This window comes from Phycisphaeraceae bacterium, from assembly GCA_019636675.1.
Classification (GTDB): domain Bacteria; phylum Planctomycetota; class Phycisphaerae; order Phycisphaerales; family UBA1924; genus JAHBXC01.
In genome coordinates this window covers 921,868-978,797 of record JAHBXC010000001.1, presented here as the reverse complement: position 1 = coordinate 978,797, position 56,930 = coordinate 921,868, and the positions used below count along the sequence as shown (strand labels likewise).

Here is a 56,930-nt window from a genome sequence, read left to right as displayed (position 1 = left end):
CGTACCCGCGCAGCGCCTGACCATCGTCGAGCCGCCCGTTCAGCGAGAGGGCTACTACGAGCAGGTGCATCGTGAGGTTGATGTCTATCCCGACCAGCCAGCGACAGAGGCCAGCCAGCCGAATCGTCGGGCTAAAGGAGGCGGCAAATGATCCGTGAACTAGCCCGGTATGCAGTCGGCGGAATGGCGGCCATCGGCCTGATCCTGGCTACGGTCGTGGGCATGCTCGCCGGATGGGGAGTGTTTACGAGCGGGCTCAGCGATCGCCTGCGCCAGGAACACGGCGAGTGGTACCTTCTCGCCGATGGAACCCTTGCGATCATCGTGGGAATCGCCGCCTACCTCGCGACGGGCCTCGTTCCGGGTCTCGTCGCGATGATCTTTTATGTCGAAGATCACCTCCACGCGATGCGGGTTGACACCCAGCGTCGCCAGAGAGAGGCCTCGCTCGCGCGGAGCGAAATGATCGGTTTGCTCAAGGATATTGCACGCAAGTCCTAGTGACCGGCCTAGAAACTTGACATCATCTTCTGTGGATGGTAGTCTCGGCCCGATAATGGGCCGGTGCTCTCGCGCGCCATCGGAGCGGTGCGCGGGAGCCCGGACCACCCAGAGGGCCGGCGATGTCGCAGGGGACGCACAACACGGGCCACGGAGACGGGCCCCGCCGGACCTCTGGCGCCCCCGGGGGTTCGACCGCTGTCCACGAGGCCGAGCAGCGCCTCGCCCGCGACATGGGCGAGCTCTCCACCTCGATCCGACACCTCAACCGCTCGGTCGAGGGCCTGAGCGCGAAGCTCGACCGGATCGACGGCACCCTCGCCAGCCACGCCGAACGCATCGTCCGCCTCGAGGAGCGCCCCACGCGCAAGGACCTCGAGGCCCAGGGCGAACGGCTTGATGCCCAGGGTGAGCGACTGACCAAGAGCGAGAAGCGCATCGCGCTCATCGCCGCCGCGCTCATCGCGCTGGTCAGCGGCGCCGGCTCGGTCGCCAACATCCTCAGCCTGATCGGGGGCGTGTGATGCCCGCGAAAAAGAAGGCACACGCGAAGAAGGCGCCCTCACGCAAATCGGCGAAGAAGGCTGCGCCCAAGAGCGCCGCGGCCAAGGCCGCCGAGGTCGGGCGTCTCGCGCGCCGCCGCTCTTTCAGCAAGATCGATCAGCTGCCCGACGCGCTCCGCGCGTGGGTGCGCAGCGCCTACTTCGACGGGTCGGTCGAGTACGCCGACATCTCGCGCCGGGTGCTCGTCGAGACCACGCACCCCGACCTGCGCGAGAAGCTCGAGGCCGACCTGGACTGGGCCCAGCGCAAGGCCCAGGAGGACAACCCCGGCGACGGCGTGGCCCGCGCACAGGACTTCATCCGCCGGCGCCAGGCGATCTACGAGAAGGTCCGCGACCACGCGAAGACCAAAGCCGCCGCCAAGCGGAACGAGGTGGGGGGCAACCCCGTCCTCCTGAACCACGATGTGATCTCCAAGGACTACCGCCGCGCGGCCCAGTCGCTGCGCGAGATGGAAGAGCACATCGCCATCGCCGGCGACATGCTCCAGCGGTGCGGCTCGCGCAGCGTCGCGGGCCTGGCCATCGTGATGGCCAACAACCTCATGCTCCGCGCGAACCGCATCGTGAGCGACGCCACCGACGACGCCCTCGAGAACAAGCACAAGTTCCTCTCCGCCGTCAGCCGCTTCGCCAAGGTCGCCATCGAGTTCGACCGCCAGCGGCCCAAGGACGAACGCGCCTACGAGCAGGCCCTCGCCGAGCTCGAGGAAGGCTTCGCCGAGGTCTTCGAGCACCGGCCCGACCTGCGCGACGAGCTGCTGGGCATCCTCCGCGACCGCAAGACCCCCGGAACCCCCGGAATCGCCGGCAAGGACGGTGACGCGTGACCCGCCCCGTGCAGACGATGGAGCGGGCGCTCGAGGTCGCTGTCCAGAACGACCCGGCGGCGCAGGCGCTCGCCGCCGAGGCGTCGGTGCTCGCGCGCCACTTCACCGCCGACGAGTTCTTCGAGTTCGCCGAGGGGCACTTCACCGCCCCGAGCGCCGATTCGGCCTCCAACACGCCGCTCGTCGCCCTCGACTGGCAGCGCGCGGAACTGACCCCATTGATGCTGCTGGACGCGCGCGGTCGCCTGACCTCCGCGACCTGGATTCTCTCGTGGCCCCGCCGCCACGGGAAGACGCAGTGGGCGGGGTACTACACCGTCGCGCGGTGCCTGGTGTACCCCAACCAGGTCTGCGTGGTCGAGGCGAACGCCGAGCACCAGGCCGAGGACACCGCGTTTTTCTGGGTGCTGCAGACGATCCGCAACTCGCCGTCGTTCGCGCTGCGCGGCGACCCGCGCCAGCGCAAGGAGGCGCGCCGGTTCCGCTGGAAGCCCGCCGCAAAGGCGGGCGAGCCGGCGCGGTGGTGGGCCGCCGCCAACGCGCTGGATGTCACGATCACCGATGGCGAGGTGCGCTTCGGCAACGGCTCGGTCATCCGCCTGGTCACGAGCGAAGAGGCGTCGTCCTACGGCGGCAAGCTCAGCGTCTACCTGCGCACCGAGCTCCACGCCGCGCCGAGCACCGGATCGTTCGACGGGCGCAGCGGCTCGACGCTGGACTCCTGGTGCGGCGTGACCATAGTCGACTCCACCCAGGGCGAAGAGGGGGGCGTGCTGGACCGGATGACGCGCGACGGCAAGCTCGCCGCCGCCACCGGCGGCGCGCAGGGCGACGCGATGATCGCCGTGAGCCATGTGCACTACCAGGACATCGACCACGCGTGCGAGGGCAACCTGGCCCCGTGGATCGACGCCCTCAAGCTCCGCTCGCTCGCCGCCCGCATGCCCGGGCCGAGCTTCCGACGCAACCACCTGAACCTCGCCACGACCGGGGGCGAGAGCGTGTTCGACGCCGCGCTCCTGCGCCGGGCGTGCAACACGCCGTGGTCGCCGCTGCTGTGCCGCCACCAGCGTCCCGGCTGGAGCGGGGACTTCACCTCCCGGGCGGACTTCAAGGCTTTGCGCCGGATGTTCCGCGGGCACGGGCTGGCCATCGGGCTCGGGCTCGACCGCTCGATGGGCGTGCTGCGCGGCGACCGCACCGTGGTGTCGGTCGTGGGCGTGGGCGTCGACGAGTCGCGCATCGGCCAGTCGCTGACCGACGAACACGACGAGACGCTGGCGGAGTACGAGCGCGACCCGCGCATCGTGCTCACGCTCGCCCTGGTCGCCATCCCGCGCGGGTTCGGGAGCGCCATCCGCAAGCTGATCCGCGTCGTCGAGCGCCTCTATGGGCAGCCCGCGATGGCGTTCGAGGCCTACCAGGCCAAGGACCTGGCGGACTGGGCCGAGGGCGAGGGGTACACCTCGTCGGCGCGCGCCATGACGGCCCAGGCGAAGGCGACGCATGTGCAGCGCTACTGCGAGCTGCTCGCCGACGACCGCCTGGCGCTGCCCTCGCACGCCGCGCAGGGGCGCGGCTGGGCGGGCGTGCACTTCTCCGAGCTGACGCGCTACGCCGAGACCGAGAGCAAGGGCGCACTGCCCAGCTACGGCGGCGCCAGCGCACTCGTGGACATCGACCTCAAGGGCGCGGGCGCTCGGCCCGTGCGCATCAAAGACGACTGCGTCGAGTCCCAGTTCTGGGCGCTCGAGGCGGTCTGGGAAACCGACCCAACCGACGACGGAGGACTTTCAGTATGAGCACGGCAATCAAGAGCATTTCCGCGACCACCTCGGTCGCCACCATCGATGTCGAATCCCTGCCCAACGAGCACCGGGCTCTGCTCGCCAAGCTCGTCGAGAGCGCTGGCAAGCAGCTGACGAAGGGCCTCGAGGGCAAGGACGCCCGCTGCCCCCAGGGTTCGCACTCGGGCGCGGTCACGCTGCGCATCGAGGGCGAGGTCATCGTCTCCGCCGACGCGGTCGTCAAGGCCAAGGTTGCTGAGCAGGTCGAGGTCACCCTCGCCGAGATCGTCGCCGCGCAGATCGGCCCGAAGAAGATCGCCAACTGGATGCTGCAGGGCGCGAACGCCGTGAAGGAACAGCGCAAGCGCAAGGCCGGACGCGAGGAGCTCGCCGAGAGCGCCGGCGCCGTCGCCGAGATCCTCGCCGCCACCGCCAAGAAGTGCGGGCTCGTCACCGAAGTTCGCACGCCCGCCGGCACGAAGCACGGCGCGCAGCGCTGCGAGCCCCGCATCGCCGTCACCGAGTTCACCGCCGCCTGACCGCCCGCCTCATGCCCACCCCCACGACCCATCGCGACCTCGACCAGACCGCGCAGCGCGTGCTGCAGCGGTCGCTGTCGTCCAACCAGCAGTCGTGGCTGCGTGGGGAGTTCGACGGGTTCGACAGGGGCGGCGCGCGGGCGTCCGGCGCGAGGCGCGACGGCATGGACTCGACCTGGACGGGCGTCGCGGTGCGCCGCGTCGCCGAGCAGGTGGGCAAGACGCCCTGGCGCCTGGTCGACGACGACGACAACATCGTCGAGAGCGGGCCGCTGTTCGACCTGCTCATGGTCGCGCCCAACGCGCACCAGGACCCGCGCGTCTTCGTCGAGTCGATCGTCATCGAGCTGCTCACGAGCGCCCGGGGCAGCGCGGTGGTCATCAAGGACTTCGGGCTCGAGCGGTCGCTGGTGAGGCCCGAGGCGGGAGTGTTCCAGCGGCTGCTGCCGCGCGAGATGCTCATCGCCGACTCGACGCGCTTCCGCGCGGTGTGGACGCGCGGCAGCGTCCACCCGCGCGTGAGCCACTACGAGTACCTCGTGCCGAGCGAGGGCGGGTACGGAGGCTCGACGATCCCCTTCGCTCCGCAGGAGCTCATCGCCGTCGCGCTGCCCGGCGGCGCCGGTCACCTGGACCCGCTCGACGGGCTCTCGATGCGCGTGGGCGCGGGCGAGGCGCAGGCGCTCGACCGCGAGATGATGCGCTACACGACCGAGTACTTCGCGCAGGACGCGAGCCCGGGCACCGTGCTCATGACCGACTCGGCGCTCAGCCCCTCGCAGATCCGCCAGATGCGGCGCGACTGGGACGAACGCCACCGCGGGCGCTCCTGGCGCAGCGCGGTCCTGCACAAGGGCCTCAAGCTCGCGCCGGCGCCGGTCATCAAGGACCTGGCGATGCCCGAGCTGGCCAAGCAGGTGCGCGAGCGCCAGCTGGCGATCTTCGACACCCCGCCCATCGTCGCCGGCATCGTCGACGACGCGAACCGCTCCAACTCCGACGCGCAGATCGCCATGTTCATCTACGGCGCGGTGGCGTCGGTCGCGGACCGCATCGACACCGCCCTCACGCGCCACCTCATCGCCGCGCACCCCTGGCCGACCACCGGAAGGGCGCGCGATTCAGCGCGGCTGATCGTCAGTCAGGCCCGGCGCGACGCGCTGCGCGGGATGCGCGCCGCCGCCCGCGCGATGTGCGAGCGCAACCACCGCTCGATGCGCGCCGTCGACCGCATGGCCGACGGCGCCGCCAAGCGGATGGTGTACAACCCTCTCGAGGGCGGGCCCGAGACGGCGCTGACCCTCGTGCACGATGTGGACAGCCACCCCGCGGTGGCGCGCGTGAAGCTCGAGGCCCTGGCGAGCGCCATCCAGCTCGTCGCCAACGGCCAGCCCCTCAACGATGTGCTCGACCTGCTCGACATCCCCGTGCCGCGCCGCCCCGAGGGCGATGTGGCGCGCATCCCCTTCAGCGTCGCGCCCGCCGCCACCCTGGACGACTTCGACCCGGCGGAGGCCCCGGACGCCCCGGAGTCCCCGGAAGACCCGGACGACGACGAGGCGGAGCGGGGAGCGGGGAGCAGGCAGCAGCGGGCGATCGCCATGCGTCAGCGCATGCTCGACGCGCGCCGACCCGCAAAGACGAACGCCGCCGTACCTCCCGGCACGCCCGGCGCAGCCCCTCCAATCCCCGCCGCAACCGAGGTGCGTGCTCCCTCGGGGCCGGTGGGCACGGAGACTGCGCCGGGCGCCGGGGCGGCTGGCGCCCTTGCGCGTGCCTACGCGTGCGACGACGAGTGCGCGTGCCCGCGCCACGCCGACACTGACGCGGAAGCACGCGGCATCGTCGAGCGTCACCGCGCGACCTGGGCCCCGCTGGCCCGTCAGTACGAGAGCGCCGTCCGCAGCCACCTGCGCCGCCAGCGCGACGCGTTGCTCCAGCGCGTGCGCGACGAGATCGACCCCGCGCAGGTGAGCGATCGCGGGGCAGGCACTGGGCAGGGGGCACAAGCCACACGGGCAGAGACGCGGGCAGCGATCAGCGAGGACGCGCTGGAGCGCATCGTTTTCGACCTGCGCGTCGAGCAGGAGCGCATCGTCGCGGCGCTGCGTCCGACGCTCGAGCGCGCCGCGCGGCTGGGAGCGGCGCAGGGCGCCTTCGAGGCCGGGCTGAGCGTGGACGCGGCGGCCAAGGCCGCCGGGCTCATGCTGCGCGACCCGAACATCCGCGTCGCCCTGAGCAAGGTCGGCGCGCGCATGCGTTTGATCGAGGCCCGGCGCCTGACCGAGGTGCAGGACACGATCCGCGGCGCGTTCCGCGACCCGTCCAAGACCTTCAACGACCTGCTGCAGGACCTCAAGCGCTACTACGACGGCGAGTTCACCTCGGCCCGTCGCGCCGCGCTCACCGAGAGCGCTGGCGTGGTGAACACCGCGCGGCACGAGTCGATGCGCGAGCAGGGCGTCACCGGCAAGCTGTGGCTGACCGCGAGCGGGCGCCCGCGCGCGAGCCACGCCGCCGCCGAGCAGACCTACGGCACGACGCCCATCCCCATCGACGAGGCGTTCATCGTGAACGGCGCGGCGCTGCGCTACCCCGGCGACCCCGACGCGCCCGCCAGCGAACGCATCAACTGCTACTGCGTGCAGGTCGCCGCGTTCCTCGACGATGACGAGCGCTCCGCGCGCACGCTGACCCTCCGATTCCTCACGCTCGAAGACCTGCCCCCGGAGAACACCCGCAATGCCGCCTGAAGCGATGGACATCATGACGCGGGCGCTGCCCTTCGAGACGCGCGGCGTCAACACCGAGCAGCGCACGATCACCGCGTACGCCAGCACAGGCGACATGGACCGTCACGGCACGGTGATCCCGCCCAAGGCGTTCAGGAAGACGCTGAAGCAGTACATGACCAACCCCGTGGTCGTCGCTGGGCACAATACATGGGGCGACGCCTCGGTCCCGCCCGTGGTCGCTCGCGTCACCGAGGCGAGCGTCGACGACAAGGGTCTGCTCGTCACGATCCAGTTCGCCCAGGGCGACATCGCCGAGCGCTGGTGGGCTTTGTACCGCGACGGGTTCATGCGCGGGCTCTCGATCGGCTTCCGCGTGATGGCGCGCTCGCGCAAGCCGCGCGAGGACGGTACTGGGGAGTACGAGGTCTACGACGAGGTCGAGCTGCTCGAGATCTCCCTGGTCGCCGTGCCCAGCAACCGAAACTCGCTGACGACCAAGGCCCTCGAGGAAGCGATCACGCGCGGCGTCGAGTCCATGCCGCGAGAGCACCGCGAGTTCGGCGAGCGCGTGGTCGAGTGGATGCGCGCCGAGGGCGCGCAGCGCGAGACGCTGACCGAACGCGTCGCCCTGCTCGAGCGCGAGCTCGCCAACGCGATGGAACGCGCGGGCGACCTTGAAACCCGCCTCGACGAGGCACGCGACACCCTCGACGCGATGCTCACGCACGGCTCGCCCGCGCAGCCCGCTCCGACCGCCAAGCACGACCCCGCGCCGCAGACGCGATCGATCACCCTCATCTGACCCGAACCATCCGGCGCACGGGATGCGCCGCAAGCACCACCCGTCACGGAGACCGACGATGCCCACGCAGACCAAGCCCCCCGCACAGACCGATCCGCAGAAGAACGAGATCGCCAACAGGCAGATCGAGATCCTCGAGCGCCACGCGCGCGGCGAGATGACCACCGACGAGCAGCTGCGCGAGGCGCGCACCGCGCTGGTCGAGGAGCTGCGCAGCGTGCGCACGCTGCTCGACGCGCAGCGCGCCCAGATCGACCAGGGCGCAGCGGACCTCCACATGATCCGCGACCTGCAGGCCGAGCAGCAGCGCATCGCCGACGCGCTGGCCCAGAACTCCCTGGCCATGCTCGACCAGCGCCAGCGCGGCGGCCTCAACGCGAACCTGCGCGTCTTCGACGACGAGCGGTCGGCGCGTGACTTCGCGCTCCTCGCCCTCTCGCGCTGCGCGCACGGGCGCGACCAGGTGCTCTCGCGCAACGAGACGCTGGCCCGTCAGGCCGACGCGATCAACAAGCGCGACCTGACCGGCGCTCCCGGCAGCGGCGATTCGTTCGTGCAGCAGGTCTTCGACACGCAGATCCTCGGCACCATCTTCAAGTTCACGGTGCTGCAGCAGTATGTCCGCGTGCTGCCCATGCCCGAGAAGAAGGTCACGATGCGCCGACGCGGCGGACGCGTCCGCGGGTACCGCGTCTCGCGCGGCAGCCCCATCACCACGAGCGACCTGGGCGACCCCCAGACCTTCGACCTCGACGCCGGCGACTACGGCGCGCTGTCGATCGTCAACAACTTCCTGCTCGACGACAACAACATGCTGCCCTCCATCGGCGACATGATCGCCGAGGACATGGCCGACGCGATCGCCGAGATGTGGGAGGACGAGGCCCTCAACGGCGTCGCCTCCGGCGCGGTCAGCGGCTTCCCCTACAACCCCGGCAACTACTACTTCACGGGCATGCTACAGAGCAACCTGATCGCGCAGCACACCATCCAGAGCGCCACGATCGCCGGGGCGCAGTTCGAGGACTACCTCGCCGCGTTCGCCGCGCTCGAGCGCATCCACGCGCCGGGGGCCAAGCTCCATGTCGACCGCAGCGCGATCTTCGCGCTGCGAGGCAAGAAGGACAACCACGGCAACTTCGTCTGGGCGCCCGCCGCCAACGGCGCGCCGGGCACGATCATGGGCGTCGAGTACGAGTGGGGCTGGCGCCGCATGCCGCGCACGAGCGACGCGGACCAGGCGGGCAAGCCCTTCGGCATCTACGGCGACCTTCGCAAGCTCTACTACCTGGGCCTGCGCAAGCAGTTCACCGTGGATGAGTCGAAGGAGTTCAAGTTTGACACCAACGAGACCGCGTTCCGCGGCCTCGCGCGATGCGCCATGACCGTGGGTCACTACCCCGACGCCGCGGTCGCGCTGCGCACCGCAGCGGGCTGATAGCCGCCGCCCGACAGGGCGCACCGGACACCAACCGGGCGGCGCGGGTCGCCGCGCCGCCCGGATTCGCAGAACGCCAGTCACCCTCAGGAGCCACCGCCATGAGCAGCCGATCCTTCTCCATCCCCGCCGCCGAGGGCACGACCTCCGTCGCCGTCGCCGTGCCCGCCGTGCGCAACGAGGCCCCGCACCTGCACCTGCTGGACTGCACGAGCGACGACGCCGCCGGCGCCGTCTCGGTCTCGCGCGGCGCGAGCGAGCACGAGGTCATCGCCACCACGAACAGCCCCGGCGCCAGCGCCACGCTGCGCGATGTCACCGGGCTGAGCGAGGACGACCAGGTCGTCGTCGAGCTCCTGGGCGGGCCCTCCATCGTGCGCACGCTCACCGGCGTCGACGACGAGACCGGCGTGGTCACCTTTACCGCCGCCGGCGCGGCGATCCCCGCGGGCTCACGCGTGTTCCGCATGAGCGCGCTCACCACCCTGCCCGTGGGCGACGCCAACAAGCAATACGAGTCCGCCGGCGATCACTCGCCCCTCGTCGTCGGTCGCCACGGCATGCCCCTGGCCGTGAGTCTTACGGGCACAGCAGAGTGCGCCATCAACCTGGTGAGCGGGAGCTACCGCTCGTAAGAGGGCAAGAGGCACGGGGCACAAGGCACAAGGCACGAGGCACACAAGCAAGAAAGGACAGAGCAGATGGCAAAGAGAACACTTACCAGTAGGCAGCCAATCCCCGGCGCAGAGAACCGCATGGCCGAGGTCGACGAGACCAGGGATGCAGGGAGCGGGGGGCAGGCAGCAGGGAGCGGGGAAGAGAAGACAGAGCCCGCACCGGCCAACCCCACTCCGCCCTCCGCGCCCTCAGCGGTGAAGTCTCCTCCGGCGCGAGTGACCGATGTGGGGTCGGTCTCATACCGCGGCGTGCGCCGCTTCCGCTGTCGAGTCCCCATCGTGGAAGAGGGCCTCGCCTACTCGACGAACCAGACCATCCGCCTCACCGCGCAGCGCGCGCGCCAGATGGGCGCCTCGCTGCTCGCCATCGTCGACGGCGAGGTCTACACAGACCCGCCCGCCAAGCCCGCCTGACGCGACCCGTTCTCGGACCGGCCCCGTGCCGGACCGGGACGCGGGAACGGTGTGCGACCGGCGCCACGCCGGAAGTACAGCGTTCCCTTTGACGCGAGCCGCCGCGCGACAGCGCGACGCCGCGTTTCAGACCCCCGCCCGCACACTGAAGAAGGAACGCGCGATGCGCCACGGACAGCTCAACATCCCCGTCGGACCGGATTGGACGGATGTGTTCATCGCCGACGAGATCGCCGGCGACGGCGAGGGCGACGGCGTCGCCGCGCGCGGGATGCTGCTGTGCGTGCCCGCCGACGCGGGCGGTCCGGTCGAATACCGCTGGCGCACGCAGGCCGGCGACTACGGCGACGGCGCGACCCCGCCCCAGCTCAACCCCGGCGACTGCGCGCCGCTCGTCGGCGGCGCGAGCCCAATCGTCCGCATCCAGGCGCGCGGGGTCGGTGACCCCTCCGCCGTTCAGCTCGAGGAGACGCACCGATGAATCAAGAAGGCACAAGCCACGAGGCACACGGCACGAGGGAAGAGGCGCTCGTCGCCAAGCCGCACAACGCGCAGGTCGAGGCGCTGACCGACGCGCTCGCCGCCTCGCTGCGCGGGGTGGTCGAAGGGCTCGACTCCGACCTGCGCACCTTCGCCCACCACATCGCCGCCGACCTGGCCGGGCTTCCCCTCGTGCCCGACCCGGAAGAACGCCAGCGCCGCCTGGGCGAGATCGCCTCCAACGCCCGCGCGCTCGCCGGCGTTACCCGAATCCGCGCCGCGCACGCCGCGTGGGACACCGTCTCGCTCGTCATCCACACCGCCGCACGCACGCTCCTGGCCGTCGCCATCACGGCCTGACCGCATACCCCCTTTCTGTTTTGCACGGACGCGAGCCGCGCGCACGGATGCGCGATCTTGAGCCACCACCCTCCATCAGGAGATCCCCGAATGTTCACCCGAATCATCCAGCTCGGCGCCCGCGCCTTCGCTGTCGCGCTCACCGCCGTCGCCGCGAAGTTCCTCGGCGGGCAGCTCGAACCCGACCAGGTCGTCAAGGCCGGAGAGCTCGCCGGCGGGGTCGCCGCGGCGCTCGGCGCAGTCGTGCTGTTCCTGGTCGACCTGCTCATCCACCGCGCCGGCGCCGGCAAGATCATGACCCCGCCGGGCGAGACCGACCTGCCCGCGACGCCGCGATCGGTGCGAGCGCCCTCGTCGCTCGCGCTGCTCCTGGGCGCGGGCGCGCTGCTCGGGCTCGCGCTCATCCAGGGCGGGTGCGCCGCGCCCGGCTCGCTGCCCGCCGCCGACTTCGACCAGACCGCCACGCGGCTGCTCGACTACGCCGAGCCGCGCATCGCCACCGAGCCGGGGCTCTCGGATTTCGACCGCAAGGACCTGCTCATGAAGGCCGCGCTCCTGCGCCGCGGCTTCGACGCGGCGATGCGACGCGAGCCGTCGCCCACCGCGTTCGAGTCGCTCTACCCCGCGCTCGGTCCCGCCTCGCCCGACGGCTGACCGCCCGGGCCCGGGGCCCGCCCTACGGCGGCGCCCCACTTTCCACGCGACGCCGCGCGACAGCGCGACGGGCGCGATTCGATGCCAGTCACCGACACCATCACGGACGCCACGATCGGCACGCCCATCTCGGTTGAGTTCGAGGAGGCCATCACCGTCGGCGAGTACGGCAACGGCATGCTCGCCTGCCGGCACTGGGCCAATGTCGGCGTCGGCGGCAAGGTCATAACCGGCCTCACGCCTGGCCCGACGGGTTCCGGCGCGGGATTGCGGAACGGCGCACAGAAGCACTTCGCCTTCGTCAACGGATCGTCGGGACAAGCCCTCGACGGACGCGGCGGGGGCTTTGTGCCGTCGTTCGGCTTTGGCGTGGGCGATCGTTTGATGCCTGGGGAAACGCTGCTGGTGTTCGTCTCAGCGGACCCGCCGCACATCCCCGCGAACAACCGCGTGCAGTACCTCGAGCGGTTCATCACCGTGACCGGCGTCGCGTTCGATCCGGAGGACGACGAGTTTGCCCCGGGCGTCGTGCCGGTCGAGGGGATGCCCGCCTTCCGCTTCAGCGACATCAACAAAGCGCTCGTGATCCCCGACAAGGGGCTGACGATGCCGGGCAACTGGCCCTCGCTCGCCGCGATCGAGGCCAAGGTCCGCTTCCCGTTCTTCGAGTGCCGCGAGTCGTACACCACCTACAACCTCATGGCGTGGCGCCACCACGAGTGGTACGGGCGAGACTTCGCGCGGAACGCGGGCGAGCGGTGGATCACGCTCCTGGGCCTCGACGAGGCCGACACCGGAAACAAGGACACGCTGCTGTGCCGCGGGGTGCAACGCGGCATCGACCTGTTCTCACTGTTTGAGGCGGGCCTGATCAAGCTGCCGAACGGCGGCCAGTCCGGCGGGCGCAAGCTCGACATCGTCATGGCCGGGCACTGCCTGGGCTACGAGCCGATGATCACCATCGCGCAGCGCAAGGGGCGCGTGTTCGCCGAAGACGGTCAGACCTTCGTGGTCGAGGGCAGCGATGTCGGCAGGCCCCTGCAGGTCAACACGACCTCGGTCGTGCACGCGGCGACGACGACCACTGTCGATGTGGCGCAGGCGGACAACGCCGATCACTCGCCCGCGGGATGGATCAACAAAACGAGCAAGTCGCGCGACAGGCGCAATATCCGTGGCTGCATCGTCTCGCTCCTCGACGCCGCGGGCGAGGTGATCGAGACCCGCCGAGCCGCGACTCCCTACACGCTGCAGTCGGGCACCTACGACACCGACGACGCGATCATCCGGTTCGAGGTCGAGTCGGCGTGGAGTGTGACCCCGACCACGGCCAACCGCGTGCGAGTCGAGGGCTACCAGCCCGGCGATGTCGGCATGGCGGAGTGGGGACTGCGCAATGTCAACATCCCCAATCTGGACAACCCGGCGTTCTCCGCGTCGTACCGCGACCTCGCCGCCAACCCGGTCTTCGGGTGCGCGCTCGCGGTCGGCCTCGCGGGGCGCGAGGTCGACTGGGGCTGGCCCGCGTCGATCATCTACCAGGTGCGCGTCCGCAACACCGGGACCTCGCTGCACTTCACGAAGGCGGGCGCGAACGGCATCCCCAACCACATCTACGACTTTGCACTCAGCGATTCTGGCGACGGCACGCCGGTCTTCGATCGCTTCGTCGTCTCGCCCACCGCCGGGCGGCTGTGGGTGGGCGTCATCCCCAACGGAGGAGGCGGCTGATGCTCGCGCGCGCCGCAGCAACGCCACGGGCGGCTATCTGCTGTACGACGAGATCGAGGAGGGCGATCTCCCGCCGCCCACGACGGAGACCGGCGTCTTCGCGACGATCCTGTTCATCCGCCCCGTGCAGGGCTCCGTCCAGCCCACGCTGTTCTCGCTCGAGGGGGCGTCGAGCAACCGGCCCTCGATGCACATGCGCTCCGACGCGTCGGCATCGGGCAACGCGCGCATCGTGATGCGCGACCCGACCACGGGCAATGTGCACGACACGACGATCGGCGCCGGCAACGCGCCCAACGGCACGATGCTCCGAGCGTCCGCGGCCTGGCTGCGCCGCGAGGACGGACTCTCCTACCGGCCCTATTTCTGGGTCAACGGCGTCGAGGTGACCGCCGGCGGCGCGGCGAATGTCGATCCGGTCGAGCACCTCTTCCGCCGCCTGCTCATCGGCGCCGGCACGGGTTCGACGCTCAACGAGGTTTCGGTCGCCGACTTCGCTATCGGCTGGGGCGAGACGATGACCCTCGATCGCATGCGTGAGGTGCACGCCGCGCTCCACAACGGCGGCGCGCTGCGCTCCATCAAGGAGCTCCCGATCTTCTCTCTGTTCGCGCACGCCTACGACCTCGGGCGGACCGCCGCCGATGTGGTCGTGCTCGACGACGACGCCGAGATCCAGGACATGATCGGCGGCTGGCACCTGCGCAACGCGACCGCCAGCGCGCTGAAGTGGGACAACACCGCGCTGCCCTTCCCCGCGAACGCCCGGCCCTCCGTCATCGCCGACGAGGAGGTCGACCTGGCCGTTGTCACCGTCGGTGTCCCCTCCATCATCTTCCCCGGCGCTGACATCTACGACTTCGAGAACGCCGATCTCGACTTCACTTTGACGATCGACGATCCGACCAAGATCGGACTCTCCGCCGAGGCGATCGCCAACTCGGGCCTGTCGAACGAGGGCGGCGGCGTGTATACGCGCACCGGAAAGTGGCCGGCGCTCCGCGCGATGCTCCGAGCGCTGCCCTTCCTCCCGCTGGCGGCCACGCTCCAGGTGCGGCTGACGATCACCGTCTTCGACGGCGTCAGCACGGCCACGCTGCTGTGGGATCTGCGGGTCACCGAGCCCGACATCGTGCAGCAGGTCAACCCCGGGTCGACCGTCGCGATGCCGCGCGGCTTCGCGGGCTCGACGGTGACCAGGCGGTTCTATCTGCGCAACCTGGGCGGCGGCGGCGAGGACCTGACGCTGGGTGAGCTGAGCGTCACCGGCGACGCGTATGAGATCGTCAGCGACCCGTCCTTCGCGGTGCTCCCGCCCGGTCGGCCCAACTCGCTGGCCGAGGAGGTCTTTGTCGATGTGCGGCTGACACGCGGCCTCGACAACACGGGTCAACTCATCATCCCGAGCTCGGACCCCAACTCGCCGGCGGTGATCGACCTCGCATCCGAGAACTTCGACTCCTCGCCCATCGAGGTGTGCAACTCGGTCACGATCGAGAACGCGCGCAACGAGGAGGGTGACGGCGTGGTCGGAGCGCCCTGGCTCGACGAGGCCTTCGCCACGGACGGCGAGGACAACACCCCGGCCATCGCGGTGGTCAGCTCGTCGGGTCAGCTCGCAAGCGTCCTCTTGCTCGCCGACCTGGTCTTCACCGGCAACTACCCCGGCGCGCCCGAGACGCCGGTCGATGTGCCCTTCGGCATGCTCCTGCAGCGCGACAGCCAGCTCGACTTCGCCCGCATCGTCGAGATCCGCGTCCGCAACTCCGAGGGCTACGACTCGGGCAACCTCATCGCCGGTGAACCGATCCTGCCCCCCGCCTCGGGCGAGGGCGACCCCGAGTGGTTCTGGCGGACACTTACGCTGCCCCGCGGCGCGATCCGCGTCGAGAAGTCCCCGCTCGTCTGCGTGCGCGCCGCGCTCGATCCCGACAGCGAGGCGTGCCAGGTCTTCGTGTTCGCCCTCGCCGGCCCCGGCGAGCCGATCTGCGTGCCCTTCGCCGCCGCGGGCCGCGATCGTTCTCGCGGGCGATCGCGCGGCGCGATGATCCGCCTGCTCATGGAGGCCGCGCAGTGAGCGTCCCCGTCCCCACCGTCGCCGCCGCGCTCGGCCCCGTGCCCGCTGGCGCCCCCCTCGCGCCCCTGAGCGCGCTGCTGCTGCGCCTCGACCTCACCGGCTCGCTCGAGCAGGCCCGCCGCGACGAGCTGCTCGCGGTGCTCATGGGCGTGACGACCGCGTTCGAGGAAGCGACCGGTCGCTGCCTGGTGCGCAGGCCCGCGGCCAGCGTCAACCTCTCGCGCGAGGCGCTGACCACGCTCCCGCTCATCGAGGTCCCCTTCGCCCAGCCGATCGAATCGGTCGCGGCGCTGTGGCACGACTCCGAGGCCCACGACGACTTCGGCGTGGCGTTCGACGGCGCGGCCCTCGTCGACGACGCCGACTATCGCGTCTACTCCTCGCTGGGAACTCAGGCGATCCTGCTCACGCGCGAACGGTCGGCGCTGGTGCTCGCCTCGCTTCGGCGGGGCGTCACGACGCCCCTGCGCATCGAGATCGCATGTGGCTTCGAGCCCGTGTCCGACGCCGACGCGTGGACGCCAACGAACGGCGCGACGCCCGTGCCCGCCGACCTGGTCGAGGCGTGCCTCTCGCAGGCGGCGCTCATCTGGCGACGCCGACAGCAGCCCCACCTGCGCAGCGAGGGCAAGCCCGTGGGCCAGGGCGTTGCTACCCAGACCTTCGCCAGCGCGCGTCTCGCGCCCAGCGTGCGCGAGACCCTGCAGCGCTACGCGACCTGGGAACACGCGCTCAACCTGCAGACCGCCGCCGACCTCGGAGGGATGCCCGAATGAGCACGCTGCGCATCGAGCTCGAGGTCGCCGCCGAGGCCCAGAAGGCCATCGCGCTCATGGGCGTCCAGGGCGATGTCCTGCGCGCGGGGCTGTTGCGCGGGGCGCGACGGGGCGCGGCCCTGATCGATCAGCGCTTCGCGCGCAACCTCAACAATGTCGAGGTGGGCGTGCGATCGGGCTCCCTCATCCGTTCTCGCGTGGTGCGGGTCGAGACCGACGAGCGCGGCATGCCCGTCGTGCGAGTGGGCTACCTCACCGAGGCGCTCGTCGACCGCTACGCCGCCGTCCAGGAGCTCGGCACCCAGGGCGCCGGCGGCGAGCTGCCGGACATCACTCCCGAGAAGGCGCGGGCGCTGGCCATCCCCCTGCGCGCCGCACGAGACCAGCGGGGCATCCCGATCTACCAGGGCCCCCGCGACCCAGCCCTCGCCGGCGAGCTGTTCATGGTCAAGCGCCCGGGCAAGCCGCCGTTGCTCGCACGCACCGCCCCGGACGGCAAGTCCGTCGAGCCCATGTTCGCCCTCGTCCCGCGCGTCCGCATCCGGCCCAAGCGCCCCGCGCGCAAGGCGATCAACCAGAGCAGCGCGCAGTTCGGCGAGGAGCTCGTGCGCGGCGTCACCCGCGAGCAGAAACTCCGCGCCGCCAGCGCCGACCCGGCCAAGTCCACACCACCGAGCAGCGACCAGTGAGCGAGCCCATGCACTACCTCGAGCCCGAGATCGCCGCCGTCTCCGCCGTCGCCGACGCGCTCCGCGCCGCTCGCGTCGGTGAGCGACGCCGCGTGCCCCTGCGCAGCATCGGCGTGTCGGTGTGGAGCGACATCTACCTGCCCGCGCACGACGACTACGCCGACGCGACGGGATCCCTCCTCAAGCGCGTGCGCGCCGGCGCGCTCGCGGGTCTGCTGGAAGACGACACCGAGCTCCCCGGCGCGTGGGTCGTCGCCACCGAGCCCGCGTCCCTGCCCCCGGGCGGACGCGGGGGCGGACGCCCCGGCGACGAGCCCATTGCCGCCGCCGTCGAGGTGGTGGTCAAGGCGCTCGACACCGATACGGAGGGCGAAACCCTCCTCGAGCTGCGTCACCGCCTGGCCGATCTGTGGCGCCTGCTCCGCCTCGACGCCTCGCCCATCCACCTCGAGGGCGGCGAGTGGACGATCCACCCCTGGTCGCAGGCGTGGAGCGGGGACTACCGCGAAACCTATCTGAGCGCCACGCTCGACCTGACGCACGACGGCCAGCAGCTCCAGCCGCCGCCACCGGAAGACGACGACGACTGAGCGCAGGGCGCAATGTCGAGAATTTCTGCGCCAGTTGCGAAATAAGAACACACACCCCCGCGCGGCGTGCTATACAGACCGCCGCCTCACCCGGAGATTGAGCCATGCCCAGGCAGCGAAGCAGAGAAGTTCACGGCAAGTTCGGCACGCACATCTTTGTGCGCCCGCTCTCGTGGCCCCAGGACCACCGGCTGCTCGACATCGGCGTCCCGAACGCCGCGCCCCAGACCCGCAACGAGACACAGAACCTCGACTCCTACGACCAGCGGGGCGGCGCGCTCACCCTCGACGAGTCGGACATCACGCGCTTCAAGGAGTCGATCACGATCCAGACGCGCAACCAGCAGGCCGAGGTCGTGGCGATCTATTCCGGCGCCGCCGGCGTCGACGGCTTCACCCAAGCGAGCGGCTCGGTCGCCGACATCGAGTACGACGACATCGTGCTCGGCTCGCACCGCGCGCTGGTCGACGGCGACGGCGAGCGCATCTTCAACATCTCCGCCGTGACCGTGACCGACGACACCGACCCCACCCCCGTCGAGTACGAGGAGGGAAACGACTACATCGTCGATGCGGTCAAGGGCATCCTGTTCATCCCCAGCGACAGCGCGATCCCCGCCGGCTCGACCATCGTCGTCACCTGCACCGCCGCGGCCATGACCAGCTACGAGATCAAGCCCCAGACCCTCATCAAGGGCGTGGAGGTGTACGCCGAGGTCTGGCATGTTGCCGAGAGCGGCACGAAGCAGCGCGTCCGCACCATCCCGCGCGGTCTGCTCAAGAGCGCGGGCAACGCGGGGCTGGGCGTGGATGTGGACAACTTCAACGAGCTCATCCTGGATGTGCTCGACCCCGGCGCCATCGTCGGCGTGCTGGGCCTGGGCGGCGCGCCCATGCCCACGACGACGAGCTGACCGCGGAAGGCGCCGGGGAAATCCCGGGCCCCGGAAAGGTGGCCCCGGATCTTGGCATGCACACACGGCGCGCCGCGCGACAGCGCGATGCGCCGATTCGCAGAGGCAAGGACTCGGCCATGACCCCGCATGGAGCGCGGGGGGCGAGCGACGAAGTTTTCGAGCACGAGAGCAAGCACATGGGCAGAGAGATTGAAATTCTGAAGGTCACGATCGCTTCGCTGGAGCACGCCCTGGGGCAGTGTTCGCCCGGCGCCGCCCGTGACGAGATCGAGGGGGCGCTCGCCTCGCTGCGGAACAGGCTCAGGCAGTTCGAGCCCGGGGGTTGTTCCGTGGGCGGGTGCGAGGGTGAGGCCCGCCACACGGTGGCGTTCGTGGCGCGTCCTCACCCGCTCGCCACGCTGCGCGAGGCGATTGACAAGGCCCAGCGGGCCTACGACGCGATGATTACGCTGGAGTCGGGGCCCCTGAACGACCTGCGGACCGCGATCGACGCGGGCGAGGCGGCTCTGGCCGAGATGCGCTCGCGGCTGCAGGCGCGATGACACACGCCCGCCGGCGCGAGAGCGCCGGCGGGTGATTTCGCAAGGGTAAGGATTCGGCCCCACTTGCCGCGCAGGAACGCGCGGAGGCGAACAGTCAAGGAACCCGGACGCCGGATATCGGCGTACCACGGTGCAACGGCGGCGCGGCGGGCACTCTCTCGGCCCGGCGCCGGCGTGGGCACTTCCTGGAGCACGGTCATGGACAACACGGACTTCGTGGCATCGCCCGTTCCCCGACACGAGGATGTCTTCGTCAAGTATCCCGACGGCGCGGTGGGCACCTTCCGGCTGCGTGAGCTCGGCGGCTTCGACCTCGGCAAGTGCGTCGAGGACTGGACGAAGCTGATCTCTCGCGTGCGGCCTGGCGTTGACATGGATCAGGCGCTCGCCGCCATGCATTACGACGCGCTTCAGTGCGTGCTGCGCACCGCCGAGCCGCTGGACGACAACGCGAAGCGTCGCGGCATCCGAGTCGTGCAGGATGATCGCTCGACGGTGCGCCTGGCCGACGCCTTCCTCCGGCTAAATGTGTTCAACCCGGAGGCGAGGGAACGCCTGGGAAAGCTGAAGTCATCGATGATCGATCTGCTGATGACGATGGTGGAGCACGCGATCGATACCTCACCCTCGGCGAAGCCCACGACGCCATCGACGAGCTCGTCGGGCTCGGCTACTCCCTCGCCGACGCCGGTCGAATCCCCCTGCACTCTCTCGGCGGAGTCCTCGATCGGGCCCGCGCCCGTCGTGACCGAGACCGCGCCGAGGAGATGAGCGACCTGCGCCAGGCGGTGTGGTCCGCCGCCGACGCCTTCGAGCAACGCCTGCGCGGCCTGCTCGAAGGTCACGAACCCGACCAGGAGTGACGCGTGAGCCAGGTCAGCACCAGTCTGGAGTTCCTGCTCAAGATCCGCCAGCAGGGGCAGGAGATCCTCGATCAGGCCACGCGCCAGATCGACGACCTGGCCGCGGCCCAGCGCCGCGCCGGCGCCACCGTCGCCGGCGCGGCGGTCGCTTCGCGCGAGGGCGCGAGCGCGAGCGGCGACCTCGCCAAGGCCCAGGGCGATGTCACGATCAACGCCAAGAACAGCAACGCCGAGATCACCCTGCAGCGCACCGCGCTCAGCTCGCTGGCGGGCACGCTTCGGGCCGCGGCGGCGTCGTACATCGGCCTCGCCGGGGCGCGACGGGCGATCGGTCTGGCCGTCACTCAGGAGCAGAGCGAGCAGCGATTGCTCGGGCTCCTCAACGCGCAGCTTGGCTCGCGCGAGCGGGCGGTCGAGACCCAGCGAGAACTGGTCGGTCTGGCCGAACAGCTTCAGCGGGAAACGCAGATCTTCGCCGCCGGAGACTTTCTCGGGGGCGCGCGGCAGCTCGTCGCGCAGACCGGGCAGACGGACCTCGACTTCGAGCGGCTGCTGCGCGTGAGCGCAGACACCGCCGCCGCGCTCTTCGACAACAACCTCGATCAGACAGTCCGCGCGATCGCGCAGTCCTTCACGGGCCAGCCTGGCGAGCTTGGGCGTCTGCTGCCAGAGCTCCAGGAGATCCGCCGCGAGCTCGCGCCGCGTCAGTTTCAGAAGGCCCTCCGGGACGGCCTGGTCGTGGATCTGCTCGAGACCCGCTTTGCCGGCGTAGCCGGTGAGGCCGCCGACTCACAGTCCGGTCGTCAGCTTGTCGCGCAGCGCCGGTTCAACGATCTGCTGGAACGGACCGGCTTTCTCATCCTGCCGCTGGTGAACACCGGCCTCGAAACCTTGCTCATCGCTGCGGAAGGGCTCGCGGAGGTAATCGAGCGCATCAGGGATCCACTGTCCGTCGTGGACGACTTCATCGCGAACATCGGCGCTGTCATCAGCCGCTTAGCCGCGATTGCCCGGCCCGACGACATCAACGCGCAGCGAGCGCAGCTCAGCGGCGCTGCCGACTCCATCGATACTTTCGCTGGTCGTCAGGCACTGCAGCTTGCCGAACTCGTCGCTCGCGCCACGGGATTCCGTGAGGTCGCAGATGGCCTCCGGACTCTTCGAGACGCGAACACGGATCTTCTCCGGGTTCTCGCGGGAGAGCAGCCGCGCAACGAGCTTCCGGAGTTCCGAGACCGCAGGCCTGGTCGCGGCGGCGACGCGCGCGCCTTCGGGCTTGCGGACTTCGACGACCAGACGCGCCGCGAGCTGGTCGCGCAGCTGGGCCTGGTCTCCGAGCTCGACGCGGCGGTGCTGGCTCTCGAGGACAACTTCAAGCGCCTCGGCGCCGCCGCCGAGTTCCCCGCCGGGTTCTTCGACGAGGGGCCGCTGCGCGAGGGCGAGCTGTTCTTCAACCTCGCCAAGAACGGCGAGGTCCAGCAGCAGCTGCTGCGCGACCTCAGCAAGGCGCAGGACGAGTACAACCGCGCGCTGGCCCGGGCCAACGACCTGGCCGACGCGGGGCAGATCTCCGACGCGCGCCGAAACGAGCTCGTCACCGACGCGCGGGCGCGGCTGGCCGAGTCGCTGCGCCTGGGCGATGAGGCGGCCGCGGCGACCATTGAGCGCAACCGCGCGCTGCTCGAAGAGCTGCAGGGCCTCGTCGACGAGGAAGGGAACCTGCTCGTCACCATCGACCTGTCGTCGGAGACGCAGGTCGACCGTCAGGTGCGAGAGGCCCTTGAGCGTGCGCGCCAGCAGCTCGAGGAGGGCGCCGACCAGCTGACTTCGCTCTCGCGCGAGTACGGCGAGCGCGTGCAGTCCCCGCTGGCGGGGTTCTTCGGGCAGCTGCGAGAGGGCGAAGGGAGCCTGCGAAGCTTCGCCGATGTGTTCGTCCAGACGCTGGGACGGATCGCTGATGAGGCGATCGCCGCCGACCTGGCGACGCTGCTCTTCGGCGGCTCTCGCGCCAGCCCAGGAGGCGGGGGTTTCTTCGGCGGCGTGTTCGATTTCTTGGGAGGGTTCCTGGGCTTCGACGCAGGCGGTTTCGTTCCCGGCCCCTATCGCGGACGCGACGACCGGATCATCGCCGTCGCCGGCGGCGAGCACATCACCCGCGCTCCGGTCGTCGCGCTGCCCGGGGTGCGCGAGCACCTGAGCCTCGTCAACGCGGGGGACCTCTCAACCATCGACTTCTCACGCCTGCGCCTGGGCCCGCGTATGCCGGCGCCGCGGCGGTCGTCCTCATCGTCCGTGCCGGGCTACAACGCCGGGGGCTTCGTCGACGCGTTCGCGCAGGCGTCGGGGGCGTGGGGGGCTGCCCCCGGGGGGGATCCCTTCGGCGTGTTCTCCTCACCCGGTGGAGGCGGCGTGACGGTGCTGCCCGTGATGGTGACCGACGAGCAGAACGCGCGTCGGCTGCTGGGCAGCCGTGCGTCGCGTGACGAGATCCTCGCGGCGCAGCGCGAGGCGTCGTCCAGCGCACCGGGCGGAGCGCCCGGCGCGAGGGGGCTTTCGTGATGGCCTTCGCCAACGGCGTGCCCACTGGCTTGATGCGCGCCCGGCCATTGGCGTCGAGCGCGACGCTGCCGGCCTTCGGCGAGAGCTGGCCCTTCGTGGACTGTCTGCGTCCCGACTTCATCGCCGGGGTGCAGATCACGCACGCCTACACCACGCTCGAGCAGCGGGCCTTCACCGGCGGCGCCCAGCGGGCGGCGCTGGCGGGGGCGGCGCGGCGGACGGTCGAGTATGTGCTCGGGGCCCAGGCGCCCGGCGACGCGGTGGCGCTGCTGGCCGGGCTGCGCCGCATGGCGCGGGCGCCCACGCTCGCGCCGCTGTGGAGCGAACAGACAGAGCTCACCGAGGATGTGCTCGGCGGCTTCCAGGACTTCGTCAAGTGCGATCCCTCCTGGCGCCTGCTGGCCCGCGGGCAGCGCGTCATGCTGGTGGACGCCGAGGCCGCCAGCGGGCCCCACGGGGCGTCGGGTCGCGGGATGGCGTGGCCGTACTTCGAGCTCCATCGCGTGCGCGTGTCGTCTTCCGGGGGCGACCCCATCCAGCCCGACCGCGTGCGATTCGAGGCCGCGGATAGCCTCGAGTACATCCAGCGATCGTTCCGGGCGGGCGCGCGGCTTGTGCCCCTGATCGATGTCGAGCCATTGCTCATCAGCGAGCCCGAGTGGATGACCGACCGGCACGCGCGCATCCGCGTGGCGCTGCGCGAGCTGGGCGCAACGGCGGGGACCGCGAGCACGGCCTTCGGCGCCGACCCCACGCAGACCGGGGGCCCGCGCATCCCGCCCCTGGTGGCGTTCGGCTCGTCGCCTTCGGGCGCAACGGTGATCGCGGACGGGCTGCCCCTGCTCGATGTGCGCTTCGAGGGCGGGCGCTCGCGCGCGGGCTTCGCGGCGACGGCGCTGCAGGGCAGAGGGAACGACGACGGGCTTGGCGCGATCGTGGTGGGTCCGTACGCCCCGCATCGCCTGCGCGTCGAATCGATCGGCTTCACCCGAGAGCGCGCCCGCCGGCTGCTGCAGTTCTTCGACTCGCGCGCGGCTGGGGCGCTGCCCTTCTTCGCGCGCAGCCCCGTCGAGGAGCTGCGCGTCGCCCCGAGCGTGACGAGCGTGACGGGCACGACCCTGGACATCGAGCGCACCCGCGTGGCGGACCGCTCGCCGGCGGCGGTGTTCCCCGTGTACTCGGGCACGGCTGGCGCCGCGGAGTGGATCCTCATCGAGCGGCGCGACGGGTCGCGGTACGCGCGTCGCGTCACGGCGCGCGTGAACACGACCTCGGGGGGCAAAGCCGTCGAGCGGCTGACGCTCCACGAGGCGCTGCCCACCTTCGCGGTGAGCGAGCTGCTGGGCATCGCGCGGCTCGTGCGCGTGCGCTTCGCCCAGGACGGGCTCACGGAGCAATGGATCGACGGGCGGCACGCGCGCAGCGCCTTCTCGCTCGAGGAGGTCGTCGACGAGCGATCGATCGATGTCGCGGTCGTGGGCCCTGTCGGCGAGCCCTGCGCCGATTGTCAGGTCGCTTCCGGTGGCCCGTGCCCGGGCTCGGACCGATGGGAGGGTCCGCTGCCCGTCGCCGGCGCCGGGAGCGACGAGCGTGCGGCGTGCGACCTCGACGGCGACTTCGACCTGGTGCTGGGCGCTGCGCCCACCATCCGCGTCGTCGGTTTCTTCCACGGCGAGTACTGGGAGAACGCGTTCGGCGGCGCCAAGCGCCTGCAGAACTTCGCCAGCGCGGCCTTCGATGTCGAGCTGCCGCGCGGCGGGTCGACCTGGACGGACCGCTGGCGGCTGGACACCGGCGCGGTTGGCGTGGCGCAGAGCCCGAAGAACCTCTTTCGGCGCGCAGGGCCCTACTCCGCCGGCGCGGGGCCGACGACGATCCCCGCCGGCACGCTGGGGTTCCTCAACATCGAGGCGCAGTGGTACAACGCCGAATCGGACATCGTGCGGCTGTTCGTCCGGGTCACCGGCGTTCCGGCGATCGACAGCAACCCGAGCACGCAGGGCATCTTCACGATCAACTGCTCCGTCAACGCCGCCGGCGCCTTCACCGGCGGCGCGTCGTGGAACGCGCTGGCGCTCAGCCCTGTCTTCGGCGGTTGGAGCGGCGCGGTCACGAGCAGGCAGGGGATCACCGCCATGACCTTCGGGCATCGGAGCGACTACTCCCTGGGCGGGCGGGTCGAGTTCGGCGTGGGCGTCCATGTGTGCCCCGTCTTCAGCTGCGAGAGCGAGTGAGCGATGGCAGACCCTACGATCTTTCAGTCCTCCGCCTCGGCCCTCGCGCTCTTCGTCGAGCTGCGCTGGGGCGACCCGAACGCCGGTATCACGGGCATCGACCGCCCCGAGAGCGGCTCGGCGCGCTACACGACCTGGCACGCGCCCGTCATCGCCGACGGAGCCACCACGCGCTACGAGCCGCTGGCCGGGCTGCGCTACGAGCCGTCGCGCCAGACCGGCGCCGTCGAGGATGAGCCCTTCGAGCTGTCGCTGCCCCGGGGCGTCGAGCCGCTGCGCAGCGTCGTGCGCAAGGGGCACCCTCCCATCGAGGTCATCGTGCGGCGCGGCGACCCCGCCGACGAGTCGACCTGGCGCATCCAGGCGCGCGGGCACTTCGTGGAGCGCGACTGGATCGTCGGCGCTGACCCCAGGGCGACGGTGCGCATCCGCTGCTCGAGCGTGAAGTCGATGCTCGACATCCCGCTGTGCGTGCTGGCCGAGCCCGACTGCCAGTGGGCGCTCGCGTCGACCTCGTGCGGCATCCCCATCGAAGATGTCACCGTCGCCGGCGTGCTCACGGCTATCGAGGGTCGGACCGTCGCCGTCGATGTGCTCAGCACCCAGCCCGAGCTGCGCGGCATCGTGATGCCAGTGGGGTGGGCGCGGTTCGGTCGGCTCAGAAAGAACGGGCTGGTGTTCGACATCCTCGACCACGACCACGCCTCGGGGACCGCGCTGCTCAGCGGCGAGCCGCCCGAGCGCTGGCTGCAGCAGTATGTGGGCGTGACGGCTGGCTGCCCGCGCGACAAGCCTTCTTGCGTGGGCCGCTTCAACAATCTCTCGCGCTTCAGCGGGTACGGCGTGGCGATACCCGACTACAACCCCGGATTCAGCGGAGGGAGCCGATGACCGGCGCTCGCACTTCAGTCGGCATGCTGCGCGCGGCCCGCTTCGACGCGTCGCGCGACGAGCCGATCTTCGCGCGGGCCCTCGAGCCGGCGATCGAGAGCATCCTCGTGGAGGCTGCGTCGTGGATGCGCACGCCCCACCGGGCCGGTCAGCAGACCAAGGGCGTCGGCGTGGACTGCACGCACCTGGTGGCGGCGGTGCTCGACCACGCGCTCCGCCGGCTGGGCATGTTCCATCTGGTCGTCGACCACGGGCCCTGCCCGCGCGCAGCGCAGGACAGCGGCCTTCACGCGGACGCGTTCGCGTCCGGTGGCGACGCAGACATGACGGGCGCGGCGCGGTGGATGCTCAAGCGCTACCCGCTCCGCCTGGTTGAGGACCAGGGCGATGTGCAGCCGCTGGATGTCCTCGCGCTGCGCCTGAGCGAGGGGGAGGGCGCCAACGCCAACCACGCCGCGATCGCCCTCGAGCCCTTCGGGCGTTTCCTTCACTGCGGAGGCGGGCCCGGCGGGCGCGTCTGCATCGGCTCGCTCCGCGACGACGCGATGCGTCGGCGCGTGGCGTTCGTGTTCCGTCCCGTGACCACTTGGGAGACGCGGTGATGGGCAAGGCACTTTTGGGCAAGCTCGCGATCGGCGCCGGAATCGGCGCGTTGAGCATGCTGACCGGCAAGCGCGGCGCGGGCGCCGAGAACATCGGCTGGGACCAGCAGCCCACGGTGCTGGCGCAGCGCGGGGCCGCGCTCCCGATGGTGATCGGGCGATACGAGGTCGCGCCGCACATGCTCTACGCCGGCGATCGCCGCTCCAAGAAGAGCGGCGGGAAGAAGTCCACGAGCAAGGGGGCGGGGCGTTCGTACCAGGAGGCGGGGATGCTCGGCGTGTGCACCGGCGCCGTCGACACCCTGCACCAGATCCGCGTCGACGGCGGCAAGGTGATCTACGAGGGCCCCCTCGAGTCGAGCGCCGGATCGGGCGTCACGATCTCGACCAGGTCGCCCAACCCCGGCAACCTCGATGTCTACTTCGGCGAGTCAGACCAGCCCGTCAACGCCTCGCTCGGGCAGGGAGAGGGCGCGGGCACGCTGGGCACTGGCGTCGAGTCCTCCTGGCCGCACCTCTGCTACCTCGAGGCGCGTCGGCTCGCCCTGGGCGATTCGCCCATCTGGCCGACGCTGCGCATCGAGGTCGAGCGCCGCCTCGTCGCGCCGCTCACCGAGAGCCCCAACTGGTTCGAGGCGGCGTACGACAAGGGCGGGCACAACCCGGCGCACGCGCTGTGGGCGCTGCTCACGCTCCCGCAACCGCTGGGTCTGGGCATCCCGTGCTGGCGCCTCTGGTGCGACCGCTTCGAGGAGGTCGGGATGCGCTGCGCCGACGAGGGCCTGGCGTTCAATTACCTGGCGGCGAACGCCGCCAGCGGCGCGCAGATCATCGCCGACATCCTCGCCGACGCCGGCGGGCTGATGCTCGAGCAGGACGGGCTGCTGTTCCCGAGGCTGGTGCGCATCCCCGACGACGACGAGATCGTCGAGCTGCCCGTCATCGACGAGGGCGTGATCGGCGAGGGCGGCGTCCGCATCGTCGAGACGGACCCGCCGCTGCGCCGGAACAAGGTGGTCTGCACCTACCGCGACGCGAACCACGAGTATCGGGATATGCCCGTGCCGCTGCAGGCGGACGGGTCGATCGAGATCTCGGGCCAGGTGCGACCCACGCGCATCGACCTCCGCGCCGTGACCACGCCCGATGTGGCGCGAGTGGTCGCCGACCGCCGATCGTTCGAGACGCTGCTCCAGGCCGAGACCCTCGAGTTCCGCGCGCTGCGAGGCGCCAGCGAGCTGCGACCCGGCGACGCCTTCATCCTCCGGCTCGTGGGCGAGCCCGACCGCCTGTGCATGGTGGTCGGGCGCGACCCCGAGCCGCTGGCCTTCGCGGCGGTGCTCACCTGCACGGTGTACCAGTACGGTCGGCGGGTCTTCGCCTTCACGCCGCCAATCATCGGGCCCCCGCCCGTGCTTCCCTCGCTCTCGCCCGACCTCTTCTTCACGCCGCTCGAGCTTCCTCACGGGCTGTCGCGTGGGCTTGGCGACCCCGACCAGGCCCGCGTCGCGCTCCCGCGCGTGCGGGCTAACGATGTCTCCACCGGCGCCGTCGCGCTCGCCTCCGACAACGCGATGACCTACGCCGTGCTCGGCCAGGACGCGCGCGTCGCCTTCGGCGGCGAGCTCGAGGACGACCTCCCCGTCACCCGCACCATCGTCGACGGCGACGGCTCGCGCGAGGACGGCCCGGTCATCCTCGCCTTCAACGACGAGGTCGAGGACTTCGAGGACCTCTCGGACGCCATGCTCGGCAACCAGTGGCTGGCCGGGCGTCAGGTCGCGCTGATCGGCGAGGGCGCCGACGCGGAGATCGTGTTCGTGCGGGCAGCGGTGGGGCTCGCGCCCGCGAGCTCGGGGCGTCACCGCCTCGTCGGGCTGGTGCGCGGCAGGTACGACACCGCGCAGCGTGCTTGGCCGGCGGGAACGCCGTTCGTCGTGCTCGCCACCGGGTCCGAAGATGTCCGTATCACCCCGTTCCCCATCGGCGTCGCCGTGGCCGAGGGGACCGAGGGCCACTTCAAGGCCCTGCCCATCGGCGGCTCAGGCGAGATCGACGCCGGCGACATCGACGCCAAGACGCTGGTCATCGAGGCACGCGCCGCGCGACCGCTTCCCCCGCTCAACGCCCGGGCCAACGACCAGCTGGGCGCGGCGACCTATCTCACGGGCGAGGATGTCCGGATCACCTGGGACTACCGCGTGCGCGACGGCGCCGGGTACGCCGCGGGCGAGCGCGGCGCGGGCATGGCCACCACCATGCAGCCCTCCCGCGACGGGCCCTTCGCTGTCGAGGTCTGGTCGGACACGGGATCGGGCCTCGAGCTGAGGCGCACCATCACGCTCGACAGCGACTCCACCCGCCCCCCGGCGGGGGGCGTCCTCTACACCGCCGTCATGAACGCCGCCGACCACGGCGGCTCGCCCGCGTCGGAGTTCGTCGCGCGCGTCTGGTCTACCCGTGGTGGGCGCCGCTCGCGCGCCGCCGCCGTTGTCACCGTCACGCTGGAGTGAGTAGCCATGCCCATCGACCCCGCCACCAACCCCCTCAACCTCAGCGACCTCGCCGCCGGCCAGGCCGGGTGGGACGCCACGATCCAGGACGCCCTGGAGGTGCTCGCGCCCCAGGACAAGGTGTACGCGGGCAACGCCTCGGCCCTTGAGGCCAAGGCCACTCCCCTCAGGGTGGAGGCGGTGGGGCTGGTTCGGCTGCAGGGCTACGACATCGCCGACCTGCCGGGGCCGGGCTCGAACACGAGCCGCTGCATGGCATGGGTCAACGATCCGGGCAGCGGGGGGCCACGCCCGGCGTACTGCGACGGGACCAACTGGCGCTGGTACGCGGACGATGCCGTGGTGAGCTGAGGGGGGGTTCGCGCTACAGATTTGCGAGCTGGCTTATTTCGCAAATCGGCAAGCCCTTATCGCGCGACAGAACAGCGGGGACATCGGGTCAGAGCCGCGGCCGGGAGGACGCGGGTCGACGCGTGCGTGGTGCGTTGATGCGCGTCACCGCCGACGGCGTGCGGTTGTGTGCATCATCAGCGCCAGACCCAGAGCCACCCCCGCGCCCGGCGAGGGGATCGCCGCGGCCAGCCGGAGCGTGCCGTCTCCGGTAGTCGGCCCGAGCCAGTACGCTTCTTCCATGTCCCAGTGCGCGGGATCGCGGTACGCCGCCGCCCCGAGGACGATCCGACTCTGGTTCATGAACTCCTGATCCTCGCGCCAGGTCTCGGTCCACTCCGCCCCACCCCCGGTGGTGTCGAGCAGGCCCCAGGGGCTCTGGACATGCGGGTAGCTGCCCGAGTCGAGCGGCCTGAACTGCCCCGCGGGCCACTCGATGCCGTCGCGCCCTGCGTTGGTCTCACCGCCGAGCGCAGGGTCCCCCGGGATCGGCGCGTCGTCGCTGGAGTGGCCGTAGAGCCAGTACCCCCCCTGGCCTTCGCCGTGGCGGTTGGGGTCGTAGAAGGTCGCCTTCGCGAGTTCGTCGGCGCTTGGGATCCAGAACTTCGCGTCGGGCGAGCGGGAGTCCTGGTCGGTCCGGTACGACACCCCCTTGGGCCCGGTCGGGATGCGCGCGAAGGTCGAAGTGTCGTAGGCGCCGGTCTCGAAGTCCGCGCTGGTGACCTCGGACGCGGGCCTGGCGCCGTTGTGCAGCCAGTTCACCATGCGCGCGAAGTACAGCCAGTTCGAGGTCGCGGGCTTGTCGGCGCGTGACTGGTCCAGCGTGAACTGCGCCACGCCGCCCGACAGACCCGCGAACTGGATTGGGCTGTTCAGCGACATGCTTCCCTCAGGCACGAGGCGATCCCGCGTCCCGATCCCGAGGCGGAACTCGGTCGGCATGACCGGCGCATACGCCTGCACGAAGTCGAAGTACTGCCCCCAGGTCACCTCCGTGGTGGCGATGCGATACTCGTAATCCACGCCCCCCAGCGGGCGCGTCGGGCCCGGGTTCTGCGGCGAGGGCCGCCAGTTGGGGACCTGCGCGGGGGCGTTGCCCGCGTCGCCGATGGTGCTGAAGGTGAAGCCGTGCTCCTGCGTGAACCGCAGGTGCTGGTTGTTGGCCGCGCCCCCGCCCCCGGAACCCTGCGCAACAACGACCGACGCGCACGCGAGCACGCTGACAACAGAACCACACGAACGGATCTTCACGGCGACGCTCCTCGGAACGGAGTGACTCGATCAACGCGGCCCCCGAAGGGCGCGTTCTGTGCGGCCGCAATGTACCGGAAACGCCGGCGGATTGGAAGGTCTGAGAACCGGAAAATCGGAGAAATCCGGGTGCCACCACACGAAGTGTGGTGCTACACCCTCTTGGGGCTTCGCCTTTCTTTGTCCCTGTCTTCCTCAAATCGAGAAGGGGTAGAAGGGGTAGGCACCACACTTTGTGTGGTGGCACCGGAGGGAGAGTGAGAGAAGGGAAAGTGAGATGTTGAGGAGGGAAGCCCGGAGTTCTGGTAGCCCTCCCCTGGCCCCTCCCATCTCGCTGCGCTCGACAGGAGGGGGAGCAGAGAGGAGACGGAGCAATGCCGCCCCAACGCCTATCGCGAAGCTATGGGAGACAGCGAGCCCTTTCTTTGGGCTTCATTTCCTTCTCGCTACTTCCTCAGATCGAGAAGATGCAAGCGAGAGGAGCGTCGCGCTCACGGCCCGACGAAGGTGTCGGTGTCGTCGTCGGGGCGTTCGGTGCCCTGGAGGGTGGGGCGCTTGGTGAGCGTGAGGTGCTGGGGGAGCCAGATGTTGTCGCCGTTGGCGAGCACGGGGGAGGCGAGGAAGACGACGGAGCCGTCGTTGAAGAGCGCGTTCTGGCCGCGTCCGGAGTGGTTGCGTGAGCGTGCCTCGGGGTCGAAGCGCTCGCCGAAGCGTGCGCGTTCGACGATGGGGCTCTTGTCGGCCATGACGACGACGCGTCCCGTGCCGTTCCACATGGCGCGAGGGCGCGTGGGGATCTGGTAGGAGTAGGAGACCTCGTGGAAGGCGCGCCAGTCGCGCTGCTCGGCGTCGTGCATGTGGACGGGCGCGCCGGGGTTGCCCGGGCACGCGAGGTCGCGCAGGACGGCGTGGCCGGTGCGCGCGAGCTCGAAGAGATTGGCGGAGTTGGACTGGCCGGGCGTGCCGACATTCCACCACGACCCGCGGAACCCGGCGCTGACGACGGGCAGGCGCCCGGAGTGGTCGCCGGCGTAGAGCCCGAAGCCGGCGCCGGCGGCGCGCATCGAGTTCTGGCAGGCAGTCACGCGCAGTTCTTCGCGGAAACTCGACGCGATGGGCCAGAGGACCGCGAAGCCGAGCATGAGCGCGGCGGCGGTTGAGAACAGTTCCCGCAGGCGCAGCCCCCGGCGGGGCAGCACGAAGTCGTTGGCCCCGAACTGGCGCGAACGCTCGTCTTCGTCGATGCGGCGCTGGATCGCGTCGAGGGCGCGCTCCACGCGTGCGGCCCGTTCGTCGGCGCTGAACGCGCCGGACGGCGCGCCGGCGTCGAGGGTGTGCAGCAGGTTCGCGACCCGGGCGGCGCGCGGCGCGAGCGCCGGGGCGACGCGCGAGACATCCCACCCCGAGTCGACGAGCGCGTCGATGGACGCGCCGTCCTCGAGCGAGAGCGGGCGGTCGGTGTCGGCGCCCGCCATCGGCGTGCGCGCGACGCGGGCCATCGTGACGGTGGTGAGGAGCGAGCGCCGGCGCGCGTCGGTCAGATCGTCGAGCCCGGCGTCGAGCAGGCCCATGAGGGCCGCCACGCGTCCGGCGCGATCTCGGAGCTGCGCCGGGACGCGCTGCGCGTCGAAGCGCGCGTCGACGAGCGCGTCGAGCGCGGCCTTGTCGGCGTCGCTCAGCGTGAACGGCTCGGGGTTCGGATCGTGCTGGTCGGGCGGGGGGTTCACTTCAGCGCTCTCAGGTTCGACCCTTGCGGGGAGGACTCGACCCTCTCGGGGAGTCGGGAGGTGAAAGGAACGGTGGTTCGATCCCGGCGGGAGAGAGTCGCCGGGTGAAGCCGCGACGGGTGGAGGGGGCCGGTCGCGACGACGGTCAGGGATTCGACTCACGGCTTACGGCGCGAGTCGGGCGCGGGTTCACTCGTTCGCGGCGCGTTTTCGCGCGCGGCTCGGCGCGTCGTCGGGGAGGGGGTTCTGGGACCGATCCCCGTTGTTGCCGGCTTGGCGCTCGCGCCAGGCGCGACCGAAGGCGGCGACGGCGGCGTGCAGGCGGCTCTTGACGGTCCCGAGGGGGACGCCCAGCCCGTCGGCGATGTTGGAATAGGAAAGACGCTGGAAGTAGGCCAGCAGCAGGATCTCGCGCAGGTGGGGGGGCAGCGAGTCGACGCATTCCTGCACGAGCAGGTCGCGCTCCCGGTCGTCGAGCTCCACCCCAGGGGGCGGGACATCGATCTCCATGAGGTCCATGAAGGTGCGCCCGTCGCCGCCGGAGGAGCCCCCGATGGGCGCCGAGAGGTCGAGGGGCGCGTTGCGCCGGTGCTTGCGCAGGTAGTCGCGCGCCTTGTTGGCGGCGATCGTGAAGAGCCAGGGCTTGAAGCGCCGGGAAGTGTCGAAGGAATCGGCCGAGAGGTGGACCTGCAGGAAGGCGTCCTGGAAGACATCCTCCGCGGCCTGGCGGTCGCTGAGAAATCGCGCGAGGAACCGCATCAGCGCGTCGTGGTGGCGCTCGATGATGGTGCGCAGCGCGGCGGCGTCGCCCGAGCGGTAGTCCTCCAGCAGTTGCTCGTCGGTCCGTTGGTCGTCCAAGGCGTGCCTTCACCGTCGGCCGGGTCCGGGGTCATCGCTTGAGAAGCCCGGCGGCGGGATCGTCCCACACGAAGGATACGACGCCCGTGATTCGGGGGATGTTCTGGGCGGGTTCGGGGCGGAATGAAAAACCCCCGCCGGGAGCGAGGGTTGGTGGGGTCGGGCGGGGCAGTTCTCAGGCGTTCGCAGGGGTCGCGGTCGACGCCTTGACCGACTTCTCGACGATCGTGTCGAAGGCGGCGGGGTCGTGGATCGCGATCTCGGAGAGCATCTTGCGGTTGAGCAGGATGCCGGCGTTGCTGAGCCCGTTCATGAACAGGGAGTAGCGGGTCCCGCGCATGCGGCAGGCGGCGGTGATGCGCGTGATCCAGAGGGAGCGCATGTTGCGCTTGAGGGCGCGACGGTCACGCCACGCGAACCGCCCGGCGCGCATGAGCGCGACCTTGGCCTGCTGGTAGTGACGGGACTTGGTGCCGTAGTAGCCGCGGGCCTCACGGAGGACGCGGTTGTGCTGGCGCTTACGGGCGGCGCCTTTGCGTGCGCGTGGCATGGACGAAACTCCTCAGACAATGCCGGACGGGGCGGCCGGACTCTCGGCCGATCTTGGTGCCCGGACGGCGGGTGTGTGATTCAGGGTCTGCGAGCTCAGGCGTTCGCGGCGGCGGCGGCCTTGCGCTCGGCCTGCATGGCCTTGCGCTGCTCGGGCGAGGGGCTGCGCTTCATCGAGGTGCGCGGCTGGTCGGCGCCGCGGGTGCGCGTGTGCAGCAGCAGCTCGACGCGCTTGGCCTCGCCACGCGACATGGTCTTGGAGGCGCGATACTCGCGGATCTCGGCGCCGGACTTGTTGGACTTGAGGTGGCTGCCGCCGCAGGTCTTGTGCTTGACCTTGCCCGTCTTGGTGAGACGGATGCGCTTGAGCAGGCCTTTGTGGGTCTTGTTCTTCGGCATGGTGATTCGCTCCGCGGCTTGGCTGGGCCCGTGGGACCTTTGATTGTCCGCGGCGGGAGGCGGTGGTGGTAGAACGGCTCCGATCCGCCCGGATCGGGACGCGGAGCATACGCCCGCCTCCCCTCGCGGGTCGAGTCGTCATCTCCTTCGGTTGAAGATCGCGCGAAGGTTCGCGATGGTTCTATGATGCCCGCGATGCCCGACCGCACCCGACGCCCCGCCGCCGAAACCCTCGGACATCCCGAACAAAGCCAGACCGGCGAGGTCGGGGCGCCGCCCCCGGGGGTGCTCGCGCGCCTGCCGGTCCTCCGCCCTGGGTCCAGAGCGCTCGCCGAGCGCCTCCTGCTCGAGGATTCTGAGAAGAAGGAGAAGTGCGGCGTGTTCGGCGTCTGGGGCGAGCCGGACCCGGCCAACCTCGTCTACATCGGGCTCTACGCCCTCCAGCACAGGGGCCAGGAGTCGGCGGGCGTCGCCGTCACCGACGCCGGCAAGCTTCGCGCGCACACCGGGATGGGGCTGGTGTCCGAGGTGTTCTCCTCGCGCGTGCTGCGCGACCTCGCCGGGCCGGAGGTGCGAGGGGGCATCGGGCACAACCGCTACTCGACCGCCGGCGGGTCGCTCGCGTGCAACGCGCAGCCGATCCTCGAGAGCTATATCGGGGGGCAGGTCGCGGTGGCGCACAACGGGAATCTGACCAACGCGTCGGCGCTGCGCCAGTTCTACGAGGAAGCCGGGCACATCTTCCACACGCAGAGCGACACGGAAGTGATCGTGCACCTGCTCGCGTCGCCGCGACAGCAGAAGAGCCCCGACACGATCGCCGCGACGCTGCGCCGGCTCGAGGGCGCGTTCAGCGTGCTGTTCCTGTTCTCCGATCGCATCGAAGCGGCGCGCGACCCCCACGGGTGGCGCCCGCTCGTGCTGGGCGAGACGCGCGAGGGCAAGCCCGTCGTCGCGAGCGAGACCGTGGCGCTCGACGCGATCAACGCGAGGTTCGTGCGCGAGGTCGAGCCGGGCGAGATCGTGACACTCTCGGACCGGGGCGTCGAGTCGCGGCGCTTCGCGGAGCCGGCCGAGCGCAAGGCCCACTGCGTCTTCGAGCACGTGTACTTCGCGAGCCCGTCGAGCGTGGTCTTCGGGCAGACGGTGCAGCTCGTGCGAGAGCGACTGGGCGAGCAGCTCGCGCGAGAGGCCCCGCCCCCGGTCGGCGTGGACTACATCATGCCCATGCCCGACTCGGGGCGATCGGCGGCGAACGGGTACTCGCGCGCCGCCAATGTCCCGTACCGCGAGGGGATCGTCCCCAACCGGTATGTCGGCCGCACCTTCATCAAGCCCACTCAGCGCGAGCGAGCGGCGGCGGTGCGACTGAAGCTGAATGTCATCGACGAGATCGTGCGCGACAAGTCGATCGTGGTCGTGGACGACTCGATCGTGCGGGGCACGACCACGAAGGTGAAGATGGAGCAGCTCCGCGAGGCCGGCGCGAGGGAGATACACCTTCGCATCTCGTGCCCGCCCATCCGGCACCCGTGCTTCTTCGGCGTGGACTTCCCCTCGCGCGAGCAGCTCGTCGCGCACGAGCGGACCATCGAAGAGATCCGCGCGATGCTGGGCGTCGACACCCTCGCGTTCCTCTCGATCGAGGGCATGCTGAGGGTCGCGGAGTCTCCGAAGACCCCGGCGAGCGACTACTGCACCGCGTGCTGGTCGGGGAAGTACCCCATCGACATCGACCACCCGCACGTGCTGGACGCGATCGAGCCGGGACAGATGACGCTGCTCTGACCGGGCCCGGCGGAATCCTCTCTGGTAGTCTGATCGAAGGCCACGCCCCGAGAGCACGCCGTGTCGATCGACCCCTCGCCCATCCTGACGGAGCGCCCGCCCGCCCCCGGCGCGGGTTCACCGGCCGTTCCCGGCCTGGACGCTGCGCGCCGGCTGGCGTCGACGCACTACGAGAACTTCCATGTGCTGTCGCGGTTCGTGCCCGCGGGTCTGCGCGACGACTTCGCGGCGGTCTACGCGTTCTGCAGGGGGGCGGACGACATCGCCGACGATGCGCCGCCGACCGATGAGGGGCGCGCGCAGGCCCTCGCGGAGCTGGCGCGATGGCACGCCCTGGTGGAAGAGGCGCACGCGTCTGCGCGCGACGAGCGCGACGCGCCCCCCGATGACCCGATATTCGGGCCGCTCGCCGAGACGATGCGCCGGCGGGCCCTCGACGCCGCGCCGTTCCACGATCTGCTCGACGCGTTCGAGCAGGACCAGCGCGTGACGCGCTACGAGACATGGGAGCAGGTGCTCGACTATTGCGCGCGCAGCGCGAACCCGGTGGGCAGGATCGTGCTGGCGATGATCGATTCGGTCGCTCCGCTGCCCTCGGGCGGGCGAGGCGCCCTGAGCGAGCGTGACGCGATGCTGCGGATGTCCGACGCGGTCTGCACGGCGCTGCAGCTGGCGAACTTCTGGCAGGATGTGCGGCGAGACCTCGACGAGCGTGATCGGGTGTACCTGCCGAGCGTCGAGACGGGCCTCGACGCCCAGACGCTTCGGCGGTGGAAGGACACACCCGACGACGCGTCGGCGCGCGTGGCGTATATCCGAGCGATGCGCCCGCTGGTGCGCCGGACGAGGGAGATGTTTGCGCAGGGTGAGGCGCTGCCGCGGATGATCCCGGACGCGGACCTGTCGCGCGTGGTGCGCCTGTTCATCGCTGGCGGCGAGCGGACGCTGGACAAGATCGAGCGGATCGGCTGCGCAACGCTGTGGTCGAGGCCCTCCCTCACGAAGGCGGAGAAGGCGGGCATCCTGCTGCGAACGCGTCTCGCGCCTGGGACGACATCGAACGGCAACGGCGAGCCGGTGTTCGTGCGTGTGGCGCTCGAGAAGTGCGCTTCGGTGACGCGGCGCGAGGCGCGGAACTTCTATTACGGGCTGCGCCTGACCCCCGGGCGGCGCCGGTCAGCGCTGTACGCGGTCTACGCGTGGATGCGCGATGCCGACGACGACGCGGATGAGGACGATCGCGCCGTGCCGACGCGCGAGGTCGCGATGGCCCGCATCGAGCGCCGGCGTTCGCGCCTGCGCGCGCTCGTGGAGCGAGATTGCCTCGAGAGCGCGCACGCGTCGTGGGTGGGGCTGGCGTGGGCGATGCGCGAGTTTCCTGTTGACGCCGGCGATCTGTTCGGGCTGCTGGAAGGGCTCGAGGAGGACGCGAACCACGCTGGGTACGAGTCTCGCGACGGGCTGGAGCGGTACTGCGAGCGCGTCGCGAGCACCGTGGGGCGGGTGTGCGTCGCGATCTGGGGGACGGTCCCGGGGGCGGACGCGAAGGGCGTGCGCGAGAAGGCGACGAGCCGCGGCGTGGCGTTCCAACTGTCGAACATCCTGCGCGATATCCGGCGCGATTTCCTCGCGGGGCGCGTGTACGTGCCCCGCGAGGACCTGGCTCGCCACGGCCTTTCGGCGCAGGCGCTGGCCGAGTGGTCGAAGCCCGATGGGTGCGCTGCGCTCGTGCGCGATCTGGCCGCCTGGGCGCGCCGGGAGTTCGAGGCGTCGGAGGGGCTCGAGGCGATGATCGACCCGGCGTGCGCCCCGTCGATGCGCGCGATGACCGAGATTTACTCGGGCGTGCTCGGCATGCTCGAGCGTGAGCCGATGCTGGCGGCGTGCGAGCCGCGCGCGTCGCTGCCGGCGTGGCGGAAGGTCGCGATCATGCTGCACGCGCGGGGCGGGCGCGCATGACCACGCCCGATGTGGTGATCGTCGGGGGCGGGCTCGCGGGCCTGAGCGCGGCGGTCCGTCTGAGCGCCGAGGGAGTGCGCGTGCTCGTGCTCGAGACACGGCGGAAACTCGGGGGGCGCGCGACATCGTTCACCGACCCGCGCACCGGCGAGACGCTCGACAACTGCCAGCATGTGGCGATGGGGTGCTGCGCGAACTACCTGGATTTCTGCGAGCGCGTGGGCGTGTCTGACCTGCTGCGATGGACCGAGACGCTGCACTTCGTCGAAGAGGGCGGGCGCGAGAGCGTGGTCCGGCCCGGGAAGGGCGCGCTCGGGATGCCGGCGCCTGCCCACACGACCTGGTCGTTCCTGCGTGCTTCCTTTCTGACGACGGACGAGAAGGTCGCTGTCGCGCGGGGGATGATCGCGGCCCTGCGCGCGGACCGGCTGGCGGAGCGGTCGCGGACCTTCGGCGAATGGCTCGCGGCGCATTCGCAGCCGCGCGGCGCGGTCGAGAAGTTCTGGGCGCCGGTGGTGGTCAGCGCGTGTAACCTGACGCCGTCGCGGGTCGCGGCGAGCAGCGCGATCCATGTGTTTCAGGAGGGCTTTCTCGCGCGCGCCGACGCGTCGCGCATCGCGCTGGCGTCGGGGCCTCTCGTCGAGTTGTACGACCCGGCGGAGCGAGCGATCGTCGAACGCGGGGGCGAGGTCCGGCTCGGCGCGAGCGTCGTGGGCGTGGACGAGCGCGGCGTGACGCTCGCTGGCGGCGAACGCGTCGACGCGGGGCGCGTGATCCTCGCGGTTCCCGCCGAGCGGGCGGCGGGGATCGCGTCGGACGAACTCCGCGCGCGCGATCCGCGTTTCGCGATGCTCGCGCGCGTCGAGCACAGCCCGATCATCGGCGTGCATCTGGCGCTCGATCGCGAAGTCATGACGCAGCCCCACGCGGTGCTGGTGTCCCGAGAAACGCAGTGGCTGTTCAACAAGGGCGGGGCGCCCGATGGAGGCCAACGCCTGCACGCGGTGATCAGCGCCGCCGACGCGTGGGTTGATCTCAGCGAAGCGGAGATCGTCGAGCGGGTGCTGCGCGATCTTCGCGCGTGCTTCCCCACGGCGACGGACGCGCAGATCGTTTCGGCTCGCGCGGTGAAGGAGAAGCGGGCGACTTTCGCCGCGACGCCCGGGTTCGAAGCGGCCCGGCCGGCGCAGTCGTGCGAGGGATCCTCGCTGATTCTCGCGGGTGACTACACGGACACCGGCTGGCCGGCGACGATGGAGGGCGCGGTGCGCAGCGGGTATCTCGCCGCCGGAGCCGTGATGGGCAAGGGGCGCGGCTGGTCTCTGGCGCGATCGGCGGCGCCCTCGTGGCTGGCGCGCGCGCTGGGCGGCGGGGGGTTCAGGCGTTCGATGGGGCTCTGACGGCGCTCACGCGTCGAGGGGGACGTGCTCGACGACCTCGAGGCCGAACGCGTCGAGCCCGGGCATGGTGCGCGGGTGGTTGGTGAGCACGCGGAGTTTCGTGAGGCCCAGGTCGCGCAGGATCTGGCCGCCGATGCCGAACTCGCGGTTGTGCATGGGCATCGCGCCGGCGGGCGACGCGGGGTGCGACATGTCCGGCGCGTCGGGGTCGTACGCGCTGCGCCGGATGCGTTGGAGGCGCTGCGAGAGCGACTGCTTGGCGGCGATCGCGTCGGGCGCGCCCTCGGGGCGGAGGTAGACGATGGCGCCGCGCCCCTCGCGCTGGATGGCGCGCATGGACGCGCGGAGCGCGCTGCTGGTGGATGCCTCGCCCCCGCTCGTCAGCGCGAAGATGTCGCCCAGCAGGTCGCGCCGGTGCATGCGCACGAGCGTCGGGGCGTCCGATGAGTCGGGGTCGCCGATGTCGCCCGCGATCAGCGCGAGGTGGGGGAGGGCGTCGACGACGCTCTCGTAGGCGATGAGGGTGAAGCGCCCGAACTCGGTGTCGATCGGCGTGCCCTCGCGCGGGTCGATGCGCCGGATCAGACTCTCGCGCGCGAGGCGGTGCTCGATGATCTGCGCGACCGAGCACATCTTGAGGTTGTGCTGTGTGCAGAGTTTGATGAGGTCGGGGACGCGTGCCATCTCGCCGTCGTCGCGCATGATCTCGATGATGACCGACGAGGGGTGCAGCCCTGCGAGGCGGCTGAGGTCGACGGAGCCCTCGGTCTGGCCGGTGCGCACGAGCACGCCTCCCTCGCGTGCGCGAAGGGGGTTGATGTGCCCTGGTCGCACGAAATCGTCGGGGCCGAAGGCCGGGTCGATCATCATGCGGATGGTCTTGGCGCGCTCGGCGGCGGAGACGCCGGTGGTGAAGCCGTGTCTGGGGTGCCCGTCGATGGAGACGGTGAAGGGCGTGCCGCGGACCGAGGTGTTGACGGCGCTCTGCGCGTGGAGGTCGAGGCGGTCGCAGTCCTTGCCGGTGAGTGAGAGGCAGAGGTACCCGCGCGCGACGCGGAGCATGAAGTTGATCGCCTCGGGGGTGACGAACTGTCCCGGGAGGATCAGGTCTCCCTCGTTCTCGCGGTCCTCGTCGTCGGTGAGCACGACCATGCGCCCGGCGCGCAGCTCGTCGAGGATCTCGGGAATGGGAGAGAAGGGAGAGTCGGAGGGCATGGGGGGGAGTGTAGGGAGAGGGCACGAGGGACGAGGCACGCGGGGGCAATCGGCAATCGGCAATGGGCAATGGGCAATGGGCAATGGGGAAGAGGTTCTCGTTCTTCCTGCTCCCTCTTCCCTGCTCCCTGCTCCCTCCTCTTGCCCCGTGCCTCGTGCCTTCTCCTCGCCTTCAATGGGGCATGTCAGAGCCCACCGCCGCCCGGTTGCAGACACTCCTCGACCTCGCCTCGATTCCGACGGCGACAGGGAAAGAGGACCGCGTGATCGCGTTCATCGACCGCTGGATCGGCGAGCGTCCCTGGCTGGCGGCCGATCACGACGCGCACGGGAACATGTTGCTGTACCCGAAGGCCATCGACATCCGCGCCACGCCCAGCGTGCTGATGACCGGGCACCTCGATCACCCGGCCTTCGTCGTCGAGCGCGTCGAGGGCGGGGGGCTCGAGCGCGGGACGGTCGCGCTGTCCTTTCGCGGCGGGGTGAAGCAGGAATATTTCGACAAGCGCCCTCGCGTCGCGATCCATGCCGCGGGCGGCGTTGTGCGCGCGACGGTCGAGAAGGCGGAGCCGGCGAGCGAGACCACGGCGCATCGCGACTGCGTGGCGAGACTCGACGACGCCGGCGCAACCGTTGGCGTGGGCGATGTCTGCGTGTGGGATCTGCCTCCTGCGAGCATCGACGAGCGCGGGATGGTGCACGCGCCGGCGTGCGACGACCTGGCGGCGGTGGCGGCGGCGCTGTGCGCGATGGACGAATCGCCGCGAGACATCCCCTTCGGGCTGCTGCTGACGCGTGCTGAGGAGACGGGGTTCGTGGGCGCGATCGGCGCGTGCCGCGACGGGTTTATCCCCGCGAGCGCGAAACTGCTCGCGCTGGAGAACTCTCGGAGTTTCGCGCACGACTCGCCTATCGGGGGCGGGCCCATCGTGCGCGTGGGCGATCGCATGAGCACCTTCAGCCCCTCGCTGACGGCGGCGGTGGCGAAGGTCTGCGAACGCCTCGCCAAGGAGCACGCGCTGCGTGAGCGTTCCTTCCGCTGGCAGCGCAAGCTGATGCCCGGCGGCGCGTGCGAGGCGACCTGCTATTGCGCGTACGGCTACGACGCGACCTGCGTGTGCCTGCCCCTGGGGAACTACCACAACATGGGCAACCTCGACGAGGTCGAGCGAGGCGAGGTGGGCAAGGCGGAGATCCAGCCCGAGCGGATCAGCGTGAACGACTACCTGAACCTCGTGGACCTGCTCGTCGCGTGCGCGACGGGGCTGGAGGCGCAGGAGCCGATCCGGGAGCGGCTCGAGAAGATGTTCGAGCAGCGCCGGGGCGTGCTGGGCTGAGCGATCAGACGGGTCGCCAGACGAGGGTGTCGGCCTTGCTGACGCGCGCGTCGACGCCCGGGAGGCGTTCCTTGAGGAGCGAAGCGAGTCGTGGCAGGTAGCCGCGCTCGGTGTTGGTGTGCCCCGCGAGGATGACCGAGCACCCTCGGGAGAGGGTGGCGAGCAGTTCGTGGTGCTTCATCTCGCCCGTGATGAAGAGCTGGCATCCTTCGGCGATCGCGGCGTCGACCAGTTCGGCGCCGGAGCCGGGGCAGACGCCGACGCGTGAGACACGCTCGCCGGCGACGACGGGCGCTTCGGCCAGGCGCACGCTCGCGACTCCGAGGTAGTCGCGCACGCTGTGGGCGATTTCCTCGGAGGTGCGCGACTGGTCGAGGGTGATGCGCCGGCCCGCGCCGACGCGCCGGTCGGGGCGACCGGCGAGTTCGTACGCGTCGTACGCCGGTTCCTCGTAGGGGTGGAACGCGCGCAGGGTCTCGACGAGCAGGGGGATGGCGCGCCCGGCGCAGACCATCTCGAGCCGGACCTCGGCGACGCGCTCGAGCTGGCCTCGTGCGCCGACGCTTGGGTTGCTGTTCTCGCTGCCCTGAAAGGTGCCGGTTCCCTCGGACTCGAACGAGCACAGGTCGTACTCGCCGATGCGCCCTGCGCCGGCGCTGGCAAGGGCCATGCGCACGCGTTCGACGGCGTCGCGCGGGACGAAGGTGACGAACTTGTGGGTCTGGGCGCCGTCCTTGTTCATCGCCGGGACGAGGGCGCGCCGGTCGCCGGTGGACGCGACAGCGTCGGCGAGCCAGTCGGTCACGCCGCCGTCGACGGCGTCGAGGGCGGTGTGGGGCGAGTGGATGGCGATCCCCGCTTCGAGGCAACGCAGGAGGGTGCGCCCACGCGTGTTCTCGGGGGTGATGCGCTTGATCGGGTGGAAGAGGGGCGGGTGATAGGCGACGATCGCGCCCGCTTCGATCGAGAGTGCCTCGGCGAGGACCGAGGGCGTCAGGTCGATCGTGAGGAGGGTTGGGCCCTCGAGGTCGCGGTCGGGGTCGCCGACCAGCAGGCCCACGTTGTCCCATGGTTCCGCGAGCGCCGGGGGCGCGATCGCGTCGAGCGCCGAGGTGAGATCGCCGACCTTCATCCGAGTCTCCTTCACGGGACTTTAGCGTCGCGGGGCCCGGACGCGAAACACGGGCGACGGACTGCTGTAGACTGCCCCCGTATGGCGAAGCGTTCCAACGGCAAAGGGTCCGATCGCACCACCACGGAGGACGGCGTGCAGAACACCGGAGGGGATCGGGGGAAAGGCCCCGGGCGAGAGCGCACCAGGCGCGAGCTGCTGCGCAAATCCACGGCCGGGGGCTCCGGCGCCACGGGTGTGAAGACCTACGTGCTCGACACCAACGTGCTCCTGCACAACCCCAACGCGCTCTTCGTGTTCCAGGAGAACACGGTCGTCATCCCCTTCGCGGTGCTCGAGGAGCTCGACAACTTCAAGGGCGAGAACAACGATCTGGGGCGCAACGCGCGCCAGTGCATCCGGCACCTCGACAAGCTGCGCGAGAGCGGGCACCTGACCAAGGGCGTCGCGTGGGCCGAGGTCTATCCCTCCTCGGGCGAGACCGGCGTGGTGCGCATCGACACGGCGCCCCTCGAGCGACCGGCGCCCCTGCGGATCGAATCGCCCGACAACCGCATCATCAGCGTCGCGTACGCCCTCAAGGAGAGGGGCGAGCGCCCGGTGTTCGTGAGCAAGGACATCAACGCGCGCATCAAGGCCGACGCGCTGGGCATCGACGCCGAGGACTTCGAGAACCAGAAGGTCGACGCCGACCGGCTCTACACCGGGTATGTCGCCCTCAGCGCCCCGGCGGACATCATCGACGAGCTCTATCGCGAGCGGATGCTGCCCATCAAGAAGCTCGAGGGCGTCGCCACCATCGACGAGGACTCCGACGCGTTCGCGTTCGCAGACCCCGACGAGAAGGACGACGACCCCTCGTGGAAGGACCGGCTGGCGAGCAACCAGTTCGTGATCCTCAAGGCCACCGAGGACGAGACGCACACCGGGCTGGGCAGGCGCCTGGCGGACACCGAGCACATCGTGCCCGTGTCGGCGCCGCGCAAGCCGGTGTTCGGCATCATGGCGCGCAACGTGCAGCAGACGATGGCGCTCGATCTGCTTCTCGACGACGACATCAAACTCATCACGCTGCTGGGCACCGCCGGCACCGGCAAGACGCTGCTCGCGCTGGCCGCCGGCATGACCAAGGTCTTTCAGGAAGAGCGGTACGAGCGTCTGCTCGTGGCGCGCCCGATCATGCCCATGGGGCGCGATATCGGCTATCTGCCGGGCGACAAGGACGAGAAACTCTTCGCGTGGATGCAGCCGATCTTCGACAACCTCGAGTACCTGCTGAGCACGCGCGGCTCGCACATGCAGCTGCCCGAGAGTTTCTCGGCGGACATGCGCATCAAGAAACTGATCGCCGACGGGCGCCTTGTGCTCGAGCCCCTGACCTATATCCGAGGGCGTTCGATCCCGCACCAGTTCATGATTGTGGATGAGGCGCAGAACCTGACGCCGCACGAGGTGAAGACGATCATCTCGCGCGTGGGCGAGGGGACGCGCCTGATCCTGACGGGCGACATCATGCAGATCGACAACCCGTACCTGGACGCGAGCAGCAACGGCCTGAGTTACGCCGTCGAGCGGATGAAGGGCGTGGGCGTGGTCGGCCACATCACGCTGGCGAAGAGCGAGCGGAGCGACCTCGCGTCGCTGGCGACGGAGAAGTTGTGAGAGAGACCGGGGCCGTCATCGCAGGAGCGCGATGGCTGCTTCGTGCATCGCGCGCGAGAAGCGGGAAATCTCGTCGGTCTCGCGTTGCCACCTGATATCGTCGGGCAGGGGTGCCTCGCCTCGGAGGATGGCGTCTTTGGTGGTGTTGTCGAGCGCGCGCATCGCGTCGCGGAGGTCGTCCGGGGTGAAGACGGGGTTCTCGTCGGGCGGGAAGGCGGCCTCTCGCGCGAGGATGGCCCAGCGCAGGGCGGGCGGGGCGTCGAGGACGCGGCGTTTGGCGTCGGCGAGACGCTGGGGGTCTGCGCTCTGGCGTGCGCGTGACAGCAGGGCCTGCCACGGTTCGAGATAGGTCCAGGCGTCGGCATTCTCCGGAAAGAACGCGTGGAAGTCGGCGGTTGTGTTCGGCAACATTCGGAACCAGGTGTGGATCGCTTCGCTGGATCGGCGGTGCAGCGACATCCGGTGCGCGCTGAACTTGCCCGAGCCGACGCCGTCGTTCTGCCAGCCGCCGGGGCATGTGCCGTCGGGTACGGTTGGGCGGCGGTCATCGAGCAGCGCGGGATGCTTGAGGAGTATGTCCGGCCTCAGGCGCACATCGGCGAGATAGATCCCCACCCCGACGACCCACGGGTCGTCCGAGGCGAGCAGGGTTTCGATCTGTTCGTCGGGGATCGCGTTGAGCGCCTCGACGGCGGCGAGCTGCTCGGGGGTGAAGCAGTCGCGGTCGGCGTACATGGGGAGAACGGCGACCGCGCGGGCCGTCGCCTGCGCTGCGCGACTGGCGGCGATAACGTCGTCACGAAGGGGCGTTCGCTGGTCGGGGGCGCCGACGCCGGAGGAGTGAGCCAGGGTGATCCCGAGCGCAAGGAGGTGAGCGAGAGGCATGGCGTTACCTGAGTAGAAGTTTGGCGGCGTCGTAGAGTGATTCCGAATGCGATGTGCGTTCCAGTGGATCTCGATTCCAGAGGATGTCGGGCGGGAGGGGCGCTTCGTTGCGATCGGCCGCGTCGCGTGTCGCGGCGTCGAGGGAGCGCATGGCGTCGCGGAGTTCGCGCGGGGAGAACAGGGGTTTCTCTCGTTGTGCGTAGAGCTGCTCCCGCGCCAGGATGGCCCATTGGATGGAGTCGGGCGCCGAGCGGACCCGCCTTTTCGCCTCGGCGAGGAGCGCGGGATCCCCGCTCTGCCGGACGCGGGAAAGCATGGTCTGCCAAGGCCTGAGGTGGGCCCACGCGTCGGCGTCTGTGGGGAAGTATCGCGCGAAGTCTTCCGAGGTGTTCGGGTAGACGCCGAACCATGTCACGAAACTCTCGGCGCAGCGCGAGTGGATCGACATGCGCGCCGCGTTGGATACGCCCTGGCCCTTCTGCTGGATTGCCGGGTCGTTCGAGCAGCGACCCTCTGGCGGGCCATGTCGTCGATCGTCGAGAAGGCGCGGGTGCCGGAGCAGGATGTCCGGCCTCCCCCGGGTGTCGGCGAGGTAGAGCCCGACGCCGATCACCCACGGGTCATCGGACGACAGAAGGTCGTCGATGGAGTCGTCGGGGATCGCGTCGAGCTTGAGGATCGGATCGATCTGATCGGTCGAGAAACACTCGTCGATGCCGCGTGAGGGCGGGAGGACGATCACGGCGCGGGCGAGACTCTTCTCTTGCCACTGAAGCGGATTGTCGGGAGAGGCGTGTGTCGCGGCGCCGACGCCATGGAGAGCCACCCCCAGGAGACCGATCCACTTTACCCGGCTGCGGTATGCGGTGGCTTCTCTCATGTGATTCTGACCTTGATGCGGACCCGTTGTTTACCTCAGACACGCCCTGGCCGCGTCGTGGAGCCACGCGGAGAATTCGGCGCGTTGGTCCTGATCGCGGTTCCAGAGGGCGTCGGGGGGCAGGGGGGCCTCGCCTCGGAGGATGGCGTCTTTGGTGGTGTTGTCGAGCGCGCGCATCGCGTCGCGGAGGTCGTCCGGGGTGAAGACGGGGTTCTCGTCGGCTGGGAAGGCGGCCTCTCGCGCGAGGATGGCCCAGCGCAGGGCGGGCGGGGCGTCGAGGACGCGGCGTTTGGCGTCGGCGATGCGCTCGGGGTCTGCGTTCTGGCGTGCGCGGCGGAGGAGTTCTCGCCAGGGGTTGAGGTATGACCACGCGTCGGCGTCCGGGGAGAGACAATCGTTGAACTCTGCGACGGACCTGAAGTAGCCGCCGAACCAGGCCTCGGCGGCGAGCGAGAAGCGGCGATTCACGGTCATGCGGTGCGTGCTGAACGCGTCGTCGGGGGGTTGGATGAAGCGCCAGCCCTCGGCGCACATCCCGTTCGGGACGGTGCGGCGGGTGTCTTTCAGAAGCTCTGAATGCTTCAGGAGTATGTCGGGCCTGAGGCGCACATCGGCGAGATGAATCCCGATCCCGACGACCCACGAGTCGTCCGAGGTGAGGAGGGTTTCGATCTGCTCGTCGGGGATGGCGTCGAGCGCCTCGACGGCGGCGAGTTGCTCGGGGGTGAAGCAGTCGCGGTCTTCGTACACGGGGAGAACGGTGACCGCGTTGGCGAGCCGGGCGGGTTCGGCGCGGGACTGAGTCCCGGCGGAGGGCGCCGCGCAGGGCGTCGGGGACAGCGCGATCGAGAGACCGGCGGCGAGATGGAGCACGATCAGTCGTTTCATCGCGTCAGTCGATTCGCGGCGCTGGGTTCATGGGTTCTTCGTCAGCTCGGGTTTCTCACCCGCCGCGGCGATGTGTCTGCTGGAAACCACGCACAACAAAGCGTGAATCATGAGCGGCATCCATCAATCCGGGTTCAGGTTGCGCCGGAAGCGCTCGAACTCGGGCGGGATCGTCGGTTCGGGGAGTGGTTTGCCTTCAAGGATGGCCTTTGCCTGCTTGTGGTAGAAGGTCTCGTGCGCACCGGCGCGTTCGGTGACATCGCTGAGCACGGGCGCCGTCTCGTTCAGGATGGCCTGCCGGGTGGCCGCGTCCACGGAGAGCACGAGTTCGCGGACTTCCTGCTCGGTGTAGAAGCGCTGGCCCTGCGCCGAGCCGCGCGACGCGACGGCGACGAGCCAGCGGGCGTCATCGGGGAGGGACGCGATGCGCGCCTTGATGGCGGCTGCGTTCTCCGGCGTTTCGCTGGCGCCGCGGCGCATCGCCAGACGCCACGCGTGAAGGCGCGACCACGGATCGAACCCGGTGGTGACGAAGCGGGCCTCGAAATCGTTGTGATCCTTGATGCCTTCACCGGTCCACGCGAGCCAGGTTTCGAGGAAGCGTTCGCGGACGGTCATCGGCTGGGAGTGGAACTGCGACGGGTTTGGGCCGCAGATCGCGGCGGGGACGGTGGGGCGGTCGTCGTCGATCAGGTGGGTCGCCCCGAGGAGGAGTTCGGGGAGTTGTCGCTGATCGGCGAGGAAGATCCCGACGCCGCGGAGGATCGGGTCTTCGTGTGCGAGGAGATCGGGGATCGCGCTGTTCGGGAGCGTGGCGAGACGGTCGAAGGCGGGGCGGTCGGGGCTCGGTATGCAGTCGGGTTGGAGTGAGACGATCACGATCCCGCGCGTTGCATTCGGCGAGTCGGGCAATGGAGCGGCGGCGCACCCGATGTCGGCGATGACCATCATCAGGATTGAGACGAACTCTCGGGTCATCGCTGTTTCGTTCGTTCGATGTTCTCGCGCATGATTCGTTCGGCGTGGTCGTGGTCGTAGTGCTTCCAGCCGGGCTGGGCGGGCAGGCGCTCGGGTTTGTCGCCCGCGGCGGCTTTGGCGGCGTCGGCTTCGAGGCGTTCGCGGTGCTCGTCGAGCCAGGTCTTCGTGGTGTGGATGACATGATCGCGCTACGCGTCGGAGCGGACGGAGAGTCGCAAGTCGGCCGAGGGAACGACGGTGAAGCGGAGGTAGTCGGCGAGGCGGCGACCAGCGGTCATTGCGATGGCAGGGTTGCCAGCCCTTTGCGCGCGATCAAACTGATCGATAAGCAGCACGGCAAAGCGCGGGTCGTAATACGGGGGGGAGCCCGTGCCCGGATTGATGATGCTCCCGGCGATGGTTATCGCGCAGTCATCGCCCCTGAGCGCCCATGCTGCCGCGAGTGCGGATTCGAGGTGCTTTCCCATGGTGTGGATTTTGAGAACCTGCGCCGCAGTTGCTCGCACGCGACAGGAGTTTGAATGATCGAGAAGCGCCTCGAGGACATGCGCCTCGATATGTTCCGACCAATTCCAGGTGCATGCGTCGAGGAGCATGGAAAGTTTCATCTCAGAGTCCGCGAGCGGGAACAGATCGCCGAGAATCTCCACGCGTCTTTCGATTGGCTGTGCGTTCCTGACGAGGGACTCCCAGATCCTGAATCGGGCGTACACGATCTGCGCGCCGACGGGGAGGATCTGCGCTTCGACATCGCGGTTCGGGCCCCCGGGGAACATGCTGATGGCGGAGGGGTTGAAGTGGAAGCCGTCGGGCGTGGGGACGGGTTCGTCGTGCGCGGCGAAGACGACGGGTATCAGGTGAACGGGCTTCGAGGCGAGGAGCAGGTCTTCGGCCGCGTGTCGCGCTTCGATGGTCGCTGCGGCGTCGTTCATGACGCGGAAGGTGTCTTCGTGCGAGGGGGCGGTGCGTTGGGAAGACGGAGGTAGCGAGAGATGATCGATGCCGGGCTGAACGCAGACAGGCGTAAGAAGGCAGAGCAGGGTGAGAAGGTTGTGCATCATCGCGGTTATGGCTCGGGCTGGGGAATCGAGCGTTCCCGAAGCAAACGCTGGTGCTCATGAGCGCGTAGGACGCTTTCCTCGCGGCTGTGGATCCACCGAGGGTCTGTGTGGCGGCGAGCGATTCTGTCGCCATGGGCGGCTCGCTCCGCATCGGCTTCGAGCCCCGGCGCATGCTGAGTGAGCCAATCGGAAGCGATCGAGATGATGGTCCATTGCCACTCCTCGCCCCCCGGGTCGAGGGGCGAGTCGAGGGGCGGGGTCAATGTCACACGGAGATAATCTCCGAGTACGACGGCGCGGAATGACGCCGCACTGGGGTCTTCTTCGCGGAGGGCCGCCTCGAAGTTGTCCGCGAGCAGCACGGCGACACGGGGATCAAAGCGGTTGTTGACGCCCGGCGAAGTGGTGGCGAGCGGGGAAACGATGCGCGCCGCGCAGGGGTCATCCCGGAGCGCCCACGCCTCGTCGAGGATGCCGTCGTACCACGCGGAGTACGCAAAGAGGCCGAGCGACCTGGCGCTGAACTCTCGGATGTCGCACGGCAAGGCGCGATCGAGAAGCCATGCGCCGACGGCCTGTTCGATCTCGGGCGACCAGCTCGAGCGCGCTGCCTGCAGCAGCAATCGTCTCTGGAAATCCGATGACGCTTCGGGGAAAAGGTCTGCGATGATGCGTGCACGGTCTGCGGCTGGCTCTGCGTGCCTGGTGAGATGATCCCAGAGTCGCAGGCGCGCATACACGACCTGCGGCGCTGACGGGAAGTGCTGCAACTCCCACTCGCGGTTCGGGAGCCCCGGATGGAGCGCGATCAGGGTTTCCGCAGGGAGGCCTTCGACGGGATCGTCGAGGGAGAAAAAGAGCGTCCTAATGAAGGCTGGCGGCGCGGTTTTGAGAGCATCTTCGGCATCGTGACGAGTCCGGGTGTCCGCGGCGGTATCTTGCATTACATGAAACTGCGACGGCCATCTCGCAGTGCCGGCAAGGGGTTCGGCCGAAGCCGGCGAATGGAGCGAGAGGCAGATCAAAATATGACGGTGAATGGGGTCTTTCATGTGCTCGCCCTAATGAGAAGTGAAGACGGTAGCATCGATCCCGTGGGCCGGAGAGTTCTCGGCGCCAAGTATGACTTGAAGCGTAAAAATATCTGTCATATTGCCGTTGCCATTCAGATCGACTCCAAGGTCTTCTTCGTGAACAGGGTGATTGTGTACAAGTTTCCAAAACCCTGCCAAATTGTCCTTGAAGTCGGCAAAGTCTTGGTAGGTAACGCCGTACGACGGATCGTATACCTTGTTGTTGACAAGTGTGACGTGATGATTCGCAAAGCTTGATTTCGGTTCCGGCCATCCTTGTCCAGGAATGCCCGGCTGGCTTTCGATCTGGGTCCAGATTGTTGGGTATCCAGCCGTGCTCCATCCAGCACTGTGAATGATCAGGAATGGGAAGGATGGATCGCCAGATACGCCTGGTCCTGAGAAGAGCCAATTCGGAACGAAGAAGCCGCGGTTGTAATTGTTGTGCTCTGCCCAAATAATTGAATAGTCGTTCTGGCTTGAAATTCCCTGTGCAAGAAGCGTCTCGATAAACAGCAAATTCCAAGCGCCGCACTGTCCATCTTGAGATCCGACCAGTTGACGTGCTGTCACGGTCGATGTCGTCCAGACTCTGTAGTAGGTCATGGGTTCGTCGTGTCCAAGGGCTCGGATCTGTCGGGTGGCGAAGCGCTGCCAAATGTTGTTGTAGACATTGGGCAGGTCTGCTCCGCTCTGTCCTTCTGCGGCCGTGCAGCCAATGTGAACCGTGGTGTGCAATAGCGGTGTCTGAAAGATAGGTGCGCTTGGTATCGGGTTGTTCAGCGTGGCATACACCTCATGCGTCGTCGTCCCTAGGTCATACCACAGGTATGTCCCGTCGAAGGAGATCTCCCACGAGATGCTGTAGTTCGGCAGGTAGGCGATGTGGTCGGGCAGGGGTTCTGAGCCGATGCCGGTGAGTCCCTGTCTGCCGAGCAGGTACACCGAACCGTCGGAGCCCGTGCCCTTGATCGTGTAGTCGCCGGGCTGGGGCATGCCGCCGAAGGCGTCCTTCGAGAAGTGCGGCTCGAAGGCGGCGATGGTCATGGGCGTGTTGCGGGTGTAGGCGATGGGGAAGCGTCGGTCGACGCCGGTAGCGCTCGGGGGCGATTGGGGCGGGGCGGTGATCTGGCCGTCGCGGTCGAAGTCGAGCCAGTGCGGGGCGTCGTAGGCGTGGCCGGTGGCGTCGTGGTGGATGGTGTGGTTGTCGCCGCCGAAGGTGACGGACCTGGGCATGGCGCGGTGGATGGTGAGGTCGATGGGTCCGATCTCGCGGCAGATCGTGCCGTCGGGCTTGCGTGTGAGGGCGCGGACCTGGTAATGGCTCTGGAGGCAATCGGGCTTGAAGGTGATGACATGACCGAAGCCATCGGGGGCGTTGTCGTCGTGGCCGTCGCTCGCCAGGCACGAGAGTGAGGCAATGACGATTGCGGGCGCGAGGCGGAGCGTCGTACTGCACGGTCCCATGTGAGTCTCCCGGTCGCCAAGGGGGGCGTGCACCAAGGATGATCGTTCAGTCTCGTTTCTGCAAGCCATTTTGTCGCAGAACGCGACAAATCCTGGTGCTCCCCCCGGCTGGCAGGGTGGCGTGTCACAAATGTGCGCACTTCTGCGTAGTTCTGTCTCAAATCTGAGCCATCGCGATCGGGTGTTGTTTGCGTTGTTTGGTTGGTATGCTGGGTGCGATGAAATCTGCAGGCGCGAGTATGAAGAAGCGACGGACGGTCGGTCTCGGTGTGGCCGGGCTCTTCGCGGCCGGCGTGGCGCTGGTTGCGCTGGGGGTGTACTCGCAGTTCGGCGCGCGGCTCGCGTCGGTGTCATATCCGGCGTTTCCGGCGCACATCACCGGGGCGGGGTCGCAGTGGGGGTCGCGCTCGCTGTTCTTCCCGGGAACGATGTCGATGTCGACGATGCGGCCGTTCCGGTACAGGACCTGGCCCCCGGGGTACGCGACGGGGAAGATCGAGTGGCAGCCGCCGGATGTCGTGATGCACTCGGTGAAGCCGGACGGGTCGATCGTGCCGAGCCCGTTCGTGGTGTCGCTGGTGTCGCCCTCGCGTCCGGCGCGGATCCAGATTGCGGCAACTGTGGCGCCCGGGCGCGTGACGCTCGTGATGATTCATCCGGCGTGGCTGTGGGGCCCTGGGGTGGCGGCGCTGATGGGGTGCGCGGGGCTGGTGATCGCGCGGCGGCGCTCGCGCGTCGGGCCGAACTCGTGCGCGTCGTGCGGGTATGACCTGCGAGGTCTGCGCGAGGGCGCGGCGTGTCCTGAATGTGGAGCGGCGCGATGACGAGGAAGCGGCGGGGGCGAGCGAGGGTGGTTGCGAGCGTGGCGTTGGCGGTCGTCGGGGCGGCGGCGCTCGCGCTGGGGTTGATTGCGCAGTGGAGTTCTGCGCCGACGCCGGTGTGGGCGCGGTTGGTGGACGGGTCGATGTCGTTTCTGGCTCGGCCGGATCGCGCTGGGCCGCTGGCCTACATGAACCTGCAGATCGATCCGAGGCCGCCGGACGATCAGCCGAGGTTTGTGTATGTGCCGGGCGCCGGGGTGGTGACCTGGACGCCGGGCGGGCCGACGCGCGTGGGGATGGGCAGCGGTGCGGTGTACGCGCTGCGCGAGCACGGGCTCGACAAGGTGCTGCTGTTGCGCGCGCCGGCGTGGGTGGTGTGGGGGTCGGGCGGCGCGCTGTTTGTGGTGGGCGGGGCGGGTCTGCTCGCGCGAGGGAGGCGCGTGCGGCGCGGGGCGTGCGTCTCGTGCGGGTACGACCTTTCCGGGCTGCGCGACGGCGCGTCGTGCCCGGAGTGCGGCGGGGAAAGAACAACGCCCGCGTGATGACGCGGGCGCTGGTGGGATTCGTGTTTGTGTCGGTGGGTCAGTTGCCGCCGTCGGAGCCGGGCACGGTGTCGGGCTGGGGTGCGACGGTGGAGGCCTGCGGCGCGCCGGAGGGCATCTCGGGGACGGGGCGCAGCGAGACATCGAGTCGGCGTGCGTGGCGCGGGGGGACCTTCATCTTGTTGTGAAGGGTGCCGTGGCGCCGGGTGTCGGGCATGAGGTCCCAGAGGGCGTCGTCGGGGAGCCACTGGGTGTTGTCGCCGCGCGAGTCGAAGTTGAAGTCGATGACGAGTTGCTGGCCGACGGGGATGTCGACGGACCACATGGACTCGCCGGTGCGTGTGTCGATGAGGGTGACGGTCTTGGGCTGCCAGGAGGTGCTGACATAGGTGAAGCGGTCGATGGAGCGCAGGGGGCCGCCCTCGTGATAGCAGCCGGCGGAGAGCGCGAGCGACGCGAGGATGGTCGCTGCGGCGAGGGGTCGGGCGAAACGGGAGAGGGGGGCCGGCATTGGGGGGTGCTCCGAGGGGAGAAATCGGTCGTTGGTCGATCCTGCCGGGAATGAGGGGCAGGATCCAGTGCGATCGGCTCGATGGGGCCGGGATCGTAAGATACGGACTTGGCGGGCGTCGTCCAGTCGCCCGGTGATGGTAAGCAGCCCCACGGGTCGGATCGGCCCGACGGGGGACGGACTCAAGACGGCGTGTGCCGCCTTGAAACAGAACGGGTTTGACGGGCCCCGGGTTCGCACCCGGCGAGGGGGGCCCGGAAGGAGCATGATCGGTGTCGATGATGCGCATCGGGCATGGGTACGACCTGCACCGGCTGGAGCCGATCGCCCCTGCCGGGGCTGGGCGGGCGTTTGTGCTGGGCGGGGTGCCTCTGGAGCACGACGACCGGGGTTGGGGGCCCGTGGGGCACTCGGACGGGGACGCGCTGCTGCACGCCGTCACCGACGCGATCCTGGGGGCGCTGGCGCTGCCCGACATCGGGCAGCTGTTCCCCGACACCGACGCGAAGTGGGAGGGGGCGGCGTCTCGGGTGTTCCTGGAGCGCGCGGTGACCGACGCGCGCGAGCGCGGGTGGCGCGTCGCGAATGTGGACTGCACGGTGATTCTGGAGCGCCCGAAACTCTCTCCAGTGAAGAACGAGATCCGCGCGAACCTGGCGCGACTGCTGGGCGTGAAGGTGGGCGCGGTCAATGTGAAGGGCAAGACCCACGAGAAGGTCGACGCGGTTGGCGAGGGGCGCGCCGTTGAGGTGCATGTCGTGGTCCTGCTCGAGCACGACGGCAAGGAGCGCCTGTGATGCGCGGCGATCTGTGGCAGAAAGCGTCGGCGTTCGCGGCGAGGGCGCACGAGGGGAGTCATCGCAAGGACGGCGCGACGCCGTACTTCTCGCATGTCGCGCGGGTGACGATCACGCTCGCGGCGCTGATGGGCGTGGACGACGAGGAGTGCCTGGCGGCGGCGCTGCTGCACGACACGATCGAGGACACGACGACGGACTTCGACGACCTGGCGGAGCATTTCGGCGAGTCGATCGCGCGGGATGTCGCGGCGTTGTCGAAGGACTCGCGACTGCCCGAGCCGGAGCGCGAGGTCGCGTACGACGCGCAACTGGAAAGGGCGTCGTGGCGTGCGCACGCGATCAAACTGGCGGACGTGTACGACAACCTGAGCGACACGCTCGCGGCGGGGGAGGGCGGGAAGAAGGTGCGCAAGCGCGTGGAGATCGCGCGGCGCGCGCTGGCGATCGCGAGGGCGTCCGAGGGGCGTGCGGAGGTGGCCCGGGGGATCGCGCTGGTCGAGGGGCTGATCCGCGAGGCGGGGAGCCCCGACCGGGCGTGAATGCCCGAGAAATCATGGGTTATGCGCCGCGAGCGGCGCGTTGCATCCCCTCGATGAAGTGGGACGGATCTTTCGGCCGATAAGCGGGGTGTGGAGATGATCGGATCCCACATCGTGCAGTCGGTCGCTGGTGCGCCGCAGGCGGCGCGGACGCAGCTGCGCGATCGTGCGCGCAAGGTCGAGGGGGAGGACAAGCCCGGCGCGCGCGACGAGGATCAGGTGGATGTGCCCGTCGCGCCGGTCACGGAGGCCGACCCGGTGCGCAAGGCGGGGGCCAACGGCGAAGAGGAATCCCGGGAGGACAGAGAGGCCGCCGGTTTCTACACCCCGCACGCGCGCGAGGCCGCGAAGCGTCGCAAGGGCGAGAACATCGACCTGAAGGCGTGAGGTCAGTGCACGCCGGCCATGCGCAGGACGGTGCCGGGTGATTCGGGCGAGCCGGTGCGCGCGCTGAGGAGCGCGGCCTCGGCCATCGCGAGCACGGTCGCGGTGCTGCGCGGCGGCGTGGCGGGGGCGTGCATATCGAACATGGCGTGGATCTGCTCGCCGATCGCGTGGGCGGCGAGGTCGTTGCCGGCGTTGTTGGTCGCCTTTTTCCCGCGCCGTTCGTGCGCCGACGAGGCGTCGACGGTCTTGCCGGAGGGGTCGATGAGTTCGTAGGAGGAATCGTCGAAGCGCAGCGCGCCGCCGTGGCCCACGAGCGTGACGCCGCGGAACCAGCGTCCCGCGTTGTCGGAGAGCGACACGGACGCGGCGCAGGCGTGGGCGAAGCGGAGGTTGGCGGTGAGGTCGCCGCGGAGTTGGCGCAGCGAATCGCCCGGCGCGAGGTGGACGCGCCCCGGGACGGCGGGGCCGCAGACGGAGGCGTCGATGGTCTCTGGCTCTCCGAGGAGGGCGAGGACGATGTCCATCGCGTCGAAGAGTCGGGCGAAGAGCGTGCCCTGGCCGCGCCCGTTGCGCAGGGAGATCGAGAGCGTGCGCACCGGCGCGACGGTCTCGAGGAGTTCGATGACATGCCCCATCACGCGCGCGCGGCGCATGGAGGGGACGATGCGCACGGCTTCGGGCGTGCCGGTGTCGCGCTCGAAGCGCGCGCTGTCGAGCGCCGAGGCGGGCGTTGGCTCGAGCGACGCGACGCGCAGGCCTCGCTCGCGCGCCTCGGAGAGGGCGGCGGCGTCGTCGAGCGCGTCGGCGCTTGACTGCCCTGCGGAGGTCAGGAAAAGGACGAGGTCCGCGTCGAGCGCCGTGAGCGCGCGCCGAGGGTCGTCGAGGGGCTGCGATCCCTCGAAAGACTCGGCGAGGGGCGGGCCCGTGCGCGAGGCGGACTCGGGCCCTCCGACGAACGCGGGGATCATGCCTGTCGCGTCGAGGATGGCCCGGGCGAGTTCGACCTGCGACGGCTCGAGCCACATCGCGGCGCGTTTGCCCGCCGCGGCCCCGGCGGGGGCCGGGGGCGTGGGCGTCTCGCTGGATGGCGTCGTGGCTTTGCGCGGCATGCGAACGGGGATGGTACCGGACGCGTAGGATCATGGATAGCGTGGCCGAGCGGTCGCCGGCGCACGATCGGGGTTCCCCGGTCGGCGCGTCGGAGGAAAGTCCGAACACGGCAGGACACGGTGGTGGGTAACGCCCACCCGCCCGTTGGAATCCGGGCGAGGGAAAGTGCCGCAGAAAGCAAACCGCCGATGGCCCGTCTCCGGCCCCCGGAGCGGGATCAGGCAAGGGTGAAAGGGTGCGGTAAGAGCGCACCGCCCGTCTGGCGACAGACGGGGCATGGCAAACCCCACCGCGTGCAAGACCACGCAGCCCTCGTGTCTGCCCCGGCAGGCAACGATCGGTCCGATCGGAAGGGGGCGGGTAGGTCGCTCGCGCGAGAGCGCGGACCGCGTCGGCAACGGCGCGGCGAGAGAAACGGCCGCAGGCGTGCGCGCGTCCGCGAGGATACGGCGCACGCGACAGCATTCGGCTTACAGGCCTCGCTGATTCCTTGATCACCGGCCCCGTCCCACCAAGGGCGGGGCCGGTGGCCGTTTTGGGGGGGAAGTCACGGGGCA

55 protein-coding genes and 1 other RNA gene (1 of these 56 running past the window's edge) are annotated in these 56,930 nt (G+C 69.8%); 41 read left to right on the top strand and 15 right to left on the bottom strand.

Annotated features, from left to right (window positions below):
* The 28 genes from KF684_04185 to KF684_04050 form a co-directional block, all read left to right on the top strand.
* Positions 1-151 carry the 3' end of a helix-turn-helix domain-containing protein gene (locus KF684_04185; protein ID MBX3352108.1) on the top strand. It extends 479 nt beyond the left edge of the window, so only the last 151 of its 630 coding nucleotides appear in the window; the start codon falls outside the window, past its left edge; the stop codon is at positions 149-151.
* Positions 148-501, top strand: coding sequence for a hypothetical protein (locus tag KF684_04180; protein MBX3352107.1), 354 nt, complete (start codon positions 148-150; stop codon positions 499-501). Before KF684_04185 ends, KF684_04180 begins: the two co-directional genes overlap by 4 nt.
* 122 nt (positions 502-623) lie before the next feature.
* The gene (locus KF684_04175) at positions 624-1,025 is read left to right on the top strand and encodes a hypothetical protein (GenBank protein MBX3352106.1); all 402 of its coding nucleotides are present in this window, start codon (positions 624-626) and stop codon (positions 1,023-1,025) included.
* Positions 1,025-1,894 carry a hypothetical protein gene (locus KF684_04170; protein ID MBX3352105.1) on the top strand — a complete coding sequence of 290 codons (870 nt, stop codon included), beginning with the start codon at positions 1,025-1,027 and terminating at the stop codon, positions 1,892-1,894. Before KF684_04175 ends, KF684_04170 begins: the two co-directional genes overlap by 1 nt.
* Positions 1,891-3,696 carry a hypothetical protein gene (locus KF684_04165; protein MBX3352104.1) on the top strand — a complete coding sequence of 602 codons (1,806 nt, stop codon included), beginning with the start codon at positions 1,891-1,893 and terminating at the stop codon, positions 3,694-3,696. The genes KF684_04170 and KF684_04165 overlap by 4 nt, the downstream gene beginning before the upstream one ends.
* Positions 3,693-4,220, top strand: a complete 528-nt coding sequence (locus KF684_04160; GenBank protein MBX3352103.1) for a hypothetical protein — start codon at positions 3,693-3,695, stop codon at positions 4,218-4,220. Before KF684_04165 ends, KF684_04160 begins: the two co-directional genes overlap by 4 nt.
* Before the next feature lie 11 nt (positions 4,221-4,231).
* Positions 4,232-6,973: a phage portal protein gene (locus tag KF684_04155; GenBank protein ID MBX3352102.1), complete on the top strand. Its 2,742-nt coding sequence runs from the start codon at positions 4,232-4,234 to the stop codon at positions 6,971-6,973.
* On the top strand, positions 6,963-7,757 hold the full coding sequence (locus KF684_04150) for an HK97 family phage prohead protease (GenBank protein MBX3352101.1): 795 nt from the start codon (positions 6,963-6,965) through the stop codon (positions 7,755-7,757). The genes KF684_04155 and KF684_04150 overlap by 11 nt, the downstream gene beginning before the upstream one ends.
* 58 nt (positions 7,758-7,815) lie before the next feature.
* Complete coding sequence (locus KF684_04145; protein MBX3352100.1) at positions 7,816-9,195, top strand: phage major capsid protein; 1,380 nt, start codon at positions 7,816-7,818, stop codon at positions 9,193-9,195.
* Positions 9,196-9,296: 101 nt separating this feature from the next.
* Complete coding sequence (locus tag KF684_04140; protein ID MBX3352099.1) at positions 9,297-9,830, top strand: hypothetical protein; 534 nt, start codon at positions 9,297-9,299, stop codon at positions 9,828-9,830.
* A 291-nt stretch (positions 9,831-10,121) separates the two neighbouring features.
* Positions 10,122-10,286: a hypothetical protein gene (locus KF684_04135; protein MBX3352098.1), complete on the top strand. Its 165-nt coding sequence runs from the start codon at positions 10,122-10,124 to the stop codon at positions 10,284-10,286.
* 163 nt (positions 10,287-10,449) lie between these two features.
* Complete coding sequence (locus KF684_04130; GenBank protein MBX3352097.1) at positions 10,450-10,767, top strand: hypothetical protein; 318 nt, start codon at positions 10,450-10,452, stop codon at positions 10,765-10,767.
* Entirely contained in the window at positions 10,764-11,126 is a 363-nt protein-coding gene (locus KF684_04125; GenBank protein MBX3352096.1) for a hypothetical protein, read from the top strand. The genes KF684_04130 and KF684_04125 overlap by 4 nt, the downstream gene beginning before the upstream one ends.
* A 90-nt stretch (positions 11,127-11,216) precedes the next feature.
* A complete protein-coding gene (locus KF684_04120; GenBank protein MBX3352095.1) occupies positions 11,217-11,780 on the top strand; it encodes a hypothetical protein in 564 nt (187 codons plus the stop codon).
* A gap of 81 nt (positions 11,781-11,861) precedes the next feature.
* The gene (locus KF684_04115; protein ID MBX3352094.1) at positions 11,862-13,511 is read left to right on the top strand and encodes a hypothetical protein; all 1,650 of its coding nucleotides are present in this window, start codon (positions 11,862-11,864) and stop codon (positions 13,509-13,511) included.
* A complete protein-coding gene (locus tag KF684_04110) occupies positions 13,402-15,588 on the top strand; it encodes a hypothetical protein (protein MBX3352093.1) in 2,187 nt (728 codons plus the stop codon). Before KF684_04115 ends, KF684_04110 begins: the two co-directional genes overlap by 110 nt.
* Positions 15,585-16,364 carry a hypothetical protein gene (locus KF684_04105; GenBank protein MBX3352092.1) on the top strand — a complete coding sequence of 260 codons (780 nt, stop codon included), beginning with the start codon at positions 15,585-15,587 and terminating at the stop codon, positions 16,362-16,364. The genes KF684_04110 and KF684_04105 overlap by 4 nt, the downstream gene beginning before the upstream one ends.
* On the top strand, positions 16,361-17,053 hold the full coding sequence (locus KF684_04100; protein ID MBX3352091.1) for a hypothetical protein: 693 nt from the start codon (positions 16,361-16,363) through the stop codon (positions 17,051-17,053). The genes KF684_04105 and KF684_04100 overlap by 4 nt, the downstream gene beginning before the upstream one ends.
* A complete protein-coding gene (locus KF684_04095) occupies positions 17,050-17,643 on the top strand; it encodes a hypothetical protein (GenBank protein MBX3352090.1) in 594 nt (197 codons plus the stop codon). Before KF684_04100 ends, KF684_04095 begins: the two co-directional genes overlap by 4 nt.
* A gap of 104 nt (positions 17,644-17,747) precedes the next feature.
* On the top strand, positions 17,748-18,557 hold the full coding sequence (locus tag KF684_04090) for a hypothetical protein (GenBank protein ID MBX3352089.1): 810 nt from the start codon (positions 17,748-17,750) through the stop codon (positions 18,555-18,557).
* A 119-nt stretch (positions 18,558-18,676) separates the two neighbouring features.
* Positions 18,677-19,102, top strand: coding sequence for a hypothetical protein (locus KF684_04085; GenBank protein ID MBX3352088.1), 426 nt, complete (start codon positions 18,677-18,679; stop codon positions 19,100-19,102).
* Between the two features lie 198 nt (positions 19,103-19,300).
* On the top strand, positions 19,301-19,873 hold the full coding sequence (locus KF684_04080; GenBank protein ID MBX3352087.1) for a hypothetical protein: 573 nt from the start codon (positions 19,301-19,303) through the stop codon (positions 19,871-19,873).
* Between the two features lie 95 nt (positions 19,874-19,968).
* The gene (locus tag KF684_04075) at positions 19,969-22,524 is read left to right on the top strand and encodes a hypothetical protein (protein ID MBX3352086.1); all 2,556 of its coding nucleotides are present in this window, start codon (positions 19,969-19,971) and stop codon (positions 22,522-22,524) included.
* Positions 22,524-24,758 (top strand): hypothetical protein, encoded by a 2,235-nt coding sequence (locus tag KF684_04070; protein ID MBX3352085.1) that lies wholly within the window; start codon positions 22,524-22,526, stop codon positions 24,756-24,758. The genes KF684_04075 and KF684_04070 overlap by 1 nt, the downstream gene beginning before the upstream one ends.
* A 3-nt stretch (positions 24,759-24,761) precedes the next feature.
* The gene (locus KF684_04065) at positions 24,762-25,649 is read left to right on the top strand and encodes a hypothetical protein (GenBank protein ID MBX3352084.1); all 888 of its coding nucleotides are present in this window, start codon (positions 24,762-24,764) and stop codon (positions 25,647-25,649) included.
* The gene (locus KF684_04060) at positions 25,646-26,251 is read left to right on the top strand and encodes a hypothetical protein (protein ID MBX3352083.1); all 606 of its coding nucleotides are present in this window, start codon (positions 25,646-25,648) and stop codon (positions 26,249-26,251) included. The genes KF684_04065 and KF684_04060 overlap by 4 nt, the downstream gene beginning before the upstream one ends.
* Entirely contained in the window at positions 26,251-28,764 is a 2,514-nt protein-coding gene (locus KF684_04055; protein ID MBX3352082.1) for a hypothetical protein, read from the top strand. Before KF684_04060 ends, KF684_04055 begins: the two co-directional genes overlap by 1 nt.
* Positions 28,765-28,770: 6 nt before the next feature.
* Positions 28,771-29,115, top strand: a complete 345-nt coding sequence (locus KF684_04050; GenBank protein MBX3352081.1) for a hypothetical protein — start codon at positions 28,771-28,773, stop codon at positions 29,113-29,115.
* 144 nt (positions 29,116-29,259) lie between these two features.
* Here KF684_04050 and KF684_04045 read toward each other — a convergent pair whose 3' ends face one another.
* The 5 genes from KF684_04045 to rpmI form a co-directional block, all read right to left on the bottom strand.
* Positions 29,260-30,405: an SUMF1/EgtB/PvdO family nonheme iron enzyme gene (locus tag KF684_04045; protein ID MBX3352080.1), complete on the bottom strand. Its 1,146-nt coding sequence runs from the start codon at positions 30,403-30,405 to the stop codon at positions 29,260-29,262.
* Between the two features lie 491 nt (positions 30,406-30,896).
* The gene (locus tag KF684_04040; protein MBX3352079.1) at positions 30,897-32,132 is read right to left on the bottom strand and encodes a hypothetical protein; all 1,236 of its coding nucleotides are present in this window, start codon (positions 32,130-32,132) and stop codon (positions 30,897-30,899) included.
* A 189-nt stretch (positions 32,133-32,321) separates the two neighbouring features.
* A complete protein-coding gene (locus KF684_04035) occupies positions 32,322-32,990 on the bottom strand; it encodes an RNA polymerase sigma factor (GenBank protein MBX3352078.1) in 669 nt (222 codons plus the stop codon).
* Between the two features lie 175 nt (positions 32,991-33,165).
* Entirely contained in the window at positions 33,166-33,540 is a 375-nt protein-coding gene (gene rplT / locus KF684_04030) for a 50S ribosomal protein L20 (protein MBX3352077.1), read from the bottom strand.
* 95 nt (positions 33,541-33,635) lie between these two features.
* Entirely contained in the window at positions 33,636-33,938 is a 303-nt protein-coding gene (rpmI, locus tag KF684_04025) for a 50S ribosomal protein L35 (protein MBX3352076.1), read from the bottom strand.
* Positions 33,939-34,133: 195 nt separating this feature from the next.
* Here rpmI and purF point away from each other — a divergent pair, with 195 nt between their 5' ends.
* From purF to hpnE, 3 genes are read left to right on the top strand one after another with little or no spacing between them, the layout of a single operon-like run.
* Positions 34,134-35,726, top strand: coding sequence for an amidophosphoribosyltransferase (gene purF, locus KF684_04020; GenBank protein ID MBX3352075.1), 1,593 nt, complete (start codon positions 34,134-34,136; stop codon positions 35,724-35,726).
* Positions 35,727-35,786: 60 nt separating this feature from the next.
* A complete protein-coding gene (locus KF684_04015; protein MBX3352074.1) occupies positions 35,787-37,685 on the top strand; it encodes a squalene/phytoene synthase family protein in 1,899 nt (632 codons plus the stop codon).
* On the top strand, positions 37,682-39,085 hold the full coding sequence (gene hpnE, locus KF684_04010) for a hydroxysqualene dehydroxylase HpnE (GenBank protein MBX3352073.1): 1,404 nt from the start codon (positions 37,682-37,684) through the stop codon (positions 39,083-39,085). The genes KF684_04015 and hpnE overlap by 4 nt, the downstream gene beginning before the upstream one ends.
* Positions 39,086-39,091: 6 nt before the next feature.
* On the opposite strand, the gene ribB is transcribed toward hpnE, so the two are convergent.
* The gene (gene ribB, locus KF684_04005) at positions 39,092-40,300 is read right to left on the bottom strand and encodes a 3,4-dihydroxy-2-butanone-4-phosphate synthase (GenBank protein ID MBX3352072.1); all 1,209 of its coding nucleotides are present in this window, start codon (positions 40,298-40,300) and stop codon (positions 39,092-39,094) included.
* A 182-nt stretch (positions 40,301-40,482) separates the two neighbouring features.
* On the opposite strand from ribB, the gene KF684_04000 reads away from it, so the two are divergent.
* Positions 40,483-41,637 (top strand): hypothetical protein, encoded by a 1,155-nt coding sequence (locus KF684_04000; protein ID MBX3352071.1) that lies wholly within the window; start codon positions 40,483-40,485, stop codon positions 41,635-41,637.
* A 4-nt stretch (positions 41,638-41,641) separates the two neighbouring features.
* Here KF684_04000 and KF684_03995 read toward each other — a convergent pair whose 3' ends face one another.
* Positions 41,642-42,769 (bottom strand): Nif3-like dinuclear metal center hexameric protein, encoded by a 1,128-nt coding sequence (locus KF684_03995; protein ID MBX3352070.1) that lies wholly within the window; start codon positions 42,767-42,769, stop codon positions 41,642-41,644.
* 81 nt (positions 42,770-42,850) lie between these two features.
* Here KF684_03995 and KF684_03990 point away from each other — a divergent pair, with 81 nt between their 5' ends.
* Positions 42,851-44,431: a PhoH family protein gene (locus tag KF684_03990; protein ID MBX3352069.1), complete on the top strand. Its 1,581-nt coding sequence runs from the start codon at positions 42,851-42,853 to the stop codon at positions 44,429-44,431.
* Between the two features lie 15 nt (positions 44,432-44,446).
* Here KF684_03990 and KF684_03985 read toward each other — a convergent pair whose 3' ends face one another.
* From KF684_03985 to KF684_03970, 4 genes are all read right to left on the bottom strand, one after another.
* On the bottom strand, positions 44,447-45,316 hold the full coding sequence (locus KF684_03985; protein MBX3352068.1) for a hypothetical protein: 870 nt from the start codon (positions 45,314-45,316) through the stop codon (positions 44,447-44,449).
* A 4-nt stretch (positions 45,317-45,320) separates the two neighbouring features.
* A complete protein-coding gene (locus KF684_03980) occupies positions 45,321-46,058 on the bottom strand; it encodes a hypothetical protein (GenBank protein MBX3352067.1) in 738 nt (245 codons plus the stop codon).
* Positions 46,059-46,226: 168 nt separating this feature from the next.
* Positions 46,227-47,084 carry a hypothetical protein gene (locus tag KF684_03975; GenBank protein ID MBX3352066.1) on the bottom strand — a complete coding sequence of 286 codons (858 nt, stop codon included), beginning with the start codon at positions 47,082-47,084 and terminating at the stop codon, positions 46,227-46,229.
* A 123-nt stretch (positions 47,085-47,207) separates the two neighbouring features.
* The gene (locus KF684_03970; protein MBX3352065.1) at positions 47,208-48,062 is read right to left on the bottom strand and encodes a hypothetical protein; all 855 of its coding nucleotides are present in this window, start codon (positions 48,060-48,062) and stop codon (positions 47,208-47,210) included.
* Here KF684_03970 and KF684_03965 point away from each other — a divergent pair.
* Together KF684_03965 and KF684_03960 are read left to right on the top strand one after the other, a co-directional pair.
* Entirely contained in the window at positions 48,041-48,583 is a 543-nt protein-coding gene (locus tag KF684_03965) for a hypothetical protein (protein ID MBX3352064.1), read from the top strand. The genes KF684_03970 and KF684_03965 overlap by 22 nt on opposite strands.
* Positions 48,584-49,048 carry a hypothetical protein gene (locus tag KF684_03960; protein ID MBX3352063.1) on the top strand — a complete coding sequence of 155 codons (465 nt, stop codon included), beginning with the start codon at positions 48,584-48,586 and terminating at the stop codon, positions 49,046-49,048.
* An 80-nt stretch (positions 49,049-49,128) separates the two neighbouring features.
* Here KF684_03960 and KF684_03955 read toward each other — a convergent pair whose 3' ends face one another.
* Together KF684_03955 and KF684_03950 are read right to left on the bottom strand one after the other, a co-directional pair.
* The gene (locus KF684_03955; GenBank protein MBX3352062.1) at positions 49,129-50,175 is read right to left on the bottom strand and encodes a hypothetical protein; all 1,047 of its coding nucleotides are present in this window, start codon (positions 50,173-50,175) and stop codon (positions 49,129-49,131) included.
* 9 nt (positions 50,176-50,184) lie between these two features.
* Positions 50,185-51,663 (bottom strand): hypothetical protein, encoded by a 1,479-nt coding sequence (locus KF684_03950; protein ID MBX3352061.1) that lies wholly within the window; start codon positions 51,661-51,663, stop codon positions 50,185-50,187.
* Positions 51,664-51,881: 218 nt separating this feature from the next.
* Here KF684_03950 and KF684_03945 point away from each other — a divergent pair, with 218 nt between their 5' ends.
* Together KF684_03945 and KF684_03940 are read left to right on the top strand one after the other, a co-directional pair.
* A complete protein-coding gene (locus tag KF684_03945) occupies positions 51,882-52,487 on the top strand; it encodes a hypothetical protein (GenBank protein ID MBX3352060.1) in 606 nt (201 codons plus the stop codon).
* Complete coding sequence (locus tag KF684_03940) at positions 52,484-53,026, top strand: hypothetical protein (protein ID MBX3352059.1); 543 nt, start codon at positions 52,484-52,486, stop codon at positions 53,024-53,026. Before KF684_03945 ends, KF684_03940 begins: the two co-directional genes overlap by 4 nt.
* A gap of 40 nt (positions 53,027-53,066) precedes the next feature.
* Here KF684_03940 and KF684_03935 read toward each other — a convergent pair whose 3' ends face one another.
* Positions 53,067-53,537, bottom strand: coding sequence for a hypothetical protein (locus tag KF684_03935; protein MBX3352058.1), 471 nt, complete (start codon positions 53,535-53,537; stop codon positions 53,067-53,069).
* A 272-nt stretch (positions 53,538-53,809) separates the two neighbouring features.
* Between KF684_03935 and ispF the strand changes: the two genes are divergently transcribed.
* From ispF to KF684_03920, 3 genes are all read left to right on the top strand, one after another.
* Positions 53,810-54,334, top strand: coding sequence for a 2-C-methyl-D-erythritol 2,4-cyclodiphosphate synthase (ispF, locus tag KF684_03930; GenBank protein MBX3352057.1), 525 nt, complete (start codon positions 53,810-53,812; stop codon positions 54,332-54,334).
* On the top strand, positions 54,334-54,876 hold the full coding sequence (locus tag KF684_03925; protein ID MBX3352056.1) for a bifunctional (p)ppGpp synthetase/guanosine-3',5'-bis(diphosphate) 3'-pyrophosphohydrolase: 543 nt from the start codon (positions 54,334-54,336) through the stop codon (positions 54,874-54,876). Before ispF ends, KF684_03925 begins: the two co-directional genes overlap by 1 nt.
* A 96-nt stretch (positions 54,877-54,972) precedes the next feature.
* Positions 54,973-55,263, top strand: coding sequence for a hypothetical protein (locus tag KF684_03920; protein ID MBX3352055.1), 291 nt, complete (start codon positions 54,973-54,975; stop codon positions 55,261-55,263).
* Between the two features lie 2 nt (positions 55,264-55,265).
* Here KF684_03920 and KF684_03915 read toward each other — a convergent pair whose 3' ends face one another.
* Complete coding sequence (locus KF684_03915; GenBank protein ID MBX3352054.1) at positions 55,266-56,372, bottom strand: hypothetical protein; 1,107 nt, start codon at positions 56,370-56,372, stop codon at positions 55,266-55,268.
* A 37-nt stretch (positions 56,373-56,409) separates the two neighbouring features.
* Between KF684_03915 and rnpB the strand changes: the two genes are divergently transcribed.
* Positions 56,410-56,862, top strand: an RNA gene (gene rnpB / locus KF684_03910) — RNase P RNA component class A.
* Positions 56,863-56,930: the final 68 nt, after the last annotated feature.

Bases quoted from the DNA above. Each gene is read 5' to 3' on its own strand.
- KF684_04085 (MBX3352088.1), top strand. From the start codon at position 18,677: ATGACCCCGCATGGAGCGCGGGGGGCGAGCGACGAAGTTTTCGAGCAC.
- purF (MBX3352075.1), top strand. From the start codon at position 34,134: ATGCCCGACCGCACCCGACGCCCCGCCGCCGAAACCCTCGGACATCCC.
- KF684_03990 (MBX3352069.1), top strand. From the start codon at position 42,851: ATGGCGAAGCGTTCCAACGGCAAAGGGTCCGATCGCACCACCACGGAG.
- KF684_03940 (MBX3352059.1), top strand. From the start codon at position 52,484: ATGACGAGGAAGCGGCGGGGGCGAGCGAGGGTGGTTGCGAGCGTGGCG.
- KF684_04125 (MBX3352096.1), top strand. From the start codon at position 10,764: ATGAATCAAGAAGGCACAAGCCACGAGGCACACGGCACGAGGGAAGAG.
- KF684_04175 (MBX3352106.1), top strand. From the start codon at position 624: ATGTCGCAGGGGACGCACAACACGGGCCACGGAGACGGGCCCCGCCGG.
- KF684_03975 (MBX3352066.1), bottom strand. From the start codon at position 47,084: ATGAAACGACTGATCGTGCTCCATCTCGCCGCCGGTCTCTCGATCGCG.
- ribB (MBX3352072.1), bottom strand. From the start codon at position 40,300: ATGCCCTCCGACTCTCCCTTCTCTCCCATTCCCGAGATCCTCGACGAG.
- KF684_04130 (MBX3352097.1), top strand. From the start codon at position 10,450: ATGCGCCACGGACAGCTCAACATCCCCGTCGGACCGGATTGGACGGAT.
- KF684_03920 (MBX3352055.1), top strand. From the start codon at position 54,973: ATGATCGGATCCCACATCGTGCAGTCGGTCGCTGGTGCGCCGCAGGCG.
- KF684_04115 (MBX3352094.1), top strand. From the start codon at position 11,862: ATGCCAGTCACCGACACCATCACGGACGCCACGATCGGCACGCCCATC.
- KF684_03925 (MBX3352056.1), top strand. From the start codon at position 54,334: ATGCGCGGCGATCTGTGGCAGAAAGCGTCGGCGTTCGCGGCGAGGGCG.
- KF684_03995 (MBX3352070.1), bottom strand. From the start codon at position 42,769: ATGAAGGTCGGCGATCTCACCTCGGCGCTCGACGCGATCGCGCCCCCG.
- KF684_04000 (MBX3352071.1), top strand. From the start codon at position 40,483: ATGTCAGAGCCCACCGCCGCCCGGTTGCAGACACTCCTCGACCTCGCC.
- KF684_04140 (MBX3352099.1), top strand. From the start codon at position 9,297: ATGAGCAGCCGATCCTTCTCCATCCCCGCCGCCGAGGGCACGACCTCC.
- KF684_03915 (MBX3352054.1), bottom strand. From the start codon at position 56,372: ATGCCGCGCAAAGCCACGACGCCATCCAGCGAGACGCCCACGCCCCCG.
- KF684_03970 (MBX3352065.1), bottom strand. From the start codon at position 48,062: ATGACCCGAGAGTTCGTCTCAATCCTGATGATGGTCATCGCCGACATC.
- KF684_04100 (MBX3352091.1), top strand. From the start codon at position 16,361: ATGAGCACGCTGCGCATCGAGCTCGAGGTCGCCGCCGAGGCCCAGAAG.
- KF684_04145 (MBX3352100.1), top strand. From the start codon at position 7,816: ATGCCCACGCAGACCAAGCCCCCCGCACAGACCGATCCGCAGAAGAAC.
- KF684_03955 (MBX3352062.1), bottom strand. From the start codon at position 50,175: ATGAAAGACCCCATTCACCGTCATATTTTGATCTGCCTCTCGCTCCAT.
- KF684_04065 (MBX3352084.1), top strand. From the start codon at position 24,762: ATGGCAGACCCTACGATCTTTCAGTCCTCCGCCTCGGCCCTCGCGCTC.
- KF684_03945 (MBX3352060.1), top strand. From the start codon at position 51,882: ATGAAATCTGCAGGCGCGAGTATGAAGAAGCGACGGACGGTCGGTCTC.
- KF684_04060 (MBX3352083.1), top strand. From the start codon at position 25,646: ATGACCGGCGCTCGCACTTCAGTCGGCATGCTGCGCGCGGCCCGCTTC.
- KF684_04120 (MBX3352095.1), top strand. From the start codon at position 11,217: ATGTTCACCCGAATCATCCAGCTCGGCGCCCGCGCCTTCGCTGTCGCG.
- KF684_03985 (MBX3352068.1), bottom strand. From the start codon at position 45,316: ATGCCTCTCGCTCACCTCCTTGCGCTCGGGATCACCCTGGCTCACTCC.
- KF684_04090 (MBX3352089.1), top strand. From the start codon at position 17,748: ATGCCCAGGCAGCGAAGCAGAGAAGTTCACGGCAAGTTCGGCACGCAC.
- KF684_04150 (MBX3352101.1), top strand. From the start codon at position 6,963: ATGCCGCCTGAAGCGATGGACATCATGACGCGGGCGCTGCCCTTCGAG.
- KF684_04170 (MBX3352105.1), top strand. From the start codon at position 1,025: ATGCCCGCGAAAAAGAAGGCACACGCGAAGAAGGCGCCCTCACGCAAA.
- hpnE (MBX3352073.1), top strand. From the start codon at position 37,682: ATGACCACGCCCGATGTGGTGATCGTCGGGGGCGGGCTCGCGGGCCTG.
- KF684_04055 (MBX3352082.1), top strand. From the start codon at position 26,251: ATGGGCAAGGCACTTTTGGGCAAGCTCGCGATCGGCGCCGGAATCGGC.
- KF684_03960 (MBX3352063.1), top strand. From the start codon at position 48,584: ATGATCGAGAAGCGCCTCGAGGACATGCGCCTCGATATGTTCCGACCA.
- KF684_03950 (MBX3352061.1), bottom strand. From the start codon at position 51,663: ATGGGACCGTGCAGTACGACGCTCCGCCTCGCGCCCGCAATCGTCATT.
- KF684_03935 (MBX3352058.1), bottom strand. From the start codon at position 53,537: ATGCCGGCCCCCCTCTCCCGTTTCGCCCGACCCCTCGCCGCAGCGACC.
- KF684_04160 (MBX3352103.1), top strand. From the start codon at position 3,693: ATGAGCACGGCAATCAAGAGCATTTCCGCGACCACCTCGGTCGCCACC.
- rpmI (MBX3352076.1), bottom strand. From the start codon at position 33,938: ATGCCGAAGAACAAGACCCACAAAGGCCTGCTCAAGCGCATCCGTCTC.
- rplT (MBX3352077.1), bottom strand. From the start codon at position 33,540: ATGCCACGCGCACGCAAAGGCGCCGCCCGTAAGCGCCAGCACAACCGC.
- KF684_04155 (MBX3352102.1), top strand. From the start codon at position 4,232: ATGCCCACCCCCACGACCCATCGCGACCTCGACCAGACCGCGCAGCGC.
- KF684_04080 (MBX3352087.1), top strand. From the start codon at position 19,301: ATGGACAACACGGACTTCGTGGCATCGCCCGTTCCCCGACACGAGGAT.
- KF684_04180 (MBX3352107.1), top strand. From the start codon at position 148: ATGATCCGTGAACTAGCCCGGTATGCAGTCGGCGGAATGGCGGCCATC.
- KF684_04070 (MBX3352085.1), top strand. From the start codon at position 22,524: ATGGCCTTCGCCAACGGCGTGCCCACTGGCTTGATGCGCGCCCGGCCA.
- KF684_04050 (MBX3352081.1), top strand. From the start codon at position 28,771: ATGCCCATCGACCCCGCCACCAACCCCCTCAACCTCAGCGACCTCGCC.